The organism is Deltaproteobacteria bacterium, from assembly GCA_035063765.1.
Lineage (GTDB): Bacteria > Myxococcota_A > UBA9160 > UBA9160 > PR03 > CAADGG01.
This window is the reverse complement of the sequence record JAPSFT010000004.1, coordinates 1-57671: the sequence shown is the minus strand read 5'-3', so window position 1 is coordinate 57671 and position 57671 is coordinate 1. Positions and strand designations below refer to the sequence as shown.

Annotated in this window: 44 protein-coding genes, 1 tRNA gene and 3 pseudogenes (1 of these 48 running past the window's edge); 32 read left to right on the top strand and 16 right to left on the bottom strand. The window is 74.6% G+C overall.

The genetic code is table 11. From position 1 onward, the window contains the following. Positions 1-280, top strand: the 3' portion of a protein-coding gene (locus OZ948_02805) for an MBL fold metallo-hydrolase (protein MEB2343649.1). It extends 455 nt beyond the left edge of the window; 280 of the gene's 735 nt are visible here — the last part of the coding sequence; its start codon lies off the left edge, out of view; the stop codon is at positions 278-280. Here OZ948_02805 and OZ948_02800 read toward each other — a convergent pair. Beyond that, a complete protein-coding gene (locus OZ948_02800) occupies positions 264-1433 on the bottom strand; it encodes an anhydro-N-acetylmuramic acid kinase (GenBank protein ID MEB2343648.1) in 1170 nt (389 codons plus the stop codon). The genes OZ948_02805 and OZ948_02800 overlap by 17 nt on opposite strands. A gap of 118 nt (positions 1434-1551) precedes the next feature. Between OZ948_02800 and OZ948_02795 the strand changes: the two genes are divergently transcribed. The 4 genes and pseudogenes from OZ948_02795 (at position 1552) to OZ948_02780 (ending at position 5015) form a co-directional block, all read left to right on the top strand. After that, positions 1552-1815 (top strand): hypothetical protein, encoded by a 264-nt coding sequence (locus OZ948_02795; protein MEB2343647.1) that lies wholly within the window; start codon positions 1552-1554, stop codon positions 1813-1815. An 11-nt stretch (positions 1816-1826) separates the two neighbouring features. Then, positions 1827-3080, top strand: a complete 1254-nt coding sequence (locus OZ948_02790; protein ID MEB2343646.1) for a glycosyltransferase family 4 protein — start codon at positions 1827-1829, stop codon at positions 3078-3080. Beyond that, entirely contained in the window at positions 3055-3780 is a 726-nt protein-coding gene (locus tag OZ948_02785; GenBank protein MEB2343645.1) for a class I SAM-dependent methyltransferase, read from the top strand. Before OZ948_02790 ends, OZ948_02785 begins: the two co-directional genes overlap by 26 nt. A 68-nt stretch (positions 3781-3848) precedes the next feature. Next, positions 3849-5015 (top strand): annotated as a pseudogene (locus OZ948_02780) (glycosyltransferase family 4 protein). Between the two features lie 23 nt (positions 5016-5038). Here the strand turns inward: OZ948_02780 and OZ948_02775 are convergent. Together OZ948_02775 and OZ948_02770 are read right to left on the bottom strand one after the other, a co-directional pair. Next, positions 5039-5836, bottom strand: a complete 798-nt coding sequence (locus OZ948_02775) for a class I SAM-dependent methyltransferase (GenBank protein ID MEB2343644.1) — start codon at positions 5834-5836, stop codon at positions 5039-5041. Positions 5837-5864: 28 nt separating this feature from the next. Continuing rightward, a complete protein-coding gene (locus OZ948_02770) occupies positions 5865-6176 on the bottom strand; it encodes a PilZ domain-containing protein (GenBank protein ID MEB2343643.1) in 312 nt (103 codons plus the stop codon). A gap of 219 nt (positions 6177-6395) precedes the next feature. Between OZ948_02770 and OZ948_02765 the strand changes: the two genes are divergently transcribed. Further along, positions 6396-7652: a hypothetical protein gene (locus OZ948_02765; GenBank protein MEB2343642.1), complete on the top strand. Its 1257-nt coding sequence runs from the start codon at positions 6396-6398 to the stop codon at positions 7650-7652. 105 nt (positions 7653-7757) lie between these two features. On the opposite strand, the gene OZ948_02760 is transcribed toward OZ948_02765, so the two are convergent. The 3 genes from OZ948_02760 to OZ948_02750 form a co-directional block, all read right to left on the bottom strand. Next, complete coding sequence (locus OZ948_02760; GenBank protein MEB2343641.1) at positions 7758-8135, bottom strand: response regulator; 378 nt, start codon at positions 8133-8135, stop codon at positions 7758-7760. Further along, entirely contained in the window at positions 8132-9775 is a 1644-nt protein-coding gene (locus OZ948_02755) for an ATP-binding protein (GenBank protein MEB2343640.1), read from the bottom strand. Before OZ948_02755 ends, OZ948_02760 begins: the two co-directional genes overlap by 4 nt. A gap of 98 nt (positions 9776-9873) precedes the next feature. Next, entirely contained in the window at positions 9874-11328 is a 1455-nt protein-coding gene (locus OZ948_02750; protein MEB2343639.1) for a sigma-54 dependent transcriptional regulator, read from the bottom strand. Positions 11329-11381: 53 nt separating this feature from the next. On the opposite strand from OZ948_02750, the pseudogene OZ948_02745 reads away from it, so the two are divergent. The 4 genes and pseudogenes from OZ948_02745 to OZ948_02730 all read left to right on the top strand — a co-directional run bounded on the left by OZ948_02745 (position 11382) and on the right by OZ948_02730 (position 14004). Then, positions 11382-11765 (top strand): annotated as a pseudogene (locus OZ948_02745) (response regulator). A 108-nt stretch (positions 11766-11873) separates the two neighbouring features. Further along, positions 11874-12611, top strand: a pseudogene (locus OZ948_02740) (sigma 54-interacting transcriptional regulator). A 78-nt stretch (positions 12612-12689) separates the two neighbouring features. Continuing rightward, entirely contained in the window at positions 12690-12848 is a 159-nt protein-coding gene (locus OZ948_02735) for a helix-turn-helix domain-containing protein (protein ID MEB2343638.1), read from the top strand. A 391-nt stretch (positions 12849-13239) separates the two neighbouring features. Beyond that, positions 13240-14004, top strand: a complete 765-nt coding sequence (locus OZ948_02730; protein MEB2343637.1) for a FliA/WhiG family RNA polymerase sigma factor — start codon at positions 13240-13242, stop codon at positions 14002-14004. 10 nt (positions 14005-14014) lie between these two features. On the opposite strand, the gene OZ948_02725 is transcribed toward OZ948_02730, so the two are convergent. Further along, the gene (locus OZ948_02725) at positions 14015-14758 is read right to left on the bottom strand and encodes a Stp1/IreP family PP2C-type Ser/Thr phosphatase (GenBank protein ID MEB2343636.1); all 744 of its coding nucleotides are present in this window, start codon (positions 14756-14758) and stop codon (positions 14015-14017) included. Positions 14759-15002: 244 nt separating this feature from the next. On the opposite strand from OZ948_02725, the gene OZ948_02720 reads away from it, so the two are divergent. Genes OZ948_02720 through OZ948_02680 form a run of 9 tightly spaced genes read left to right on the top strand, consistent with a single transcriptional unit; the run spans position 15003 to position 26792 of the window. Further along, positions 15003-16358: a response regulator gene (locus OZ948_02720; GenBank protein MEB2343635.1), complete on the top strand. Its 1356-nt coding sequence runs from the start codon at positions 15003-15005 to the stop codon at positions 16356-16358. An 18-nt stretch (positions 16359-16376) separates the two neighbouring features. After that, positions 16377-19019: a valine--tRNA ligase gene (locus tag OZ948_02715; GenBank protein MEB2343634.1), complete on the top strand. Its 2643-nt coding sequence runs from the start codon at positions 16377-16379 to the stop codon at positions 19017-19019. Then, a complete protein-coding gene (gene nadC / locus OZ948_02710) occupies positions 19016-19876 on the top strand; it encodes a carboxylating nicotinate-nucleotide diphosphorylase (protein ID MEB2343633.1) in 861 nt (286 codons plus the stop codon). Before OZ948_02715 ends, nadC begins: the two co-directional genes overlap by 4 nt. Beyond that, a complete protein-coding gene (locus OZ948_02705) occupies positions 19873-20874 on the top strand; it encodes a biotin--[acetyl-CoA-carboxylase] ligase (protein MEB2343632.1) in 1002 nt (333 codons plus the stop codon). The genes nadC and OZ948_02705 overlap by 4 nt, the downstream gene beginning before the upstream one ends. 10 nt (positions 20875-20884) lie before the next feature. Further along, complete coding sequence (locus OZ948_02700; protein MEB2343631.1) at positions 20885-21721, top strand: type III pantothenate kinase; 837 nt, start codon at positions 20885-20887, stop codon at positions 21719-21721. Further along, entirely contained in the window at positions 21718-23790 is a 2073-nt protein-coding gene (fusA, locus tag OZ948_02695) for an elongation factor G (protein ID MEB2343630.1), read from the top strand. Before OZ948_02700 ends, fusA begins: the two co-directional genes overlap by 4 nt. A gap of 38 nt (positions 23791-23828) precedes the next feature. Continuing rightward, positions 23829-24908 (top strand): hypothetical protein, encoded by a 1080-nt coding sequence (locus OZ948_02690; protein MEB2343629.1) that lies wholly within the window; start codon positions 23829-23831, stop codon positions 24906-24908. A 3-nt stretch (positions 24909-24911) separates the two neighbouring features. Then, positions 24912-25985 carry an ADP-ribosylation factor-like protein gene (locus OZ948_02685; protein MEB2343628.1) on the top strand — a complete coding sequence of 358 codons (1074 nt, stop codon included), beginning with the start codon at positions 24912-24914 and terminating at the stop codon, positions 25983-25985. 33 nt (positions 25986-26018) lie between these two features. Then, positions 26019-26792 carry a hypothetical protein gene (locus tag OZ948_02680; GenBank protein MEB2343627.1) on the top strand — a complete coding sequence of 258 codons (774 nt, stop codon included), beginning with the start codon at positions 26019-26021 and terminating at the stop codon, positions 26790-26792. A gap of 10 nt (positions 26793-26802) precedes the next feature. Here the strand turns inward: OZ948_02680 and ald are convergent, their stop codons facing one another. Genes ald through OZ948_02655 form a run of 5 tightly spaced genes read right to left on the bottom strand, consistent with a single transcriptional unit; the run spans position 26803 to position 31063 of the window. Further along, positions 26803-27918 (bottom strand): alanine dehydrogenase, encoded by a 1116-nt coding sequence (ald, locus tag OZ948_02675; GenBank protein ID MEB2343626.1) that lies wholly within the window; start codon positions 27916-27918, stop codon positions 26803-26805. A 13-nt stretch (positions 27919-27931) separates the two neighbouring features. After that, on the bottom strand, positions 27932-29188 hold the full coding sequence (locus tag OZ948_02670) for a sulfate adenylyltransferase (GenBank protein MEB2343625.1): 1257 nt from the start codon (positions 29186-29188) through the stop codon (positions 27932-27934). A 35-nt stretch (positions 29189-29223) separates the two neighbouring features. Next, positions 29224-30237, bottom strand: coding sequence for a hypothetical protein (locus OZ948_02665; GenBank protein MEB2343624.1), 1014 nt, complete (start codon positions 30235-30237; stop codon positions 29224-29226). Then, entirely contained in the window at positions 30234-30770 is a 537-nt protein-coding gene (locus OZ948_02660; GenBank protein ID MEB2343623.1) for a Mov34/MPN/PAD-1 family protein, read from the bottom strand. Before OZ948_02660 ends, OZ948_02665 begins: the two co-directional genes overlap by 4 nt. Continuing rightward, on the bottom strand, positions 30767-31063 hold the full coding sequence (locus OZ948_02655) for a MoaD/ThiS family protein (protein MEB2343622.1): 297 nt from the start codon (positions 31061-31063) through the stop codon (positions 30767-30769). The genes OZ948_02660 and OZ948_02655 overlap by 4 nt, the downstream gene beginning before the upstream one ends. Positions 31064-31174: 111 nt before the next feature. Here OZ948_02655 and OZ948_02650 point away from each other — a divergent pair, with 111 nt between their 5' ends. Continuing rightward, a complete protein-coding gene (locus OZ948_02650) occupies positions 31175-31459 on the top strand; it encodes a hypothetical protein (GenBank protein MEB2343621.1) in 285 nt (94 codons plus the stop codon). On the opposite strand, the gene OZ948_02645 is transcribed toward OZ948_02650, so the two are convergent. Then, positions 31447-31893 carry an Rrf2 family transcriptional regulator gene (locus tag OZ948_02645; GenBank protein ID MEB2343620.1) on the bottom strand — a complete coding sequence of 149 codons (447 nt, stop codon included), beginning with the start codon at positions 31891-31893 and terminating at the stop codon, positions 31447-31449. The two genes, OZ948_02650 and OZ948_02645, sit on opposite strands and share 13 nt — an antisense overlap. Before the next feature lie 141 nt (positions 31894-32034). Between OZ948_02645 and OZ948_02640 the strand changes: the two genes are divergently transcribed. The 4 genes from OZ948_02640 (at position 32035) to OZ948_02625 (ending at position 39759) form a co-directional block, all read left to right on the top strand. Next, positions 32035-35166, top strand: coding sequence for a DEAD/DEAH box helicase (locus tag OZ948_02640; protein MEB2343619.1), 3132 nt, complete (start codon positions 32035-32037; stop codon positions 35164-35166). Positions 35167-35303: 137 nt separating this feature from the next. Continuing rightward, positions 35304-37442, top strand: coding sequence for an ABC-F family ATP-binding cassette domain-containing protein (locus OZ948_02635; GenBank protein ID MEB2343618.1), 2139 nt, complete (start codon positions 35304-35306; stop codon positions 37440-37442). Between the two features lie 14 nt (positions 37443-37456). Next, the gene (locus OZ948_02630) at positions 37457-38587 is read left to right on the top strand and encodes a glycosyltransferase (protein ID MEB2343617.1); all 1131 of its coding nucleotides are present in this window, start codon (positions 37457-37459) and stop codon (positions 38585-38587) included. Next, positions 38584-39759: a DegT/DnrJ/EryC1/StrS family aminotransferase gene (locus OZ948_02625; protein ID MEB2343616.1), complete on the top strand. Its 1176-nt coding sequence runs from the start codon at positions 38584-38586 to the stop codon at positions 39757-39759. Before OZ948_02630 ends, OZ948_02625 begins: the two co-directional genes overlap by 4 nt. Before the next feature lie 6 nt (positions 39760-39765). Here OZ948_02625 and OZ948_02620 read toward each other — a convergent pair whose 3' ends face one another. Further along, positions 39766-41934, bottom strand: coding sequence for a VacB/RNase II family 3'-5' exoribonuclease (locus tag OZ948_02620; protein MEB2343615.1), 2169 nt, complete (start codon positions 41932-41934; stop codon positions 39766-39768). A 90-nt stretch (positions 41935-42024) separates the two neighbouring features. On the opposite strand from OZ948_02620, the gene OZ948_02615 reads away from it, so the two are divergent. Next, a tRNA-Leu gene (locus OZ948_02615) sits at positions 42025-42111 on the top strand. 272 nt (positions 42112-42383) lie between these two features. Next, positions 42384-44759, top strand: a complete 2376-nt coding sequence (gene lon / locus OZ948_02610) for an endopeptidase La (GenBank protein MEB2343614.1) — start codon at positions 42384-42386, stop codon at positions 44757-44759. Positions 44760-44849: 90 nt separating this feature from the next. On the opposite strand, the gene OZ948_02605 is transcribed toward lon, so the two are convergent. Further along, a complete protein-coding gene (locus OZ948_02605; protein ID MEB2343613.1) occupies positions 44850-45932 on the bottom strand; it encodes a hypothetical protein in 1083 nt (360 codons plus the stop codon). Between the two features lie 324 nt (positions 45933-46256). Here OZ948_02605 and OZ948_02600 point away from each other — a divergent pair, with 324 nt between their 5' ends. The 6 genes from OZ948_02600 (at position 46257) to OZ948_02575 (ending at position 54768) form a co-directional block, all read left to right on the top strand. Continuing rightward, positions 46257-47048, top strand: a complete 792-nt coding sequence (locus OZ948_02600) for a class I SAM-dependent methyltransferase (GenBank protein MEB2343612.1) — start codon at positions 46257-46259, stop codon at positions 47046-47048. Between the two features lie 14 nt (positions 47049-47062). Continuing rightward, positions 47063-48064, top strand: coding sequence for a class I SAM-dependent methyltransferase (locus tag OZ948_02595; GenBank protein ID MEB2343611.1), 1002 nt, complete (start codon positions 47063-47065; stop codon positions 48062-48064). 7 nt (positions 48065-48071) lie between these two features. Beyond that, entirely contained in the window at positions 48072-49586 is a 1515-nt protein-coding gene (locus OZ948_02590) for a hypothetical protein (protein ID MEB2343610.1), read from the top strand. Continuing rightward, complete coding sequence (locus OZ948_02585) at positions 49586-52483, top strand: glycosyltransferase family 2 protein (GenBank protein ID MEB2343609.1); 2898 nt, start codon at positions 49586-49588, stop codon at positions 52481-52483. The genes OZ948_02590 and OZ948_02585 overlap by 1 nt, the downstream gene beginning before the upstream one ends. Beyond that, the gene (locus tag OZ948_02580) at positions 52480-53295 is read left to right on the top strand and encodes a sulfotransferase (protein ID MEB2343608.1); all 816 of its coding nucleotides are present in this window, start codon (positions 52480-52482) and stop codon (positions 53293-53295) included. Before OZ948_02585 ends, OZ948_02580 begins: the two co-directional genes overlap by 4 nt. A gap of 198 nt (positions 53296-53493) precedes the next feature. Further along, on the top strand, positions 53494-54768 hold the full coding sequence (locus OZ948_02575) for a radical SAM protein (protein MEB2343607.1): 1275 nt from the start codon (positions 53494-53496) through the stop codon (positions 54766-54768). Between the two features lie 15 nt (positions 54769-54783). On the opposite strand, the gene OZ948_02570 is transcribed toward OZ948_02575, so the two are convergent. Next, positions 54784-57671: glycosyltransferase (locus OZ948_02570; GenBank protein ID MEB2343606.1), on the bottom strand; the 2888-nt coding region annotated here is incomplete at its 5' end.

Here is a 57671-nt window from a genome sequence, read left to right as displayed (position 1 = left end):
GCGCCTCGAGGCCGCCGGCCGCACGATCGCCTACAGCGGCGACACGGGCTGGTTCGAGGCGCTCCCGGCGCGCCTGCGCGGCGCCGATCTCGCGATCTGCGAGTGCACCTTCCTGCGGCCGGTCTTTCCCTACCACCTCGACTACCCGACGCTCGCCGAGCACGCACCCGGCTTCGGGTGCGGCCGGCTCGTGCTCACCCATCTCGGCCCCGCCATGGCCGAGCGTCGCGGCCAGCTCGCCCTCGAGACCGCCGACGACGGCCTCACCCTGCGCGTGTGAGCGCCGTTCGCCGGACGGGTGCCGGAGCGAGCTCGCCGAGCACGGCGGCCCGCCGCGCGCCCGTGCAGCGGGGGAGGTGGTTCGGGAGGCCGAGGCACGCGTTGCGGCCGAGCAGCGCGAAGGCCATCGCCTCGGCGGCGTCGGCCGGGACGCCGGCCGCGTCGAAGGGCTCGACCGCGGCGCGCGGGAGCGCTTCGCGCAGCGCGTCCATCACGGCCGGGTTGCGCGCGCCGCCGCCGCCGACGAGCACGCGCGCGACGGCCTCCGTGCCGCCGCAGAAGTCGCGCAGCGCGTGCGCCACGCTGGTCGCGGTGAAGGCCACCAGGGTCGCGAGCAGGTCGTCGCCGGAGCGGCCCGCGCCCGCCCAGCGATCGGCCAGCTCCTCCGCCTCCGCCAGCCCGTAGCGCTCGCGGCCGGTCGACTTCGGCGGCGGGCGGCGCAGGTAGTCGTCGTCGAGGAGCTCCGCCAGCAGAGCGGCGTCTACCCGGCCGCGCCGGGCGCCGGCCCCGTCGCGGTCGCAGCGCTCGCCGGTGAGCCGGCGCACGACACCGTCGAGCAGCGCGTTGGCCGGGCCGACGTCGAAGGCGACGACCTGCTCGGGATCGCCGCCGGGCGGCAGCCAGGTGACGTTGGCGATCCCGCCCAGGTTGAGCGCGAGGCGGCCCTCGTCGGGGCTCGCGAACACCGCGTGGTGGAAGAAGGGCGCGAGCGGCGCGCCCTCGCCGCCGGCGGCCAGGTCGCGGGCGCGGAAGTCGGCGATCGTGAGCACGCCGGTGCGCTCGGCGATGCGCGAGGGGTCGCCGATCTGGAGCGAGGCCCCGAGCTCGGGGTGGTGCGCCACGGTCTGCCCGTGGCTCGCGATCACGTCGACCGTGGCGAGCGGGACGCCCGCCGCGCGCGCGGCGGCGGCGGCGGCGGCGGCGAAGCGGTCGGCGAGCTCGACGTCGAGCGCAGCCAGCGCGCGCAGCACCTCGGGACCGGGCAGCCGGCCCGCGGCCAGGGCGTGGATGCGGTCCTGGAGCGCCCGCTCGAGCGGCTCCTCGCAGGCCGCGAGCAGCCGGAACGGGCGCACCGCGGGCCCGTCGGGCCACTCGACCAGCGCCGCGTCGATGGCGTCGGCGGAGGTGCCTGACATGAGGCCGATCACGCGCATGGGGCGGGATCATACCGGGGCGCCTCGATTGACACGCCAGTCGGCGGGTTCCATCATGCGGCTCCCGATCCACGCCACGCCCACCCCCGGGATGCGTCCTCCGGGCCGGAGCCCCCCGATGACCGACACCTCGCGCCAACAGGGCGCCCTGATCTGCATCGGCGCCGCCGCGGCCGCCCTGCTCTTCGTGCTGGGCGTCCTCGGCGGCAGCTACCTGGCGCTCGCGATCCCCGTCGCGATCCTGACCCTGTTCGCGCTCGGGCTGGTGTTCTGGGTGGGCTGGACGATCTACACGGTGCGGATCGAGCCGGAGCGCGACGAGCCGCCGGCGGCGCCCACCGTTCCGCCGAGCCCGCCCTCCACGCCGAGCGCCTCGCGCTAGCGGGCCCGTCGATGCGGATCGCCCTGCTCACCTATCGCGGCAACATGTACTGCGGCGGGCAGGGCATCTACGCCGCCTACCTGGCCCGCGAGTGGCAGCGCGCCGGCCACGACGTGCACGTGTTCGCGGGCCCGCCGCTGCCGCGCCTCGACCCGGGGATCCCGCTCCACGTGATCCCGAACCAGAACGTCTTCGGCGTGCCGCTCGCGGACCTGGCCCGGCGGCCCGAGCGGATGCGGCTCTTCGAGCCGCTCACGCTCTGGGAGACGGGGGTCTCGCGCTTCGGGGTGTTCCCCGAGATGCAGACCTTCGGGCTGCGCCTCCTCCTGCGCTGGCGCGAGCTCCAGCGCCGCCACCGCTTCGACGTGGTCTTCGACAACCAGTGCCTGTCCTGGGGCCTGCTCGGGATCCAGGCGACCGGCGTGCCGGTGGTGTCGGTGATCCACCATCCGCTCCATCTCGACCGCGAGGCCGACTTCGCAATCGACCCGAGCCTGAAGAAGCGGGTCAAGCGGACGCTCTACTTCCCGCTGTGGATGCAGCAGGTGGTGGCGCCGCGCCTGGCCGGGATCGTGACCGTGAGCGAGGCCTCGCGGAGCGAGATCGAGCGCTGCTTCGGGATCCCCGAGAAGCAGGTGCGGGTGGTCTACAACGGAACCGACACGGAGCTGTTCCGGCCGATCCCGGGCAAGCGCATCGAGACGGACCTGCTCTTCGTGGGCCGGACCGAGGACCGCAAGAAGGGCATCGGGACGCTCCTCCAGGCGCTCGCGCGGCTGTCCGAGCACGTGACGCTCAAGATCGTGGACGGCCGCATCCCGCCGCACGGGCTCGTGCCGACCCTGATCCGCCGCTACGGGCTCGAGCGCCGCGTCGTCCTCCAGCAGCGCTGGCTCGAGCTCGAGGACCTGATCGGTGAGTACTCGACCGCGCGTCTCGCCGTCGTGCCCTCCTTCTTCGAGGGCTTCGGCTTCCCGGCCAGCGAGGCGATGGCCTGTGGCCTGCCGGTCGTGGCGAGCGCCGCGGGCGCGCTGCCCGAGGTGGTCGGCCCCGACGGCCACGCCGGCCGCCTGGTCGCACCGCGCGACCCGCAGGCGATGGCCGACGCGATCGCCGCGCTGCTCGCGGATCCCGCGCGCCTCGCCGGGATGGGCCGCCACGCGCGGGCGCGCGTCGAGCACGCGTTCCGCTGGCGCGATGCGGCGGCCGGGCTCGTCGAGGTCTTCGAGGACGTGCGCCGTGCTGCTCACCGTCGACCTCGATAGGCTGCGCGTCCGGCCCGGGGACCGCCTGCTCGACGTCGGCTGCGGGGAGGGGCGGCACTGCTTCGGCGCGCTCGAGCGCGGGGCGCAGGTCTTCGGCCTCGACCTCGATCGCGACGCGCTGCGCAAGGGTCACGGGCCGCTGCGCGCGCGCGCCCGCGAGCGCGGCGGGGTCGGCGCGATGCTGCGCGGCGACGCCTTCCGCCTGCCCTTCCGCGACGCGACCTTCGATCGCGCGATCTGCTCGGAGGTGATGGAGCACGTCCACGACTTCCCGGGCGCCGCGCGCGAGCTGGCGCGCGTCGTGCGCCCGGGCGGCTCGGTGGCGGTGACCGTGCCGACCGCCACCAGCGAGGCGCTCTACCTCCGGCTCGGCGACGACTACTTCGAGTCGCCCGGGGGCCACATCCGGATCTTCCGGCCGCGCGACCTGGCCGAGGCCCTGCGCGGCGCCGGGCTGGCGCCGAGCGGGATCGGCTTCGCGCACGGCTTCCACACCCCCTACTGGGCGCTGCGCTCGATCGTGCGCCTGCCCAGCTCGGACGCGAATCCGCTGGTCCAGGCCTACCGGCTGTTCCTGATCGAGGCCACGACCTCGCGCCTGCTCGACCGCTTCGAGAAGCGCGTCCTCGACCGGATCTGCCCGAAGAGCCTCGTGCTCTACACCCGGCGCACGGCGGCGCCCGCCGCCCGGGCCGCGTGAGCGCGATGCCGTACGGCTCGGGATCGTCGAGCCGCCTGCGGCTCCTCTTCACCGCCTATCGCGGCAACATGAACTGCGGCGGCCAGGGTGTCTATCTCTGGTTCCTGGCGCGCGAGCTGGCGCGCCTCGGCCACGAGGTCACGGTCCTGGTCGGCCCGCCGCTGCCCGACCCGATGCCCTTCGCGCGCGGGGTCGCCGAGATCCCCGACGACCGCTTCTGGGGCAAGTGGTTCGTACGCGACTGGGCCTCGTTCCTGCCCGCCGAGAACCCGCTCGGCGTGCTCGCGCCGCTGCGCTTCTGGGAGCTCGCGGCCAGCCGGCTCGGCTTCTTCCCGGAGCCCTTCGCGTTCAGCGCCCGCGCCTTCCGCGAGACGGCGCGCCGCCTGCGGGCCGGCACGCGCTTCGACCTCGTGCACGACGTGCAGTGCCTGGGCTGGGGCCTGCTCGGGATCCGCGCGCTCGGCCTGCCGGTGGTCGCCACCGTCCACCATCCACTCACCGTCGACCGGCGCGCCTCGTTCCGTCGCGACCGCACCCTCCAGGAGGCGCTCGGCACGGCCGAGTTCCATCCCGTCGGCATGCAGGCCTTCGTGGCCCGCCACCTCGACTGCATCGTGACCTCGAGCGAGGCGGGTGCGTACCTGATCGGGCGCGACTTCGGCGTGCCGCGCGAACGCCTGCGCATCCTGGGCAACGGCCTCGACACCGAGCTCTTCTCTCCCGACCCGGCGGTGCCGCGTGCGCCGGCGACGCTTCTCTGCATCGGCCGCGCCTCGGATCCGAACAAGGGGATCGCGGTGCTGATCGAGGCGCTCGCCAAGCTGCCGCCGCCGGTGCGCCTGGTGCTGGTCGACGAGGATCATCCGCTCCACGAGGGGCGCCGGCTCGCCGCGCGGCTCGGGGTCGGCGACCGGCTCGAGATCGTGGGCCGCGTGCCGGCCGCCGAGCTGGTCCGCCTGTACCGGAGCGCGACGCTGGTCGTCGTGCCCTCGCTCTACGAGGGCTTCGGGCTGCCGGCGGCGGAGGCCATGGCGTGCGGAACACCGGTGGTGGCGGCGGCCGCCGGCGCGCTGCCCGAGGTGCTGCGCACGGGGGGCGGCGGGCCGCTCGTCGCCAAGGGCGACCCCGACGCGCTGGCCCGCACGATCGCCGCCCTGCTCGCCGAGCCCGAGACGCGCCGCCGGCTCGGCGACGAGGCCCGGGCGCGGGTGGTCGACGCCTACTCGTGGCCGCGCATCGCCGCGCGCACCGCCGAGGTCTACCGCGAGCTCCTCGAGACCCGCCGCGGGCGGCCCGCGAGCACGATCACGTCGGCCCACTCGGGCACGCGCCGCGCGAGCCCGTCGAGCGCCTGCAGCGCGCCGCGCGCGAGCGCCTCGGGCAGCTTGCCGACCCCGCGCGACCAGGCCGGAAAGCCCCAGCCGACCGAGACGCCGCGCACCACCTCGAGATCCACGTAGCGCGCCGCCTGCTCGCGCATCAGCCCGAGGTCGTAGCGGGTGAAGTGGTCGGCCGGCACGTCGTAGTGTCGGCGGCCACGGCGCGGCGGCGTGCCGAGCAGGCCCTCGCGCAGCGCGTCCTGCGCTCGCGCGAGCCGGCAGGCGAGCGACTCGAAGTTGGCGATGGCAAGGACCACGCGGCCGTCCCGGCGCGTCACGCGGGCCAGCTCCGCGATCGCGCGCTCCGGACGGTCGAAGTGATCGATCGCGCCCTTGCAGAACGCGGCGTCGAAGCTGTCCGCGGCGAAGGGCAGCGCGTCCGACCAGCCGCGTACCCAGTGCGGGAGCGGCGCGCCCGCACGCTCTGCCGCGACGAGCTTCGCCCAGCCGGTCATGCGCGCAGAGGGCTCGCACGCCACCACCGCCGCACCGGTCCCGGCCAGCGCGACGGCGTCCTGGCCGAAGCCGGCTGCGACGTCGAGCACCCGGCGCCCGGGTCCGCCGCCGGCCAGCGCCAGGGTCTCCGCCGTCATCCGGTCGAAGAGGTGCTGGCTGTCGCGCGTCGTACCCGTCGGGATGACGTCGCTCATGTCGCGGTCGAGATCCACCACCCGCATGGCGGCGGACCATAGGAGACGCGCGGCCCTACAGCCTCCCGCCGACGAAGTTCTCGAGCAGCTCGGCGAGGCCGGGATCGACCCGCTCGAAGCGGATCCCGACCCGCTTGCGGCCCCGGTCCGACCACGCGACACGCCCCTCGAGCGCGAGCGGGATCGTGATCCCGGGCAGGGTGAACTCGCTGGTGACGGCCCCACCGACCGCCGGCAGCTCGCCGCGCAGCTCGAGGCCGATCCCACCCGGCGACAGGTCGTGACCGGATCCGAGACGGCGGTGGCCCTCGGAGGTCAGCTCGACCCAGCCTGCGAACGGGGCCCGCGGCCGCCGCTCCTGCTCCACCCTTCCCGCTCCGACCACGAGAGCCCTCTCCCGCCAGCCTCCGCGCACCCGGCCGGCCGGCCCGGCGCGCCGTCCCACACACGGACCGGCGTCGATCGATGCAAGAAGCGTGCGGGCGGGAGCTCGCCCCACAGCCCTGGGGGAACGGCCACAGCGGGTGTCGCGCAGCGGGCTTGCGGGGATGGGGAAGCCGCAGCCGCCCACTATGATGTCACGGCGATGGGGAAATCTCTTCCGCTCGAGGGAAGCGCACTTCCGCCGCAGGCCGACACGCCCGGAGCGACCCTCGACCGGATCGCCTCGTTCCGGCTCACCTACGTCGCCATCCTCTGCTTCGTCCTCCTGTACGTGTTCAGCGTGAAGGGGCTCGAGCGGTGGCTCGGGTCGGTCTTCGAGGCTCGCGTCGAAGCCGCGATCCGGGTCGACCCGGGTGCCGGCGACGTGGTCGAGCAGATCCAGGAGCGCGTCGACGCGGTCGTCCGCAGCTCGGCCTGGACCCGCTTCGGGGGCGTGAAGGTGAGCCCGATCGTGATGGGCGCCGACGGCTCCACCCCGCTCTACCTGGGGGGCCGCGGGATCCCGCCGCCCGTCGCCAGCGACCCGATCGCCGCGGCGGAGCGGCTGCTCCCCGCATCGGCGGACGTGACCGTCACGGTGCCGCACAACTCGCTGGCCGCCAACGCGGTGCTCGTCCTCTACGCCGCACTGCTGATCCAGACCTTGTTCCTCTACGAGCGCCGCCGCAGCCGCGTCGAGGGCCTGCGCCTCGAGGCCGCGAGCGCAGCGCGCGACGAGTCGGCCGCGCGCGCCGCCCGCATCGAGACCGAGCTCGCCACGCTGGGCCGTGAGCTCGAGGACCGTGTCGAGGCCGAGGTGGCCGAGGAGATCGAAGCGCTGCGCAACGAACGCGGGCGGCTCCAGGAGCAGCTCGCGGCGCTCGCCCGCCGCGAGGACGAGCTGCGGGCGCAGGCGGGCCAGCTCCAGGAGACCCTGCAGAGCGAGCGCCAGAGCCTGGAGGAACTGCTCGACGACGCGCTCGCCGACCTCGCGCGCAAGGACGAGGAGCTGCGCGGGCTCTCGGACCGGCTGCAGCGCGCCTCGCAGGCCAAGGGCGACGTCGCCGCCCCGCGCGCCCGCGACCTCGACCAGCTCGCCAGCCGGCTGCGCACCCTCTATCGCAACCTCGAGTTCGACGACCACGCGCTGCGCAACGTGGTCGCGCTCGGCGACGAGGCGATGCGCCTGCGCGCCGAGGAGTCGATCAAGCGCCTCGACACCGACGTCGAGACCGCGGCCGTGCGCCGCAAGGTGGGCGGACTGCCCGCCCACCTGACGATCTTCGAGCTGGGCTTCGCCGGCAAGGGCCGCATCTACTACACGCTCGGGCGACAGCGCCGCTTCCGGATCCTCGCCGTAGGCGCCAAGAACAGCCAGAAGACCGACCTCGAGTACCTGAGCCGCCTGCCCCGGGAGTGACGGCGGGCCCTCCGCTCGCGCGCGTCCAGGGGCCTCCGGGCGGCCGGAGCCCGCGCGCAGAACGCAGCGCCGCGGGCGTCCGCGGGGCGTGCGAGCGCGGGCGGCTCAGCGCTCGAGGGCCTCGCGGAGCAGACCCTTCAGGGTGGCGTCCTCCCAGGGCTTCGGGATCAGCGCGCGCAGGCCGAGGGCGGCGAGACGCTCGCCCGGGATCGCGTCCGGCCAGCCCGTGATCAGGAAGCGGGCGGCCGCGGGCCGCAGCCGGGCGGCGGCCTCGAGCAGCTCGAGCCCGCTCATCCCGCGCATCTTGTGGTCGGAGAGCACCGCGCCGACCGGCTCGTTCTCGAGCCAGCGCACGGCCTCGAGCGGGTCGCTGGTCGCGAGGATGCGCCAGCCTTCCCGGCGCAGCGCGCGGCGCAGGGCCGACAGGATCCGCTCCTCGTCGTCGACGACGAGCAGGGTCGGCGCCTCGGGCCCGACGCTCACGAGGCCGCCGGATCGGAGAGCGGCAGCTCGACCTCGAAGACGGTGCCGCCGCCGGGGCGGTCGAGGGAGCGGATCGTGCCCCCGTGACGACGGACGATGTCGAAGGAGGTCGAGAGCCCGAGACCGGTGCCGGCACCCACCTCCTTGGTCGTGAAGAAGGGATCGAAGATGCGGTCCGCATGGGCCGGCGGGATCCCGACGCCGTCGTCGCTCACCGAGACCAGGACCTTGTCGGCGCGGACCTCCGTGCGCAGCACGATCTCGCCCGCCCCGCCGCGCGCGCGCACGCGCTGCTCGATCGCCTGGTAGGCGTTCACCAGCAGGTTCATGAAGACCTGCTCGAGCTGCATCGGCAGGCAGCGCACCGGCGGCAGCGCCGCGTACTCCTTCCGCAGCACGACCGAGTGCTTCATCATCGTCCACACGATGTGAGCCGTGGAGTCGAGGCAGCGGTTGAGATCCGCCCTCACCCACTCGCCGTCGTCGCGGTGCGCGAACGCGCGCAGGTCCTGCACGATGTGGCGGACGCGCTCGGAGCCCTCGATCGACTCCCCGACCGCCTTCGCGAAGTCCTCGAGCAGCAGCTCGCCGTCGAGCTTGGCGTGGAGGCCGCCCCACTCCGCGGCAGCCGCCTGGAGCGCCGGCGAGCCGTCCTGCGCCGCCCGCTCGGCGAGCGCAGCGGCGCCCTCGATCAGCCGCCGCACGTCGGCCAGGTACTCCTGCATCTGGAAGAGGTTCGCGTGTACGAAGCCCATCGGGTTGTTGATCTCGTGCGCGACGCCGGCCGCGAGCTGCCCGATCGAGGCCATCTTCTCCGACTGCAGCACCTGGCGCTGGAGCTTCTTCAGCTCCGAGAGGTCCTGGAAGATCGCCACCGCGCCGTAGCGCCGGCCGCGGGACTCGAGCGGCGCCAGCGAGAGGCCGACCGGCACGTAGCGGCCATCGCGGCGCACCACCACGGCCTCGGCGCCGCGTACGCGCTCGCCCGCCAGCAGCGCGTGGGCCAGCAGCGGCAGCCCCGGCGCGCCAGGCGGCAGCCAGTCGACGATCGAGCGGCCCCGCAGCGCGCCGTCCGGCTCGTCGAGGATGCGTTCGGCCGCCGGATTGGCGTGGGTGACGCGGCCCTCGCCGTCGAGCACGAGCAGGCCACTCTCCATCGCCTCGACCAGGTTCTCGAGCGTCACGCGCAGCGCACGCGCGTCGCGCCGCAGCCGGTCGTGCTCGCGGGTCGAGCGCCAGGCGCGGATCTGCTCGAAGGCGACGGCGGGGAGCACCTCGGCGAAGTCGGGGCCGGCGGTCACGCAGTCGGCGGCGCCGGCGCGGAAGGTCGCGAGCGCCGCGTCGGCCGTGGCCTCGGGGGTCACCACCAGGGCGGGGGGGCCGTGCTCGCGGAGGCCGGCCAGGATGCGCGCGCCCTCGTCGCCGAGCGCGTGGTCCACCACCACGAGGTCCGCGCGCGCCTCGCGCGCGCGAGCGAGACAGGTAGCGGCGTCGTGCGTGAGCTCGATGCGGACGCCAGCGCCGAGCCGCCCCAGCGCCGCCACCGTCCCCGACGCCCCGGATCGTCCCGCTGCGGGCGCCGGCTCGGCGACGACGATGCAGACCGATTCGGCTTCGCGGGCGTCACCGCCTGCGGACATCGAGCGCATTCCCTCCGGCCGGACCACCCGCCCGGCGTCGTGGGCGCCGGGCGCGGGCCGCTCGCGAACGACGGGGCGTCCGGGGGGGCGCGCGGACTCTACCGGATCCCGCCGGGCCCGACCAAGCCTGCCCCCCCCTCGTCCTGGAGCGGCACGCCGTGCTTGCCGAGCTTGCGGTAGAAGGTGCTGCGGCCGATCCCGAGCCGGCGCGCCGCGTCGGTCGCGTTGCCGCCGGCTTCGCGCAGGGCACGCTCGAGCGCGCTGCGCTCGTAGGCGTCGAGCGAGAGCGGAAGCCCGGTCGGAGCCGGCGCGACGGCGGCCGCGGCGGCCGTGCCGCGCGAGCGGCCGATCGGGAGGTCGCTCGCGCGCAGCCGCGGCCCCCGCGCCAGCGCCAGCGCCGACTCGATCACGTTCTCGAGCTCGCGCACGTTGCCGGGCCAGTCGTGGCTCATCAGCCGCTCGAGCGCCGGCTGCTCGATTGCCATCGGCTCGCCGCGGCGCGCGTGCTTGTCGAGGAAGTGCTGGACGAGCAGCGGGACGTCCTCGATCCGCTCGCGCAGCGGTGGGATCTCGAGGCGCACCACGTGGAGGCGGTAGTAGAGGTCCATCCGGAAGCGGCCGGTCTCGACCATCGCGAGCAGGTCGCGGTGGGTCGCCGCGACGACCCGGATGTCGACCGTCACCGGCGCGGCGGCGCCGACCGCGCGAACCTCCTTGTACTGGAGCGCGCGCAGGAGCTTCGCCTGCATGGCGATCGGGATCTCACCGACCTCGTCGAGGAAGAGCGTCCCGCCCCCGGCCATGCGAAACAGGCCGGGCGCCCCGACCGCGCCCGTGAAGGCGCCGCGCTCGTGCCCGAAGAGCTCGCTCTCGATCACCGACTCGGGCAGCGCGCCGCAGTCCACCGGCACGAAGGGCCCGGCGCGCCGGCGGCTGGCTCCGTGCAGGGCCCGGGCCACCAGCTCCTTGCCGGTGCCGCTCTCGCCCTGGATCAGCACGTGGCTCTCGTTGTGGCGCAGGCTCTCGATCGTGCGCGCGAGCCGGCGCATCGCCGGGGCGTGGCCGATCAGCTCGGGGCCCTCGCGCCTTCCCTCGAGCCGGGCCTCGAGCTCCCGGTTGCGGGCGAGCAGCCGGCGCCGCTCGATCGCCTGGTGCACGGTGGTGCGCACCCGGTGCACGTCGTCGAAGGGCTTCGCGAGGTAGTCGAAGGCCCCCTGGCGCATGCAGCCGACCGCGCTCTCGATCGTCGCGTGGCCGGTCATCACGACGACCTCCAGCTCCGGGCGCTCGCGCTTCAGCCGGTCGAGCAGGTCGAGGCCGTCGGCGCCGCGCAGGCGCAGGTCGAGCAGCACCACGTCGAGGGCCGGATCCCCGAGCGCCTCCTGCGCCTCGCCAGGGGTCTCGGCGAGCACGATCCGGTGTCCGTCCGGGCCCAGGATCCGGGCCAGCGCGCGTAGCAGCAGCGGCTCGTCGTCCACCACCAGGACGAAGCCCGGCGGGACTTCGGGGCCGGCGCTGGGCGGGAGGACCGGCCGGCCGGGAGAGGAGCTCATGCGGACCCTATCGGTCCCGCTTCCGGGACGCTTGAGCCGGCCGCCCTCCTTGCTTGCATCCGCGTGACACGTACAATGCATCCGCCCCCCTCCGCCCCCCGAGCGGAGGACGACCCCTGCGCCGCGCCCAGATCCTGATCGTCGACGACGAGGAGCTCTACCGGCGCGCGCTCGAGCGCATCCTCGCGCGCTCGGGTCACGCGGTCGTGAGCGCGCGCGACGCCGGCGAGGCGATGGCGCGCGTCTCCTCGGAGCCGCTCGACCTGGTCCTGTGCGACATCCGGATGCCCGGCATCAGCGGCCTCGAGCTGGTGCGGCAGATCCACGAGGTCGACCCGGACCTGCCCTGCATCGTCGTCACCGGCTACGGCAGCGCCGAGCAGTCGGTCGAGGCGCTCCACGCCGGGGCCTTCTGGTACCTGGAGAAGCCCTTCGAGCAGCGCTCGCTCGACGTCGTGCGGCGGCTCGTCGACCAGGCCATCGAGCACCGGCGGCTGCGCACCGAGAACCGCCTGCTCCAGAGCCAGCTCCGCTCCCGCTATCGCTTCGACAACGTGGTGGGCCAGAGCCAGGCGTTGCGCGACGTCCTCGACCTGGTGGACCGGGTCGCGGACTCCGACAGCACGGTGCTGATCACCGGCGAGAGCGGTACCGGCAAGGAGCTGATCGCCCGCGCGATCCACTACAACAGCAAGCGCGCCGAGCGGGTCATGGTGACCGTCAACTGCGGAGCGATCCCCGAGGAGCTGCTCGAATCCGAGCTCTTCGGGCACGTGAAGGGCGCTTTCACCAACGCCGTGCAGCACCGTGAGGGGCGCTTCGCGGCCGCCGACGGCGGCACGATCTTCCTGGACGAGATCGGGGACATGAGCCCGAACCTGCAGGTGAAGCTCCTGCGCGTGCTCCAGGACCGCACCTTCGAACCGGTGGGCTCGTCCAAGACCGTGCGCGCCGACGTGCGGGTGATCGCGGCCACCCATCGCGACCTCGAGGAGGCGATCCGCCGCGGGACGTTCCGCGAGGATCTCTACTACCGGCTCAACGTGATCCCGATCGAGGTCCCCCCGCTGCGCGCGCGCAAGGAGGACGTGCCGCTGCTCGCCGAGCACTTCCTCGAGCGCCTCAACCAGGAGAAGGCCCGCGCGATCGAAGGGATCTCGCCGGCCGCGATCGAGCGGCTGCTCGAGCACGACTGGCCCGGCAACGTCCGCGAGCTCGAGAACCTGATCGAGCGCCTCGTGGTCCTGCGCGGGCGCGGGACGATCGACGTCGAGGACCTGCCGGGCTCGCTGCGCCCGCGCCCGGCGGCGCCGCCGCTCGAGTTCCCAGGTCTCGGACCCGGCGGGATCCCCTTCAACGAGGTGGTGGACCGGCTCGAGACGCACCTGATCGTGCAGGCCCTCGAGCGGACCGGCTGGAACAAGAACCGCGCCGCCCAGCTCCTCGGCCTGAACCGCACCACGCTGATCGAGAAGATCAAGAAGAAGAAGCTCGAGCCGCCGGACGCCTTCTCCGAGTAGCGCGGCGCCCGCCGCCTCCGGCGCCTCCCGATGCGCTCCGCGCGCGGCGCCTCCCTGCCGGTTTCGTAACTGCCGGTGCCGGGTTCCGTCGATTCTCTGACGCTTCTGCGCAGCGCTCGCAGGTGCCGCCATCGCGGGTGGCATCCCGAGGCGACGCTTCGCGGCCCGCAGCGGCCCGCGCCCCGGGCCCGAAAACGGCTTCCCGGTCGCGGGCTTCTCGACCGGCCGCGCGTGCGCGGCGACCGGTCGTGCGCGTGCGGAGCGCGCGCAGGCGGCCTGCTCCCCCGCTTGGCACGGCTCGTGCTCTCCCCCGCAGCCCAGGGGCAGCCGGGCGGCAACCAGCGTCCGGCGCGGGGGCGAGAGCGAACACTTGGAGCGGGGAGAGAGCGCCATGGAGACCGTGCTGCGGGAAGCGAAGGAGCGGAACAGCGAGGTGTCGGCGTCGATCAAGGAGCAGATCGTGCTCGAGCACGCGCCCCTGATCCGTTACATCGTCAACCGGATCGCCGTCCGCCTGCCCTCCCACATCGACCTCGACGACCTGCACAACACCGGCGTCATCGGCCTCATGGACGCGATCGAGAAGTACGACCCCGAGAAGAACTGCAAGTTCAAGACCTACGCCGAGTTCCGGATCAAGGGCGCCATCCTCGACCAGCTTCGCTCGCTCGACTGGGTCCCCCGCAGCGTGCGCCAGAAGGGCCGCCGCCTGGAGCGGGCCTACGGCGAGGTCGAGCAGCGCCTCGGCCGCTCCGCCAGCGAGGAGGAGGTGGCCGACTCGCTCGGCCTCCAGATCGACAAGTTCCACGAGCTCCTCAACCAGGTCCGCGGCGTCTCGCTCGTGAACCTGGAGGAGCTGCGCGGCACCGGTGCCGACGGCGAGCGCACCGGCTCCTACGCCGACGTCGTCGAGGACGTCCACTCCGAGAACCCCTTCTCGGCGCTCAAGCAGCAGGAGACCCGGCGCGTGATCGCCGAGACGATCTCGAGCCTGCCCGAGAAGGAGCGCCTGGTCCTCTCGCTCTACTACTACGAGGACCTGAACATGAAGGAGATCGGCGCGATCCTCGGCATCACCGAGAGCCGCGTCTGCCAGATCCACACCAAGGCCGTGGGGCGCCTGCGCTCGAAGCTCAAGAGCCTGATGGAGCGCTGAGGCGGCCGCCCTAAGGGGTGGAGTGCCCGCTCTTCTCGCAGCGCACCACGGTGACGGTGATGTTGTCCTCGCCGCCGCGCTCGTTGGCGAGGCGGATCAGCGAGTCGACGGCCTCCTGGGGGTCTTCGAGGCGGCCGGCAGCGCCGGCGATCTCGTCGTCCTGGACGTGTCCGGTGAGGCCGTCCGAGCAGAGCACGAAGACGTCGCCCGCCTCGGGGGTGAGCTCGGCCAGATCCGGCTCGACGTTGGGGCGCACGCCGACGGCGCGGGTGAGGACGTGGCGCTGGGGATGCTCGCGCGCGTCGGCGGCGCTGATCTCCTGCCGGCGCACCAGCTCGCCCACGAGCGAGTGGTCGTCGGTGAGCTGGCGGATCCGGCCGCCGCGGACCAGGTAGGCCCGGCTGTCGCCCACGTGGGCGAGCGCGGCGCGGCCCTCCTGGGCGAGCAGCGCCACCAGGGTCGTGCCCATCCCGGCCAGCTCGCGGCGCCGGCGCGCCGTGTCGTGCACCTCGCGGTTGGCGCTGATCACGGCGTAGCGGAGCTTCTCGGCGAGCGTCATGCCGGTGCCCTGCAGGGTCTGCAGCGCGCGCAGCGCGGCCTCGGCCGCGATCTCGCTCGCGATCTGGCCCGCAACGTGCCCGCCGAGCCCGTCGGCGACCAGGTAGAGGCCGATCTCCGGGGCCAGGGCGAAGTGGTCCTCGTTGGCGGCCCGCCGCCGCCCGACGTCGGAGCCCACCGCCGCGCGCAGGATCATGGACGCTCCCCTCTTCCGGGCCCGGCACGGACGCCGCGCCCCCCGGCCCCTATCGGCCGGCCGGCCCCGACCCGGTAGTCTCGCGTCGCGGTCCGGGGCGGGATTCCGGGGCGGCCCGCGCCGGATCCCGCTCGGGAGCCGGAGGCCGGGCCGCGAAAAGCGTTCAATCGCGGGCGCCGCACCGACGATAATGGTCCCCGGACGTGCGGCTCCACGGCCGCGCGCGGAGGCCACGAGGGGAACCATGCCGAAGACGCTCCTGCTCGCCGACGACAGCGTCACGATCCAGAAGGTGGTCGGGATCAGCTTCGCGAACGAGGACGTGGTCCTGCTCACGGTGGACAACGGCGACGACGCGGTCGCGCGCGCCCGTGAAGCCTCCCCGGACCTGGTCCTCGCCGACGTGATGATGCCGGGCAAGGACGGCTACGAGGTCTGCGAGATCCTGAAGGGGGATCCCGAGCTTCGCCACGTCCCGGTGTTGCTGCTCTCGGGCACCTTCGAGCCCTTCGACGAGGAGCGCGCCCGGCGGGCAGGTGCCGACGGGCACATCACGAAGCCCTTCGAGGCGCAGGCCCTGGTCGACCAGGTGAACGCGCTGCTGGCCCGCGCCGAGGCGACGCCCCCCGAGATGCCGGCGGCCGGCGACGTCACCCGCTCGGCAGGCACCGGCTCGCCGGCCGAGGCCTTCGACTTCTTCGACGAGGAGATGGCCCAGACCGCGCCCTCCCCGCTCGGCGCCCCCACGCCCGGCCTGCTCGACGGGGCCAGCGAAGAGCTCGCACCGCTCGAGCTCGAGGCGGCGGTCGAGGACGACGAGCCCGTGAGGCCCGCGCCGAGCGCCTCCACCGGAGGGTTCTCCGGCGACGAGGGCTCCTTCGGCCGCTCCGGGGCCGGCGACACGCAGGCGACCGTGCTCTTCGACGAGCCGCCGCCGGCCCGGACGCGGCGCTCTCCGGCGCCGCCGCCCTTCCTCGGTGACGGCTTCGAGGCCGAGTCGCTCGCGACGCCGGCCGTTCCGGCGCCGTCGCTGCCGGCCCTTCCGGAGGCCGATGCGCCGGCCGGGTACGAGGAGAGCTTCGACTTCGGCTTCGAGGACGGCGGCACCCGCACGGCGACCGTGGCCATCCCGGCCGCACCGCCCGCACCGATGCCGACCGCGCCGCCCGTCCCGGTCGCCGCGACCCGCCTGTTCGAGGAGGACGACCTCGACGAGCCGGTCGAGGCGATCTCCGAGCCGGTGGACGCGCCGCCGCCGCTCCCGCCCGCCTCGTTCCCCCCGCCGCCGCCCGCACCCACCACCCTGGCGCCCCCGCCGGTTCCCACGCCGGCGCCGCCGCCGGTCGCGATCCCGGGCTCCGAGAGCGGGCCCCTCGCGGTGCGGGTGTCCGGCCCGACCGCCCTCTCCGAGCCGATCCAGAAGCAGCTCCAGGAGACGCTCGAGAAGATCGTCTGGGAGGCCTTCGGCGACCTCACCGAGCGCATCGTGCGCGACGTGCTCGAGCGCGTCGAAGCGGTGGCCTGGGAGGTGATCCCGCAGATGGCGGAGACGCTGATCCGCGAGGAGATCCGCCAGCTCAAGGACGGCGAAGAGGCGTAGGGCTAGACTCGCCGGCTCGTGCGAGCCGAGCTGCCGAAGCGCTTCGATCCCCAGCCCGTCGAGTCGCGTCTCTACCAGGCGTGGCTGGCGCGCGGGCTGTTCCGGGCGGCGGCCGACGGGGCGAAGCCCCCGTTCTCGATGGTGATCCCGCCGCCCAACGTGACGGGCTCGCTCCACCTCGGCCACGCCCTCAACAACACGCTCCAGGACCTCCTGGCCCGCCACAAGCGGATCCAGGGCCACGACGTGCTCTGGCTGCCCGGCACCGACCACGCCGGGATCGCGACCCAGGTGGTGGTGGAGCGCGAGCTCGCCCGCCAGGGCCGCACGCGCCACGAGCTCGGCCGCGAGGCCTTCGTCGACCAGGTCTGGGAATGGAAGGCCAAGTACGGCGCGCGCATCGTCGAGCAGCTCCAGGCCCTCGGCTGCTCGTGCGACTGGTCGCGCGAGCGCTTCACGATGGACCCGGGGCTCTCGCGCGCGGTGCGCGAGGTCTTCGTGCGCCTCTACCACGAGGGGCTCGTCTACCGCGCCGAGTACCTCGTGAACTGGTGCCCGCGCTGCACCACGGTGCTCTCGGACCTCGAGAGCCCCTACAAGCCCGTGGCGGGCAAGCTCTACCGGATCGTCTATCCGCTCGTCGGCGGTGGCGGAGCGATCGAGGTCGAGACCACGCGGCCCGAGACCCTGCTCGGCGACACCGCCGTCGCGGTGCACCCCGAGGACGAGCGCTGGCGCGGCTTCGTGGGCCGCACGGTGCGGCTGCCCCTGCTCGGGCGCGAGATCCCGGTCGTGGCCGACGGCTTCGTGGACCGCGCCTTCGGCACCGGAGCCGTGAAGATCACCCCCGCCCACGACCCGAGCGACTTCGAGGCCGGCCGCCGGCTCGGCCTGCCCTCGATCGACATCCTCCACCCGGACGGGCGGCTGAACGAGAACGCCGGGCCCTACGCGGGGCTCGACGTCGCCGAGGCGCGCCGCCGCGTGGTCGCGGACCTCGAGCGCGAGGGCCTGCTCGCGGGCGTACGCGAGCACCCGCACGAGGTCCCCCACTGCGACCGCTGCGACACGCTCGTGCAGCCACTCCTCTCCGAGCAGTGGTTCCTGCGCATGGAGCCCCTCGCGCAGCCCGCGATCGAGGCGGTGCGCTCGGGCCGCGTGCGCTTCCACCCGAAGAGCTGGGAGAACACCTACTTCCACTGGATGGAGAACATCCGCGACTGGGCGATCTCCCGGCAGCTCTGGTGGGGCCACCGGATCCCGGCCTGGAGGTGCAGCGCCTGCGGCGAGTGGACGGTCGTGGCCGAGGACCCGACCCGCTGCGCCCACTGCGGGAGCGGGGAGCTCCGCCAGGAGGAGGACGTCCTCGACACTTGGTTCTCGAGCGCGCTCTGGCCCTTCTCGACGCTCGGCTGGCCCGACGAGACCGACGACCTGCGGCGCTACTACCCGACCTCGGTGCTCTCGACCGGCTTCGACATCATCTTCTTCTGGGTCGCGCGCATGGTCGTGATGGGGCTGCACTTCCGGGGCGACGTGCCCTTCCGCGACGTCTACATCCACCCGCTCGTGCGCAACGAGGAGGGCCAGAAGTTCTCGAAGTCGAAGGGGATCGGCATCGACCCGCTCGACCTGATGGAGGTCTACGGCACCGACGCCGTGCGCTGGACCCTGACCTCGCTGGCCGCCCAGGGGCGCGACATCCGCTTCGGCGTCCAGGCCGTGGAGGGCGGGCGTGCCTTCGTCACCAAGCTGTGGAACGCGGCGCGCTTCGCGCTCCTGAACCTCGCGGACTGGAGCGCCGGCGCCGGCACCGGGGCGCCCGGCCTCTACGACCGCTGGATCCGCGCGCGCATGGGCGCGGCGCTCGCCGAGGCGCACGCGGACCTCGACGGGTTCCGCTTCAACGACGCCGCCCAGGCGCTCTACCGCTTCGTCTGGGGCGAGCTCTGCGACTGGTACATCGAGCTCGCGAAGCTGGCCCTCGCCGGCGGCGACCCGGAGCGGCGGCGCGCCGCCCAGGCGACGCTCGTCGAGGTGCTGCGCGGGGCCCTCACGGCCCTGCACCCCTTCATGCCCTTCGTCACCGAGGAGATCGCCGCGTCGCTCCCGGACGCCGACGGCCGCTTCCTGATGGAGGGGCGCTATCCGGAGCCCGCGCCCCCGCTCACCGCGAGCGAGGCCCGGGAGATGGAGCGCCTGACGCTCCTGATCGGGACGATCCGGCAGGTGCGCGGCGAGCTCGACCTGCCGCCCGCCAGCGTCGTGCGGGTGGTGTTCCCGACCGCCGCCGAGCCGCTCGTGCGCGCGCACGAGGCCGCGCTGCGCGCCCTCACCCGCTGCGCCGAGCCGGCCTTCTCCGACGCGCCGCCCTCCCCGTCGGCCTCGCTGGTCTGGGCCGGCGACTGGCAGCTCGGCGTCGAGCTCGACGACCCGGAGCTCCTGCGCGACGAGCTGCGCCGGCTCGAGAAGACCCTCGCGAAGCTCGACAAGGACCTGGCCTTCGTCGCCGGCCGGCTCGACAACCCGCGCTTCGCCGAGAAGGCGAAGCCCGAGGTGGTGGCCGCAGAGCGCGAGAAGCACGCGCGTCTCGCGCGCGAGCGCGAGGAGCTCGGCGCACGGCTCGCGCGGCTGCGGCGCGCGGCCGGAGCCGGCGGATGAGGCTCCCCGCCCTGCCGCCGCGCGCGAGCTGGCAGGCGCTCCTCGAGCGCGCGCTCGCCGAGGACCTCGGGCCGGGCGACGCGACCTCGACGGCCGTGCTTCCCGCGACGGCGCTCGGCGAGGCGGTCGTCGAGGCGCGCGAGCCGCTGGTGGCCTGCGGCCTGCCGGTGGCGGAGGCGGTCTTCGCCGCCGTCGATCCCGCCCTCGAGACCAAGCGCGAGTGGCAGGAGGGCGAGGCGCGCGAGCGCGACCTGCCGCTCCTGCGCGTGCGCGGCTCGCTGCGCTCGATCCTCGCGGCCGAGCGGACGGCGCTGAACTTCCTCCAGCGCATGTGCGGCGTCGCCACCTGGACCCGGCGCTTCGTCCACGCGGTCGAGGGCACCGGCTGCCGTGTCCTCGACACGCGCAAGACGCTCCCGGGCTGGCGCGTGCTCGACAAGTACGCGGCGGCCGTGGGGGGTGCCGCGAACCATCGCATGGGCCTCTACGACGCCCTCCTGATCAAGGACAACCACGTCGCGGCCGCCGGCGGGGTCGGCGCGGCCGTGCGCGCCGCGCGTGCAGCGGCGCCGCCGGGGCTGCGGCTCCAGGTCGAGGTGGAGACGGCCGAGCAGGCCGAGGAGGCGCTCGCCGCCGGCGCCGAGTGGCTGCTCCTCGACAACCGCTCGCCGGCGGAGCTGCGCGCGCTCGCCGCCCGCTTCCGCGCGCGCGCCGTGCTCGAGGCCTCGGGCGGCATCACGCTCGCGAACGTGCGGAGCTTCGCCGAGACGGGCGTCCACTTCGTCTCGGCCGGCGCCCTCACCCACTCGGCGCCCGCCGCCGACCTGGCCCTCGAGATCCAGCGGGGCGGTGCATGAAGGAGGGGGCGGCGCGCGTGCTCGCGGCGCTGCGCCGCGCCGGCTGCGGGACGGCGTCGGGCGAGGATCTCTCGGCGGCGCTCGGCGTCTCGCGCGCGCAGATCTGGAAGCACGTCGAGGCCCTGCGCGGGCTCGGCTACGGGATCGAGGGCGAGCCGGGGGGCGGCTACCGCCTCGTCGCCACCCCCGACCGGCTCTATCCCGAGGAGATCGCCGCGCGCCTGCACACGCGCTGGCTCGCGCGCTCCTACGAGTGGCTCGAGAGCACCGATTCGACCAACCGCGTCGCGATGGAGCGGGCGCGCGAGGGTGCGCCGCACGGCGCGACCGTCGTCGCCGAAGGGCAGAGCGCGGGGCGCGGGCGCCTCGGGCGCCGCTTCTTCTCGCCGCCCGGCCTCAACCTCTACAGCTCGACGGTGTTGCGCCCGGCGCTCGACACCGCCCGCGCGCCCACCACGATCCTGGCCGCGGCGGTCGCGGTGGCGGACGCCGTCGCCGCCGAGCTCGACGACCCCGACGCGGTCGAGATCAAGTGGCCGAACGACGTGCTGCTCGGCGGCCTCAAGACCTCGGGGATCCTGATGGAGATGGGCGCCGAGGCCACCCGCGTGCGCTTCCTGGTGCTCGGGATCGGCGTCAACCTGAACGTGTCGCGCGACGCCTTCCCGGAGGAGTTCCGCGCGCTCGCCACCAGCGTCGCGAGCCACCGCGGGCGGCCCGTGGACCGGATCGGCTTCGCGGCCCGCCTCTACGATACCCTCGAGGCCGTGCTCGACCTCCACGCCGAGGGTGGCTTCGAGGCGGTGCGTCCCCGCTTCGAGGCGCGGTTCCGGATGCGCGGCCGGCGCGTGCGCGTGCTCGACGCAGTCGGCGCGCCCGGCGGCGCAGCCCTCGAGGGCCGTGCCGAGGGCATCGACGCCGACGGGGCGCTCTGGGTCGCGAAGTCCGACGGCTCGCGCGAGCGGGTGGTCGCCGGGGACGTGACGATCGCGAAATGAGGGGATGCCCGTGAGCTCCGCTGCGCCGGTCCTGCTCGCCATCGACATCGGCAACACGAACGTGACGCTCGGCGCCTTCGTGTACGAGGGCGTGGGAGCGGCGCTCGCCGAGCACTGGCGGCTCGCGACCCACCGCGGGCAGACCTCCGACGAGGTGGGCGTCGTGCTGCGGGCGCTCTTCGAGCAGGCCGGCATCCGCGTCGCGCGCGTGGCCGACGTGATCGTCTCGAGCGTGGTGCCGCCGCTCCTGCCGATCTGGGAGCGCGTGTGCACCAAGCTCTTCGACCGCTCGCCGCTCGTGGTCGGTCCCGGCATCCGCACCGGGATGCCGGTCCGCTACGAGAACCCCCACGAGGTGGGAGCGGACCGGATCGTGAACTCGGTCTGCGCCTACGAGTGGATGGGCGGCCCGGTGGTCGCCGTCGACTTCGGCACCGCGACCACCTTCGACTGCGTGTCCGAGAAGGGCGAGTACCTGGGGGGCGCGATCTTCCCCGGCATCCTGGTGGCGATGGAGGCCCTCTTCGAGCGGGCCGCCATGCTGCGGCGCGTCGAGCTGTCGCCGCCGCGCTCGGTGATCGGGAAGACCACCACGCACGCGGTCCAGTCGGGCATGCTCTACGGCTATGCCGGCATGGTGGACGCGATGGTCGAGCGGATCCGGGGCGAGCTCGGGGCCGCTGCGCGCGTCATCGCGACGGGCGGGCTGGCCGGCCGGATCGCCAGCGAGAGCAAGACCATCGAGCGCGTGGAGCCCTTTCTCACCCTCGAAGGCCTGCGCATGATCTTCGAACGCAACCGTACCCTGCGCGGCGACGGCTCGCGCCGGGAGAGGGAGAACGCATGAAGGACGTCCCGGTCGCCGGCACCCGCAACTTCGCCCTGGTCGGGCACTCGGGCGACGGCAAGACGTCGCTCGGCGAGGCCCTGCTCTTCGAGGCGGGCGCGCTCGCGGCGCTCGGGAACGTGACGGCCGGGACCGCGGCGCTCACCACGCTGCCCGAGGAGAAGGAGCGCCAGGGGGCGACGGTCGGCACCTCGGTGTACGCCTTCGACCACGCGGGCCGCCACCTGACGCTCGTCGACACGCCCGGCGACCCGAACTTCCAGAGCGACGGCACGCTCGCGCTCCATGCCCTCGACGGCGCGGTGCTGGTCCTGTCGGCGGTGGACGGCGCGAAGGTGGGGAGCGAGCGCATGCTGCGCACCTCCCAGGAGCTCGGGCTCGCGGTGCTCGCGTTCGTGAACGGCATGGACCGCGAGCGCGCCGACTTCGACGCCGCCGTGGCCTCGCTCGCCGCCCTCGGCGCGAAGCCGGTGCCGGTGGCGATACCGGTCGGCGCCGGGCCGGCCTTCTCGGGCGTGATCGACCTGCTGGCGATGAAGGTCGTCGGCGAGCGGGGCGAGGGCGAGGTCCCCGCGGCGCTCGCCGACCGGGCCGCCGCCGCCCGCGCGCAGCTCGTCGAGGCGGTGGCCGAGTGCGACGACGAGCTGATCGAGCACTACCTCGAGGCGGGCGAGCTGTCCGAGGAGGAGATGCGCCGCGGGCTCGTGGCCGGCGTGCGCGCGGGGCGCATCGTGCCGGTCTTCGCCGGCGTCGCGACGCGCGCGCTCGGGATCGGGCCCCTCCTGCGGGCGCTCGAGGAGCTCCTGCCCTCGCCCGAGGAGGCCCGGCCCTGGCGAGGGCGCGAGCTCGGGGGCGAGGGCGAGCGCGTGCTCGAGCCGAAGCCCGACGCGCCCTTCGCGGCGCTCGTCTTCAAGTCCGTGATCGACCGCTACGCGGGGCTGCTCTCGGTGTTCCGCGTGGTCTCGGGCACGGCCCGGCCCGACCAGGGCGTCCTCGACGCGACGAGCGGCAGCAAGCTGCGGCTCGGAAAGCTCCTGCTGCTGCGGGGCCACGATCACGTCGAGGTGCCGGAGGCGGGGCCGGGCGACGTCGTCGCGGTCGCCAAGCTGAAGGACGTCCACACCGGCCACGCGCTCGCCGCCGAGAAGAACGGCGTGGCGCTCGCGCCGATCCCGATCCCGAAGGGCGTGCTCTCCTATGCGATCGCCGCCAAGCACAAGGGCGACGAGGACAAGCTCTTCACCGCTCTCGCCCGGCTCGTCGAGGAGGACCCGACGCTCCACGTCGAGCGCGATCCCCATACCGGGCAGTTCCTGCTGACCGGCATGGGCGAGCTGCACATCCGGATCGCCGCGGAGCGGCTCAAGCGGATGTTCAACCTCGAGATCGACCTCCAGCGGCCCAAGATCCCCTACCGCGAGACGATCACCCGCAAGGTCGAGAACGTGGAGGGCAAGCTGAAGAAGCAGACCGGAGGCAAGGGCATGTTCGGGGTCTGCTATCTGAGCGTGGAGCCGATGCCCCGGGGGGCCGGCTTCGAGTTCGTGGACGAGATCGTGGGGGGGTCGATTCCCCGCAACCTGATCCCGGCCGTCGAGAAGGGGGTCCACGAGGCGCTCCCGCATGGCCCGCTCGCGGGCTTCCCGGTGGTGGACATCCGGGTGCGCTGCATCGACGGCAAGCACCATCCGGTGGACTCGAACGAGATGGCCTTCAAGCTGGCCGGCTCGTTCGGCTTCAAGGCGGCGGCGGAGCAGGCGCGCCCGACCCTGCTCGAGCCCGTGATGAGCGTCGAGGTGGCCGCCCCGGACGAGCACATGGGCGACGTGATCGGCCACCTGAACAGCCGCCGCGGGCGCGTGCAGTCCACCGACCAACGCGGCAGCACCTCGGTCATCAAGGCCCAGGTGCCCATGGCCGAAATGCTGGAGTACGCCAGCGTCCTCACGAGCCTCACCGGCGGGAAGGGGGCGTTCCACATGGCGTTCTCGCACTACGAGGAGGTCCCGGCCCAGCTCCGGGACAAGATCGTGGACGAGGCCAAGGCAGCGGCAGCAGCCCATTCGTAGGCCCGGGAGGGAGCGGCGGCCGCCAGGGAGGGACGCCGGTGTCGAGCAGGATCCGGCTCACGCTCTCGCCCGAGGCCGAGCGCTACGTCCGCCGCGACGCCCCGGTGGAGGTGCGCGCGCTCGCCGCCGCGGGCGCCCTGCCCCTCCCGCCCGTCGAGCTCCTGACCGTGCTCTTCGTCCTCTGCCACGACCCGGAGGCGCGGGTCAAGGAGCGCGCCCGGGGGAGCCTCGAGCGGCTGCCCGAGACGGTGCTCGCGGCCGCGCTGGCAGGGCCGGCGAATCCGGCGGTGCTCTCGTTCTGCGCCCACGCCTTCCGCGACCACCCGGAGCGCCTCGAGCGGATCGCGCTCAATCCCGCCACCGACGACGCGACGATCGCCTTCCTGGCCTCGCTGCCCCACAAGCGCGTCGTCGAGATCGTGTCGAACAACCAGGAGCGGATGCTGCGCTGCGCCGAGATCGTCGAGGCGCTCGGGCAGAACCCCTTCACGGGCCGCGCGGTGATCGACCGCATCCTGGGCTTCCTCGGCCTCGAGCGGCCCGCCCACGAGCTGCCCGACGAGGAGCTCGAGGAGACCGCCCTCGAGGCGCCCGGGCCGATCGACGACGAGCAGGCGCGTGCCGTGCTGGCGGCCGTCCTCGGCGAGGACGCCTCCGGCTTCGCCCGTGAGCTGATCGAGGACGGCGTGCGCCTCGACGACGAGAAGAGCAAGAGCCTGCACGCCTTGATCCAGAAGATGTCGGTCTTCGACAAGGTGAAGCTGGCCCGGATCGGCAACGGCGAGGCGCGCGCGCTGCTGGTGCGGGACCGCAACAAGCTCGTGGCTGCGGCCGCGGTGCGCAGCCCGAAGGTGCAGCCCCAGGAGGTGGTCGCCTTCGCCAAGGCGCGCAACGTGAGCGACGAGGTCCTGCGCATCATCGCGTGCAGCCGCGAGTGGACCCGCAGCTACGCGGTGCAGCTCGCGCTGGTGACCAACCCGAAGTGCCCCCAGCAGTGGGCGATGCGCTTCATCGGCCACCTGCAGGAACGCGATCTGCGCGCCATCATGAAGAGCAAGGACGTCCCGGCCGCGATCTCGACCCAGGCGCGGCGGATGCTCCAGAGGAAGGGGAAGTAGCCGATGGCCCAGGCGAGCGGAGCCCAGCCGAGCGGAGCCGGCGAGCGCATCGTGGACGCGCGGATCGTCTACTGGGGCATCGAGGGCGCCGGGACCTCGACGAACCTCCAGGGCATCCACGCGAAGCTGCGCCCCGACCACCGGGGCCGCCTCGAGCACGTGCCGACGCGTCTCGACCCGAGCGTCTCCTACGAGCGCCTGCCGATCGAGCTCGGCGAGATCGCGGGCGCGCGCACGCGGATCCAGATCGTCGCCGTGCCGGGCGGCGCCGAGCACGCGCCGACCCGCAAGGCGCTGCTCGACCGCGTCGACGGGCTGGTCTTCGTGGTGGACGCCCGTCGCGAGCGCATCGACGCCAACGTGGCGGCCCTCGAGGAGCTGCGCAGCGCGCTCGGCGCCTACGGCCGCAGCCTCGAGGACGTGCCGCTCGTGGTCCAGTACAACAAGCAGGACCTCTCGGACGCCTTCGTGCTCGAGGAGCTCCACCGCAAGCTCGACGTGCGCGGGGCCGCCGTCTTCGAGGCGGTCGCGGCCGAGGGCTCCGGCGTGCTCCAGACGCTGACCACGATCTCGAAGCGCGTGGTGCGGACGCTGCGCGACGGCCGCGCGGCTGCGGACGCGCCCGCCCCCACTCCGCCTGGCGCGCGCCCGCCCGTCCCGCCGCTGCCCGCGCGGCCTGCACCGCCTCCGGCGCGCCCCATCCCGGCGGCACCCCGTCGGGCCGAGCTCGAGGAGGCGGCCCTCGCCCTCACCGGGGAGCCCGACGAGCACGACGAGGCGGTGAGCCGGGCGGCCGGCCTGCTCGACGCCTCCTGGCCCGAGGTCGCGGCCGCCTACCCGCTCGAGACCGACGACGGCCTCCCGGCCCCTGCACACATGGAGGGTCACGGCCGCTTCGGGCTCGAGGTGACGGCTCCCCACGGCGCGCCTGCGGGGGACTGGCGGATCGTCGCGGCGGGTGCCGCGGAGCCCCAGGGCGCGCGCGGCCTGGTCGTCCCGGTGGTGCTCGCCGACGCCGAGGGCCGCGAGCTACGGTTGCGCCTCTCGCTCACGCTCGAGCTGCTCGCCGAGGACTGAGCCGGCGCCCGCCCGTGACCCCCCGAGGACCGCATGAGCCGCCGCATCGCCGTGTACGGTGCCACCGACGAGGCGCTGGCGCTGCTGCCGGCGCTCGCACGCCGCGACGACCTCGTGCTCGCGTGGGTCTACGACCCGGCCGCCCGCTCGCTGCGCCGGCGGCTCGCGTGGATCGAGCCGGGCGCCGCGCGGCTCCTCCAGCAGGCGCTCACCGACGACCCCCGCGCGCCGGCACGCGGCGAGGCGCCCGCGCTCGTGATCGACGGCGGGGGCCCGAACGGGGCGCCGGCCGGTGCGCTCACGCCCGCGGCCGCCGCCGCACGGCTCGGGCTCCAGCCCGAGGCCTGGCGCGAGCCGCGCGCCCCCGACGCGGCACCCGGCGTGCGCCCGCACCCACCGCTCGCGAGCCCGCTCGAGCGCGCGATCGCCGCGGGCCGCCGCTTCGCGCTCCTGCGCTGCGACGTCGGAGCGCCCCCGGACGCACCGCCCCCGCCGGCTCCCGAACGGCTCGAGCGGATCCGGCGCCGCGCCGCGGAGTCGCTGCGCGCCGCGCTCGCGCCCGGCGAGCGGCTCGTGACCGCGGGCGACGGCTCGCTCCTCGCGCTGCTCCCGCTCGCGCCGGGGGCCGATGCGAGCGCGCGCCTCGTGGAGCTCGCGCGCCGGGCCGCGGAGCAGGTGGCGCAGGAGCTCGGCGACGCCCCGCAGCGTACCCCGCTGGTCTTCGGCTACGCCCTCCACCCCGACGAGGCCCGGCGCGCCGGCGAGCTCCTCGCGCGCGCCGCGCGCGCGCGCATCCGGATGCTCTGACGCCGCTCCGTCAGGCTCCGAGCAGCTCGGCGACCGGCCGCCACGGGAGGCCGTGGGCCCGGGCGACGCCCTCCTCGACCAGCGTGCCGCGCCACACGTTCGCGCCGAGCGCGAGGGCCGGGTCGGCGCGCAGGGCGGCGTCGACCCCCTGCTCCGCCATCCGCTCGAGGTAGGGCAGCGAGGTGTTGGTGAGCGCGAAGGTGGAGGTGCGCGGCACGGCGGCCGGCATGTTGGCGACCCCGTAGTGGATCACGCCGTGCACGGGGTAGGTCGGGTCGGAGTGGGTGGTCGGGTGGATCGTCTCGACGCAGCCGCCCTGGTCCACCGCCACGTCGACGATCGCCGAGCCCGGCCCCATGGAGGCCACCATCTTCTCGCTGACCAGGCGGGGCGCGCGCTGGCCGCGCAGGTACACCGCCCCGACCAGCAGGTCGCTCTCGGCGACCGAGCGCTCGAGGTTCGTGCGGTTCGAGTAGAGCGTCGAGAGCTCGCCGTGGAAGAGGTCGTAGAGGTAGGTGAGGCGCCGCAGGTCGAGGTCGAGGACGGTCACCTCCGCGCCGAGCGCGTGGGCCACCCGCACGGCGTTGATGCCGACGATCCCGGCGCCGACCACCGTGACGTGCCCGCGCGGGACCCCGGGCACGCCGCCCACCAGCAGGCCCTTCCCGCCGCGGTCCTTCTGGAGCAGCGTGACCCCGACCTGGATCGCGAGCCGGCCGGCCACCTCGCTCATCGGCGCCAGCACCGGGAAGGTGCCGTCGGCGTGCTGGATCGTCTCGTAGGCGATCGCGCGCACATCGGCGGCGAGCAGGCCCTCGGTGAGCGCGCGGTTCGGCGCGAGGTGGAGGTAGGCGAAGAGCGTCTGCCCGGGGCGCAGGCGCGCGGTCTCGGCCGGGTTCGGCTCCTTCACCTTGACGACCAGGTCGGGCTCGCCCCACGCCTCCTCGACGCCGACGAGCGTCGCCCCGGCGCGCGCGTAGTCGTCGTCGCCGAAGCCGCTGCCGGCCCCCGCCGTGCGCTCGACGAGCACCCGGTGGCCGCCCGCGACGAGCTGCCGCGCGCCGTCCGGGGTCAGGCCCACGCGGACCTCGTTGTCCTTCGTCTCTTTCGGGACGCCGATCTCCAGGACGACCCCCTCGTCAGCTCCGGTACGACTCGATCAGGATCTCGGCGATCTCCGGGCGCAGGATGCGCGGGTCGGGCTTCTCGCCCTTCTGGAGCTGCTCGCGCACCTTGGTGCCGCTGATCGCGTAGGGCTTCTCGTCCGGGTGGTTGTCGGTCAGGTCCACACGGCCGAGCGACTCGTAGTAGGCCGCGAAGCCGATCTTGCACGGCCGGATGTGGAGCTCGCCGCGCAGCCGCTCGAAGACCTCCTGGGCGTCGAAGTCGCCCCAGATCGGCGAGCCGTCGTCGAAGGGGGCGTCGGCGTGCTTGCGCCCGATCACGAGGTCCGTGAAGCCGTGGTTCTGGCGGTAGACCGAGTGCATGACCGCCTCGTTCGGGCCGCCGTAGAACATCTTCATGTCGAGGGGGATCACCGCGAAGACCTCGCTCAAGTCGTAGCCGACCGAGTGCCACAAGGCCTCGTCCTTGTCGCCCTGGCCGAGGAGGCGGTCGTCGTGGAGCTTGCGGTAGCAGCGCATGCGCGCCGCAGCGGGCACGTCGTCGCCCTTCAACTCGCCGACCAGCGGCATCAGCACCACGCCGGTGAAGGCGCCCGCGCGCGTGAGGCGCTCGACGCCCGCCACGAGCGCGTACTCGTGCGCGCGGTGCAGCGGGTTGCGGGTCTGGAAGGCCAGCGCGCGCTCCCACTTGCGATCGCGGAGGAAGGCGCGCGTGAGGCGCGGCGAGAAGAGCGGGCCGGCCGCCGGATGCGCGTCCTGCGGGAGCGCCCGCAGGCGCCCGCCGGCGAGCCGGGTGCGCTCGTCGCCCGTGGCCATGCGCCCGCCCGGATGGTCCATGCGCTCGGTGCCGTAGACGCGTGCCACGTACTTCGGCTTGTCCCAGGCGAAGCACTCGATCCCGTCGAGGATCGCCACCACCCGGCCCGTCTCGTCGCGCAGCGCGGCCGAGCCGCCCTTCGCGAGCGCGCGCGCCTCGGCGTCGGTGACGGGGAGGGCCAGCGGGATGCCCCAGGCGTAGCGGCCGCCGCGCGAGAGGACGGCGCCCTCGTCGAGCACGCGGTGCCAGTCGGCCTCGCCCTGGAAACCCTCGAGCGGCGAGAGCGTGCCGTCGGCGATCCGGTGCACCGTCGAGACGTCGGCCTTGAGCACGCGGATCGCGGGCAGCCGCTCGGCCTCGGCGAGGAAGCGGCTGCGCTCCTTGAGCGGCACCACGCGATCCACCGGCGCGTCGAGCCCGCCGTGCACCGGCACCAGATCCGATTCGGTCGTCATCCGTCCTCCTTCACGATTCGATTCACCCCAGCGATTCACCACACCGGCAGGGAGCCGTCGCCGCTGCCGAGCAGCGGCCGGTCGCCGCTCCCGTCGAGCCGGCGTACCCAGAGCCGCTCGCGGCCGCTCTCCTCGGTCGACACGTAGGCCACGAAGCGCCCGTCCGGAGACACCGCGGGGAAGGTCTCCTCGGTGATCCCCGCGCCGAGCGGCGTCCGGCCGTTGCCGTCGGGGCGTACGCGGTACAGGCGCTGGCCCTTCGTGGTGCGGCCGACGTAGACGATCCATGCCCCGTCGGGTGTGAAGACGGGGCTCGCGCCGCTTGCCACCTCGACCGGAGCGCCCGGCGGGTCGATCGCCTGCACGAGGATCGTCGTGCGTCCCTGCTCGGGATCGACGCGCACGAGCGCGATCCGGGGCTCGGCCGGCGAGCAGGCGAGGCCGAAGTGGAACGCCTCCTCGCCGAGCACGCGCGGTGCGCCGCCGCCCGGCGGCCAGACCTTGATCCGCGACCTCGCCTGCGCGAGGGTCGGGCTCGCCACCTCGAGCGCCACCATCCGGTCCCCCGCCGCGAAGCAGCCGGTCGTGTGGTGCGCAGGGCCGGCCGTCGCGATCTCGATGCGCCGCGTCTCGCGGTCCCAGACGAAGAGCTGGCGGCGATCGCGCCAGGTTCCCGCCACCAGGAGGCGCTGGCGATCGGGCGACCAGCCCGCCGGCCGCGCCTGGGGCGGGGCGTTCTCGAGCCGCCTGGTCTCCCCGGTGCGGGGGTCGAGCAGGACGAGGTGACCCTTCACGCCGGCGAGGCGCCGCTCGAGGTCGGGCTCGCCGCCGTACATCCCGTCCAGGTTCTCGATCAGCGCCACGCCTTCCTTCCCGGAGCCCGTCTGGCGCTTCTCCCAGTCGTGGAGCGCGTCGAGCCGGCGCAGGGAGTCCTCCTCGGAGCGCTGCAGGAGCGCCACGGGCGAGGCCGGCAGCTCGCTCTTCTCGACGCCGCCGGCGCCGGCGCAGGCGAGCCAGAGCACCGCCGCGAGCCCCGCGATCGCCCTCACCACCGGCCGTGCACCACCAGCCGGCCGCTGAACCCGGCACCGGGGGCCCCGGGCTCCCGGACGAAGAGCGCCTGGTCCACGACCTTCCCGCCGATCACGGACACCACCAGGTGGGACGCCTCGGGGAAGGGGAAGAGCGGCTGATCGGCGAACTCCTGGTCGAGCTCCGAGAACCAGGCGCCGCAGCCGACGTGGGAGTGGTACACGCAGGTGACGCGCTCGCCGCGCGCCTCGGCCTCGTCCTCGGCGCGCAGGTAGTCCTGCTCGTTCATGTAGAAGCCTTCGCGGCCGTCGCGCGGGTAGGCGGCCGGCTCGCGCCGGTGGTGCAGGGTCATGTCGTTGCGGCAGCGCACGACCTGGCGCCACGGCTCGCGCTCGTCGCCGGTGACGAGGCCGCAGCACTCCTCGGGGTCGGCCTCGCGCGCATGGGCGAAGACCTCGTGCAGGACCGCCGCCGGCAGGACGGCGGGCGCACGCTCGGGGTCCACCTCGATGCGCCGCCGGGCGGGCCCGTTGGCGCCGTTCTGCGTCAAGCGCTCCGCCCTCCGGCGATCGCGGGCACGATCGTGACCCGGTCGCCCTCGCGCACCGGCGTGTCGAGCAGCTCCCGGAAGCGCACGTCCTCGTCGTTGACGAAGACGTTGACGTGCCGGCGCAGCGCGCCGCCCTCGTCGAGCAGGCGCTCGCGCAGCCCGGGCGCGTCGCGGCCGAGCGCCTCGAGCACGCTGCGCAGCGAGCCCGCCGCCACCGGCAGCTCGGCGCGGCCGCCGGCCAGGGGCCGCAGCGCGGCGGGGATCCGGACCCGGGCGCTCGTCGTCGCGCTCACGATCGTTCCTCTCGGGCGGGGGAAGCCCGGCATTCTAGGACCCATCGCCCGGAGCCGCCCCCGCCCGGCCTCCGCTGGCGGGGCACCGCGCGGATGCAAGACTCGGGCGCGATGGACGACGGCTGGATCGTGCAGCCCGACGGCCTCGGGATCCGCGGCCGGCGCCACGCGCGCGGCTGGTCGCAACGCGACCTGGTGGAGGCGATCGCAGCCGCCCACGAGCGCGCCACCGGGCTGCGCGAGACGCTGCGGCCGACGCTCCTCGCCGCCGTCGAGGAGCGGGACGCGCGCATCCCCTTCGCGACCCTCTGCCTGATCGCGGGCGGGCTCGACTGCAATCCGGTCGAGCTGCTCGCGGAGCCGGAGCCCGAGCCCGGGGGCAATCAGATCACGTAGCTCAGATCGACGTCGGCGCGCTGCACCGACGCCTGCGGCGCCTCGCGGCACAGGTCGGCGAGGGTGGTGGCCGCCAGCACCTCGGCGAAGCGATCGGCGAGGCGCGGCCACAGGAAGGCGGGCCGGTACGGGACGGGGGCCTGCGCGTCGGGCTCGAGCGCGAGCCAGCGCTCGGCACGGCCCTCGACCGCCTCCACCACGTCGCGAAGGCTGATCTCGGACGCCGGCCGCGCGAGCACGTAGCCGCCGCCCGGGCCTCGCTTGCCGGTCACGAGCTCGGCGCGCCGCAGGCGCTGGAAGATCTGCTCGAGGTAGCGGGCGGGGATCCCCTGCCGCTCGCCGATCGCCTGCACGGGGACCGGCTCGCCCTGCCCGTTGTAGGCGAGGTCGAAGACGCCGCAGATCGCGTACTGCGCCTGGAGGGAGAAGCGCACCGCGCGGAGAGTGCAGGAGCGGGCTCGCGCGCGTCAAGCAAGGAAGGTAGGATCGCGCCCGCCTCCCCTCGTTGCGACCGCCTCACCCCGTCCCGCCAGCACGCCGGCCGCGGACCTCCCCGCGCGGACCGGGAGAGCTCCGTGCGCAGCACCCGACCCGCTCGACCCGGGCGCGGCCCCCGATCCGGGACGGACGGCGCGAGCGCTGGGCTTGTCGAGCAGACCGGGACGGAGGGCGGGAGCGCGGGCCCTCCCGAGCAGGCCGACGGCGATCGCCTCGCGCGCTTCCTGGCCGCTTTCCGCGACGAGGAGGGGCTGCGCGACGGTTTCCGCCACCACGAACGCCAGCCCGCGCAGCCGGCGCGGCCCTGCGAGGCCTGGCCGGCGGGCTACGCCGCCCTCGCCCCCGCCCTCGCCCGGCGCGGCATCGAGGCCCTCTATCGCCACCAGGGGAGCGCACTCGCACGCCTCGACGCGGGCGCCGACGTGGTGCTCGCGACGCCGACCGCGAGCGGCAAGACGCTGGTCTACGAGCTGCCCGTGCTGCGCGCGGCCGCGGCCGGCGAGGATGCGCGCGCCCTCTACCTCTTCCCCCTGAAGGCCCTGGCCCGCGACCAGCGCGACCGCCTCGTGGCGGGCGCCACAGCACTGGGACTCGCCAGCGAGGGCCTCGTCGAGGTCTACGACGGCGACACGCCGGCGGCGCGCCGGCGGCGGATCCGCGAAGCGCCCCCGCGCGTCCTCGTGACGACGCCCGACATGCTGCACGCCGGGATCCTGCCGCGCCATGCGAGCTGGCAGGCCTTCCTCGCCTCCCTGCGCTGGATCGTCGTCGACGAGCTGCACGCCTACCGCGGTGTCTTCGGCGCGCACGTGGCGCAGGTCCTGCGCCGGCTCCTGCGGGTCGCGGCGCACCACGGCGCGCAGCCGCAGATCGTCGCCGCCTCCGCCACGATCGCGAACCCGGGCGAGCTGGCCGCCGCGCTCGCCGGGCGCCGCTTCGACGTGATCGAGGCCGACGGCGCCCCGCGCCCGCCGCGCCACGTCGTGCTCCTGAACCCGGCGGGCTCGCCCTACACCGCCGCGGCGCGGCTCTTCCGCCTCGCCACGAGCCTCGGCCTGCGCACGATCGCCTTCACCAAGGCGCGGCGGGTCACCGAGCTGATCCACCAGTGGGTGGTCGAGGCGGAGCCGGCGCTGCGCGGGCGGATCTCGTCCTACCGCGCCGGCTTCCTGCCCGAGGAGCGGCGCGAGATCGAGCGCGGGCTCTTCACGGGCGAGCTCGTCGGGGTGATCTCGACCTCCGCGCTCGAGCTCGGCATCGACGTGGGTGGCCTCGACGTCTGCCTGCTGGTCGGATACCCGGGCAGCCAGATGGCGACCTGGCAGCGCGCCGGCCGGGTCGGGCGCGCGCAGGCCGGCGCCGTCGTCCTGATCGCCCAGCCCGATGCGCTCGACCAGTACCTGATGGCGCACCCGCACGCGCTCTTCGAGCGCGACGTCGAGCACGCGGTCGTCGATCCGCACAACGCCGACATCGCGGGCGCCCACCTGCCCTGCGCCGCCGACGAGCTGCCGCTGCGCGCCGGCGAGGGCTGGCTCGCCGAGCCGGGCGCCGCCGCGAACCTGCGCGCGCTCGAGGAGGCGGGGCGGCTCCTGCGCAGCGAGGCCGGCGGCGAGTGGTTCGCCGCGCGCCGGCTCCCGCAGCGCGACGTGGACCTGCGCCAGGCCGGCGCCAGCTTCGCGATCGAGCTCGAGGCGGCTGCGGGCGAGCGGCCGCCGGTCATCGGGACCATCGGGGCCGGCCGCGTCTTCGCCGAGTGCCACGAGGGCGCCGTCTACCTGCACCGCGGGCGCCAGTTCCTGGTGCGCGCGCTCGACCTCGAGGCCCAGCGCGTGCGGGTGCGCGCGGTCGACGTGCCCTTCTTCACGCGCGCGCTCGCGGAGAAGGAGACCGAGATCCTCGGGCGCGACGCGGCGCGGCCGGCCGGCTGCTTCCGCCTCGTGCGGGGGCGCGTGCGGGTCACGACCCGCATCACGGGCTTCGAGCGCCGGCGCATCCACGGCCAGGACCTGCTCGGGAGCGAGCCGCTGGCGCTCCCGCCGACCGCGATCGAGACGACCGGGATCTGGCTCGAGATCCCGGACGAGATCCCGGCCGCGCTGCGCGCGCAGGGGCTCCACCCGATGGGCGGGCTCCACGCCGTCGAGCACACCGCGCTCGGTCTCTTCCCGCTCTTCGCGCTCTGCGACCGCCACGACGTCGGCGGCATCACGACGCTCGCCCATCCCCAGGTGGGACGCGCCGCGATCTTCCTCTACGACGGGCACGCGGGCGGCCTCGGTCTCGCGACGAGCCTCTTCGACCGCTTCGAGACCCTGCTCGAGGCCGCCCACGAGCGGATCCGCGACTGCGACTGCGAGACGGGCTGCCCCGCCTGCGTCCATTCGCCGAAGTGCGGGAGCGGCAACCGCCCGATCGACAAGGCGGGGGCCCTGCGTGCCCTGCGCCTGCTGCTCGCGCACGAGCCGCTGCCGAGCCTGCCGCCCGGGCCGGCGCCCGAGCCGCCCGCGCCGGGCGCGGCCGCCCCCGCGCTCGAGGCGCTCCCCGCGCCGGCCCCCCGGCTCCTCTTCTTCGACCTCGAGACCCAGCGCAGCGCGGAGGAGGTGGGCGGCTGGCACAACGCCCACCTCATGCGGGTGGCCCTGGCCGTGACCTGGGACACCGCTGCCGGGCGCTTCGACACCTTCCACGAGCGCGACGTGCCGGCCCTCCTCGCGCGGCTCGCCGAGGCCGAGCTGGTGGTCGGCTTCAACGTGCTCGGCTTCGACTACCGGGTGCTGCGCGGCTACACCGACCGGGAGCTCGAGCGGCATCCCACCTTCGACCTGCTCGACGCGGTGCGCGAGCGGATCGGCTTCCGGCTCCCGCTCGGGCACCTCGCCGAGGTGAACCTCGGGGTCGCGAAGGGCGGCGACGGCCTCCAGTCGCTCCAGTGGTGGCGCGAGGGCCGCGTCGCCGAGATCGAGGCCTACTGCCAGCGTGACGTCGCGCTCCTGCGCGACCTCTTCGAGCGCGCGCTCGCGCAGGGCCACCTGCTCTTCCGCACCCGCACCGGCGAGCGCGTGCGGATCCCGACCCCGTGGCGGCTCCCGGAGCTCCTCGAACGCGCGCGCGTGCGGGCCGCCGGGGCGGAACACGGCCGCAGCGCCGCAACCCGGCGCGATCGCCGGCCCGCGCCGCGAGCACCGCTCGAGGCGGCTCCTCGCTGAAGCGCCGCGGCGGCGGAAGGGCGCGTTGCGGGAACCCGCCTCATGGACCCCGGACCGGGCCAGGTGCGTGCCTTCGCGCCGAAGGCGCATGCCTGGCGGCGGGAGCGGGTTCAGGAGATGGGTCCTAACCTGCCGCCGTGTTGCTGCGCGCCGAATCGCTCGCCCGCACCTTCGGTGACCGGCGTCTGTTCGCGGACGTGACGCTCGAGGTGCACGCGGGCGACCGGCTCGGGATCGTCGGCCCGAACGGTGCCGGCAAGACCACCCTGCTGCGCCTGCTGGCGGGCGAGGAGGAGCCGGACGGGGGCCGCGTCGTGGCGGCGCGCGGCGTCCGGATCGGCCGCCTGCGCCAGGAGGTCGACCCCACGATCGAGCGGCCGGTGCGCGAGGAGGCGGCGCGCGCGCTCGGCCACCTCGACGCGCTCGAGGCCGAGTGGCGCCGGCTCGAGGAGCGGATGGTCGAGCACGGCCGCCGCGGCGAGGACCCGCCTCCCGAGCTCGCCGCCCGCTACGACGCCCTGCGCGCGCGCTTCGCGCTGGCCGAGGGCTTCTCGCGCGAGGCGCGGGTGGCGCGGGTCCTCGCCGGGCTCGGCTTCGACGAGGAGGCCGCCGGGCGGCCGGTGCGCGCCTTCAGCGGCGGCTGGCTCATGCGCGTCGAGCTGGCGAAGCTCCTCCTCTCCGAGCCCGAGGTGCTGCTCCTCGACGAGCCCACCAACCACCTGGACCTCCCCGCCATCGAGTGGCTCGAGGGCTTCCTGGCCGGCTGGCGCGGCGCCGTGGTGTCGGTCTCGCACGACCGCACCTACCTGCGCCGGCACGTGGCGCGGATCGCCGAGCTCGCGGGCGGCACGATGGCCGTCTACGCCGGCAACTGGGACCGCTACCAGGAGGCGAAGGCCGAGCGGCGCGAGCAGGACGAGGCGCGCCGCGAGAACGAGGCGCGCCGGCGCGCCGAGGTGGAGCGCTTCGTCGAGCGCTTCCGCTACAAGGCCAGCAAGGCCCGCCAGGCCCAGAGCCGGATCAAGCTCCTCGAGCGCATGGCGCGCGACGCCACGCCCGAGGCGGCGCGCGAGGGCCCGCGCCTGCGGCTTCGCATCCCGGCCCCGCCGCGCACCGGCGACCCGGTGGTGACGCTGGAAGGCGTCGAGCAGGGCTACGGCGACACGCGGGTCTACCGGGGCCTCGAGTTCCGCGTCCGGCGCGGCGAGCGCGTGGCGCTCGTGGGCCCGAACGGCGCCGGCAAGAGCACGCTCCTGCGGATCGTCGCCGGCGTGGTGCCGATCGACCGCGGGGTGCGCAAGCTCGGCCACGAGGCGCGCGTCGCCTTCTACGCCCAGCACCAGCTCGAGTCGCTCGACCCGGAGCGGAGCGTGCTCGGCGAGCTCGAGCGCGCCGCCCGCCTCCAGGACGCGCCGCGCCTGCGCGGGCACCTCGGCGCCCTGCTCTTCTCGGGCGACGACGTCGAGAAGCCGGTCGCCGTGCTCTCGGGCGGCGAGAAGGCGCGCCTCGCGCTCGCGAAGCTCCTGCTGCGCCCGGCGAGCCTGCTCGTCATGGACGAGCCCACCAACCACCTCGACGTTGCCGCCTGCGAGGTCCTCGAGGAGGCGCTCGCCGGCTCGGAGGGCACCCTCCTCTTCGTCTCCCACGACCGTAGCTTCGTGAACGCCGTCGCCACCCGGGTCGTCGAGGTCCGCCAGGGCCAGCTCCGCGAGTTCTCCGGCAACTACGACGACTACCTCCGCGCCCTCGACCCCACGACCGCCGCGCCCGAGGTGGCGGCCGCTCGAAGCCGCGCGCAGGGTGGGCACCCGGCAAGCGCAGCCGCCGGAGGCGGCGGCGCCGCGCGCAGCGAGCCGAAGGCGAGCGCAGCTCATCAGGAGGCCCCCGAGGCTCGGCACCGCCATCGGAAGGACGCCTTCGAAGGTCGCCCTTCCGATCCCCCCGCGAGCCCCCGGGTAGAGGGCGGCGCCCCCGTATCCCCCCCGCCCTCTCCTGCCGAGGCCCGCCGGCAAGCCAGGGACCGCCGCCGCGCCGAAGAGAAGGCGGCGAGGCACCTGGCCCGCCTCGAGACCCGGATCGGCGCGTGCGAGAAGACCCTCGAGGAGCTGGCCTGGCGCCGCGCCGACCCCGCGGTGCTGCGCGACGGCGAACGCGCGCGCGCCCTCGACGCCGAGCACGGCGCCCTGCGGGCCGAGCTCGACGCCCTCTACGCCGAGTGGGAGACCTGGGCCGCCGCGCTCGAGGACGCCCGGCCCGACGCGGGCGGCCCGCGCTGAGCATGCGCGTCGCCTTGATCCACGACTGGCTGACGGGCCTGCGCGGGGGCGAGCGGGTGCTCGACGAGCTGCTCGCCGTCTGGCCCGAGGCCGACGTCTTCACGCTCGTCCACGTGCCGGGCGCCACCACCGCCCGCATCGACGCGCGCGTGCGCGCGACGAGCCCGCTCCAACACCTCCCCGGCGCCGGCCGCCACTGGCGCAAGCTCCTCCCGCTCCATCCCTGGGCCGCGCGCCGGCTGCGCGCCGAGGGCTACGACCTCGCCGTCTCCGTCCATCACGCGGTCGCGAAGGCCGCGCGCATCGCGCCCGGCACGCCGCACCTCTGCTACTGCCTGACCCCGATGCGCTACGTCTGGGACCAGGCCGACACCTATCTGGGTCGCGGCCCCCGGCGGCTCGTGGCCGCGCCGCTCGTCGCCACGCTGCGCCGCTTCGACCGCGCGAGCGCCGGGCCCGCCCAGGTCGGCCGCTTCGTCGCGATCTCGCGCGCCGTGGCCGGCCGGGTCGAGCGCCGCTACGGGCGACCCGCCGCGGTCGTGCACCCGCCCGTCGACACCGAGCGCTTCCAGCCCGACGGGCGGCCGCCCGAGGACTTCTACCTGCTCGTCTCGGCCTTCGTCCCCTACAAGCGCGACGCCCTGGCCCTCGAGGCCGTGGCGCGCCTCGGCCGCCGCCTCGTCGTGGTCGGCGACGGGCCGGGACGCGCCGCGCTGGCGCGCCGGGCGCCGCGCGGCGTCGAGTTCGCGGGGCGCCTCGGCGACGCCGAGCTCGCGCGGCTCGCGGCGCGCTGCCGCGCGCTCCTCCAGCCCCAGGAGGAGGACTTCGGGATCACGGCGGTCGAGGTGCAGGCGGCCGGGCGCCCGGTCGTCGCCTTCGGGCGCGGCGGCGCCACCGACACCGTGCTGCCCCTGGTCGGCCCGCCCGATGCCGCCGCGCGCGCCACCGGGGTCTGGTTCGAGGAGCCGACCCCCGAGTCGCTGCTGCACGCCTTGCTGCGCTTCGAGGGCGCCGAGGCGTACTTCGACACCAAGGCGATCCGCGCCCACGCCGAGCGCTTCTCCGCCGCGCGCTTCCGCGCCGAGATCGAGCGCGAGGCGGTGGCGCTCGTCGAGGCCGGCGGCGCCGGCGAGGAACGCCGGTGAGCGACCCGCGCGGGCCCGTGCCCTTCCTCGACCTGCGCGCCCAGTACGCGGGGCTGCGCGGCGAGATCCGCGCCGCCCTCGACGACCTCTTCGAGCGCCAGGCCTTCGTGCTCGGCGAGCCGGTCGCGGCGCTCGAGCGCGAGGTGGCGGCCTTCCTCGAGGCGCGCCGCGCGGTCGGCTGCGCCTCGGGCTCGGATGCGCTCCTGCTCGTGCTCCACGCCCTCGGCGTCGGCCCCGGCGACGAGGTGATCTGCCCTTCCTTCACCTTCTTCGCGACCGCCGGCGCGGTGGCGCGGCTCGGCGCGCGCCCCGTCTTCGCCGACATCGACCCGGCCAGCTACTGCCTCGATCCCGCCGCGGCGCGCGCGGCGGCCGCGCGCTGCCGCCGCCTGCGCGCGATCGTGGCCGTCCACCTCTACGGGCGCGCCGCCGACAACGACGCGCTGCTCGCGCTCGCCGCCGAGCACGGCGTCCCGCTCGTCGAGGACGCCGCGCAGGCGATCGGCGCGCGCGACGCGAGCGGCCGGCGGGTCGGTGCGCGCGGCCGGGCCGCCTGCCTGAGCTTCTACCCGACCAAGAACCTGGGCGGTGCCGGCGACGGCGGGATGGTGACGACCGACGACGACGCGCTCGCCGAGCGCCTGGCGCGCCTGCGGGTCCACGGCTCGCCGCGCCGCTACGAGCACGACGAGCTGGGCATGAACTCGCGCCTCGACGCCCTCCAGGCCGCGGTGCTGCGCGTGAAGCTCGGCCGCCTCGAGGCCTGGAACGCGGCGCGCCGCGCGCACGCGCGCGCCTACGACGAAGCCTTCGCGAAGGCCGGCGCCCGGCCCTCGTCGGTGCCGCTGGCGGCCGGCGGGCTGCCGCTGCGCACGCCGGAGCCGCCGGCGCCGCCGGCCGAGAGCGCCTGCCACCTCTACGTGGTGCGCGTCCCGCGCACCCGGCGCGAGGCGCTGCGCGCGCATCTCGGCGCGGCGGGAATCGGCTGCGACGTCTACTACCCGCTCGGGCTGCACCAGCAGCGCTGCTTCGCCGAGGCCGCCCGCGAGGCCCGCCTGCCGCACACGGAGGACGCCGCCGCCGAGGTGCTGGCGCTCCCGCTCTATCCCGAGCTGCGCGACGAGCAGCGCGAGCAGGTCGTCGAGGCGGTGCTCGCGGGCCTCGGCGGCTAGGCGCGCTCAGGCCGGGCGCGCGAGGCGGCGCACCAGCACGAAGTCGATCCAGCCGCGCAGCATCTCGACGCGCGTGAGGGCCACCTCGACGCGGTCGCCGAGCGAGAGGCGCTCGCGCCCGCCGCGCGCCGTCCAGGCGTAGCGCTGCTCGTCGAAGTCCCAGCGCCCGGGCAGGGTCCGGATCGGCACGAGGCCCTCGACGAAGAAGGGGTCGAGCGTCACGTGGAGGCCGTGGCGCGAGGCGCGGGTCACGGTCGCGGCGAAGCGCTCGCCCACGCGCTCGCGCAGGAAGACGCACTTCTTGAGGTCGACGGCGTCGCGCTCGGCCTCCATCGCCGCGCGCTCGCAGAAGGAGAGCGCCGCGCCGGAGCCCGCCAGGCGCTCGCCCCGCGCGGCGATGCGGGCCCGGGCCGCGGGGCCGCCGGCCAGCAGGTCGCGGAGCTGGCGGTGCACGACCAGATCCGCGTAGCGGCGGATCGGCGAGGTGAAGTGGAGGTAGGCCTCGAAGGCCAGCGCGAAGTGGCCGCGGTTCACGTGGTCGTAGCGGGCCTGGCGCAGGGAGCGCAGGGCCACCGAGTTGACGAGGCGCTCCTCGGGCCGGCCGGCCGCGCGCTGCACGGCGCGCTGGATGTCGATCGCCGCGAGCGGGCCTTCGCGGGCGCGCGCGTCGAGCAGGCCGAGCGAGGCGAGCAGCTCGCGCAGCGCTTCGAGCTGCTCGGGGAGCGGCGGCTCGTGGACGCGGAAGAGGGCCGGCACGTCGCGGGCCAGGAGGTGCTCGGCCACCGCGCGGTTCGCGGCCAGCATCGCCTCCTCGATGGCGCGGTTCGCGATCGTGCGCGGCGCCTCGACGATGTCGGTGGGGCGTCCCTCGTCGCCGAGTACGATCTCGGCGGTCGGGAGGTCGAAGTCGATGGCGCCGGCGGCGAAGCGCCGCGCCGTCAGGCGGCGGGCCACCGCGGCCAGCAGGTGGAGCTGCTCCTGCACCTCGCGATCACGGATCGCCGGGGTCTCGCCGCCCTCCATCACGGCCGCGGCGTCGTCGTAGACGAGCCGCGCGCGGCTGCGGATCCGGGCCTCGTGGAAGCGCGCGCGCCGCACCGAGCCGTCGCGGGCCACGTCGAGCGCCACGGCCAGCACCGGCCGGTCGGCGCCCGGCCGCAGCGAGCAGAGCTCCCCCGAGAGCCGTTCGGGCAGCATCGGGATCGCGCGGTCCGGGAAGTAGACGCTGTTGCCGCGCCGGCGCGCCTCCGCGTCGAGCGCCGAGCCCTCGGGTACGAAGCCGGCCACGTCGGCGATCGCCACCCACAGCCGGTCGGCGGCGCCGCCCGGCCCGCGGGCGGGACGCGGCTCGACGAAGACGGCGTCGTCGTGGTCGCGCGCGGAGGCCGGGTCGATCGTGACGAAGGGGTGCTCGCGCAGGTCGAGGCGGCCGGCGCCGCCGGCGGCCTCCGCCGGGTCGAGCGCCTCGGCCTCGGCGAGCGCGGCAGCGGGGAACTCGAGCGGCAGCCGGTGGCGCCAGACGATCGCGCGGAAGTCGGCGTCGGGCGTGCCGAGAGGGCCCAGCACCTCGACGACGCGGCCGTCCGGGGGCGGCGGGGCTTCGCTGCGCCGGCCGCGCCGGAGCCCGGGCCGGCGCGGGCGGCGCTGCCCGCGAGCCGTCTCGACGCGCTCGGCGGCCACCACGTCGCCCGGCCGCGCGCCGCGCCAGGCCGCGCGCGGCAGGTGGAGGGCGGCCCCGCTGCGCGGATCCTCGCGCCAGGGCACGAGCGACCCCTCCCGCAGCAGCACGCCCACGATCTCGCCGCGCGGGCCGCCGATGGCCCGCACGAGCTCCGCGCGGCCCGGCTCGTCGGGGCGCGGCTCGACCAGGACACGGACCCCCGGCGCAAGATCGCCCTCGACGGTCCAGCTCGAGCCGTCGTCGGCCACGACCCGCAGGCGGCCCTCGCGGGCGCGATCGACGACCCCCTCGAGGAGCACGTCGTTGCGAGCGAGCCGGTAGCGCCCTTCGAGCCGCTCGACCTTGCCCTCGCCGACCAGCCGGCGCAGGGTCGAGTGCAGGGCCCGCAGCTCGCCCCGCTCGCCGCCGACGGCACGGAGCAGGGCGCGGGTGGTGAGCAGCGGGCGCTGGCGGCGGTCGAGAGCGCGCAGCACGCGCTCGGGCGGGATGGTCATCGAAGCCGCAGGGTAGCGGCCCCTGCCTGCGGGTTTTCGTTGACGCCCCAGAGCCCCCGCCCTAGCCTCCGCAACCGCTTCCGAACCCATGCCCGGGTGGCGGAATTGGTAGACGCGCCAGCCTCAGGAGCTGGTGGGGGCAACCCCGTGCTGGTTCGAATCCAGTCCCGGGCACCAGCTCGATGAGCTTCGCTCGCCTGCGGCTCGCTGCGCGCTTCGCGGCCCCGGAAGAGGGCCGCTCGCTTGCCAGACGCCGGTAGGAGCCGGATGCCGGACGCGCCGGGCAGCTACTCCAGGCGCCGGCCGCGGGGTCGCGTCGGCGTCCCGAGGAACGACCGCGCCTGCGGCTCGCTGCGCGCTTCGCGGCCCCGGAAGAGGGCCGCCCCCCTGGTTGACCGGCACCCCTGCGGGCTTACCGTTGCGCGGTCCTTTCCGCACAGGGGGGCCGTGTGCCCGAGATCCAGCGTCGGACGGTGGTGGGCGTCGGGGGCGAGCAGCTCGAGATCCCCGAGGTCCTGCCGCTCCTCCCGGTTCGTGACGCCGTCGTCTTCCCCGGGGTGACCCGGCCGCTGGCGATCGGGCGCCAGCGCTCGCTCGCCGCCCTCGGCGAGGCCGGCCAGGGCGGCTTCCTCGTGATCGCGAGCCAGCGCGACCCGGAGGTCGAGGACCCCGGCGTCGCGGACCTCTGGCCCGTGGCCTGCATCGTCCGGGTGGCCCGCATCATCGACGCCCGCGGCGAGGGCAAGCAGGCGATCGTGGTGGGCGTGGCGCGCGTCCGGGTCGGCGAGGCGGAGGCCAGCGAGCCCTGCCTGCGCGTGCGCATCGACCCGGTCGTCGAGGTGGACGCCCCGTCGCCCGAGCGCGACACGGCCTGGAAGGACGTGGTCGCGAAGGCGCAGCGCATCATCGAGCTGCGCGAGGACCTGCCCGACGAGTGGAAGGCCTTCGTGGCGGGGCTCCCGAGCCCCGGGCTGCTCGCGGACCTGATCGCCTCGACGCTCCCGCTCGCGCCCGAGGAGCAGATCTCGCTGCTCGCCGAGGCCGGCGTCGGGGAGCGGCTGCGGCGCGTCCAGGCGCACCTCGAGCGCGAGATCACGATCGCCGAGCACCAGCGCCGGCTCTCGGCGCAGGCCGAGGCCACCGAGCTCGACCCGAAGCGCCGCGAGCGCCTCCTGCGCCGCCGCCTGCGCGACATCCAGGCCGAGATCGGCGAGGGGGACGCGGGCGCGCAGGAGGTGGACGAGCTGCGCGAGCGCATCGAGGCGGCGGGGCTCCCGCCGGAGGCCGCCACCCAGGCCGAGCGCGAGCTGAAGCGGCTCGCCGCGCTCCCCCCGCACGCCCCCGATCGCCACATGGTGCGCACCTATCTCGAGTGGATCGCGGACCTCCCGTGGTCGGCCGAGACCGAGGACAAGCTCGACCTGCACGAGGCGCGCCGCATCCTCGACGACGACCACTACGACCTCGAGAAGGTGAAGGACCGCATCCTCGAGTACCTGGCCGTGCGCAAGCTCGCGCCCGAGGCCAAGGGCCCGATCCTGTGCTTCGTCGGGCCGCCGGGGGTCGGCAAGACCTCGCTCGGGCGATCGATCGCCCGCGCCATGGGCCGCAACTTCGTGCGCGCCTCGCTCGGCGGGGTGCGCGACGAGGCCGAGATCCGCGGCCACCGCCGCACCTACGTCGGCGCCATGCCCGGCCGCATCGTCCAGAGCCTGCGCCGCGCGGGATCGCGCAACCCCGTGTTCCTGCTCGACGAGGTGGACAAGCTCGGCGCCGACTTCCGCGGCGACCCCTCCTCGGCGCTGCTCGAGGTGCTCGACCCCGAGCAGAACCACACCTTCAGCGACCACTACCTCGAGGTCGCCTACGACCTCTCGCGGGTGTTCTTCATCGCCACCGCCAACACGCTGGCGACGATCCCGCCGGCCCTGCTCGACCGCATGGAGGTGATCGAGCTGCCCGGCTACACGGACCGCGAGAAGCTCCAGATCGCCCGCGCCCACCTCGTGCCCAAGCAGCGCGAGGCGCACGGACTCGGCGAGGCGCAGGTCACGCTCCCGGACGAGGCGATCGCCAAGGTCGTGCACGAGTACACCCGCGAGGCCGGCGTCCGCAACCTCGACCGCTTCCTCGCGAGCCTGATGCGCAAGGCCGCGCGCCGGGTCGCCGAGACGAAGCCCGACGGCGCGATCCCGATCGACGCCGCCTTCGTGTCGGAGGCGCTGGGCGCCCCGCCCCACCTGCCCGAGACCGCCGAGCGCACCACCATGCCGGGCGTCGTGGTCGGGCTCGCGCGGACCCAGGCGGGCGGCGACATCCTCTTCATCGAGGCCACCGCGATGCCCGGCGGCAAGGACGTGCGCCTGCGCCTCACCGGCCAGCTCGGCGACGTCATGAAGGAGTCGGCGGAGGCGGCGCTCTCCTGGGTGCGCGCCAACGCCGAGAAGCTCGGCATCACCTCGAAGGCGCTCGAGGCGGGCGAGATCCACCTCCACGTCCCCGCCGGCGCCGTCCCCAAGGACGGCCCTTCGGCGGGCGTCGCGCTCGTGAGTGCGATCGTCTCCGTGCTGACCGGGCGCTGCGCCCGCGGCGACGTCGCGATGACCGGCGAGATCTCGCTCCGTGGCCGCGTGCTCCCGGTCGGCGGCATCAAGGACAAGGTCCTGGCGGCCGCGCGCGCCGGGATCAAGACCGTCGTACTCCCGCGCCGCAACGAGAAGGACCTGGTGGACGTACCCGGCGAGGTCCTCCAGGAGCTGGCGATCCGGCCGGTCGAGACGATCGAGGAGGTGCTGGCGCTCGCGCTCGAGGCGGCGTCCCCCTAACGGAAGGGATTCCCATCGGCGTCCGAAACGGAGAGAGCCCACCCGGCCGGCCGGGTGGGCTCTCGAGTGCAACGACCGAGACTGCGTGGGCTAGGGCAGGCCCGCTCCCGTGCCCCCCGCTCGCGAGAACTCGGTGGACACGGCGTTCGGGAAGCCGGTGTTGCCCACCGCCGAAGCGTCGGCTGTGAGGTTGAAGAGCCGGGTCAGACCCGCATTGGGCGCCCCCTGCTTGCGTGCCGAGAGACCATCGCCGTCCACACCGTCGTAGTTGCCGATAGCCTCGATGTTGTAGTCGGCCGGGGTCGTGAACGGGAACGTCGAGCCCGTGAAGCTCGCGGCACCCGACGCCACCTTGGTCACCCGGACCAGCCCGACGTTCGGCGCCGCGGTCTTCACCATCAGCAAGTCGCCGATGTCGTCCGCGTCGAAGCAGCCGATGCCGATCGCTTCGAAGCCCGCGGCGACGGAGCCGGGAAACTCGTTCGAAGCGATCGAGCCGGCGTCGGCGCCCATCAGGAACACCCGAACCAGACCGACGTTCGGCGCCGCCGTCTTTACGGCGGTGATGTCGGCGGCGCCGTCCCCGTTCTCGTCCGCGAGGCCGAGGATCTCGAAGCCGGCAGGCAGCGTCGTCGGGAACGTCGTGCCTTGAACCGCGAAGGTGTTGGTCATCCGGGTCACGCGCACCAGCCCGACGTTGGGCGCGGTGGTCTTCACGGAGACGATGTCGTCGTCGTCGTCGTTGTCCATGTCGGCCACCCCGACGAAGGTGAATCCTGCGGGAATGGTTCCCGGGAAGTTGGTGCTGGTCAGGGCGGTGCCGTTGAGCACGATGATGCGCAGCAGGCCCTCGTTCGGCGCCGCGTCGTTGATCGCGAGCAGCTGCGCCCTACCCGTGCCGTCGAAACTGCCATAGCCGACCAGGCTCTGGTTGCTGTTGAGCACGAGCGGGAAGCCGTTGCCGAGCTGCGTGATCCCGTCGATCGTGCGCACGTTCACCAAGCCGGGGTTGGCACCCGCGGTCTTCTCGAAGCCGTAGTCGGACTTGGTATCGAGATTGGTGTCGAGCCCCGCCCGGCAGCCGCTGGCGACAGGCCCCGAGAAGGCGGGCATCGACGCCATGAAGATGCCGGCCATCAAGGTGGCAGGCGCGAACAGCTTACGAAACGACATCCGTGTCCTCTCTGAGGCACTGCGGGCGCCTTCTCGTGGCCCACCCGGGCCACCGGGGAAGCGTTCCCGGTTTCCGATACGCGCCGGACATCGTAGCAGAGCCAGGCCTAGAAAAACGAGATGAAACCCACTGCGCATTGCATTTTTGGGACAGAAGATGGCAACCCCCGCGGGGCGTGAGGGATAGAGAAGGCTCGGTCAGGCCTCCCTTCGGATCGGCAGCCTCGGCTTGTCCGATTGGAGCGACTGTCTCAATCTGGCCGCGCGGGGTTCCCTTTCCTGACGAAGGAGCCTGGTTTGGAGGTGGAGACCGAGCTTCCGCGCTTGGAGGAATGGCTCCGCTGGCGCGATCAGAACGCGTGGGCGACGGACCGCGCCTACGTGGCCGACCTCGTGCAGTGGTGCCGGACTCGCGGAGTCGTCAGCTCCTACCTCGGGCCGATCCCTCCCGAGCGCGTCGCAATCGGTGATGCGAACTTCCGGGAATCCTTTCGCGCCGGCGGCTTCAACCCGCGACTGCGCGCCGTGCTCGACGCACTCGCCGACGACCCTCCCGCGGGCGCGGCGCCAGCCGGCCTGCGCATCTACGCGCCCGAAGCGACCACGCCCTTTGCGCTCGCTTTGCGCGGCCGCTACCCGCGCTTCTGGGGCAGCGAGTACCTCCCCGACCCTGAGGACCGGCGGCGACACTTCCCGATCCCGCACGAGGATCTCGCGCGGCTGAGCTTCCCCGACGCCGCCTTCGACGTCGTCGTCTGCAACGAGGTCTTCGAGCACGTCCCGGCGCTCGACGCGGCGCTGGGCGAGATCGCGCGCGTCCTGCGTCCGGGCGGCGTCCTGCTGGCCACCTTCCCGTTCGCCTACAACCAGTACGAGACGATCGTGAAGGCCGTGCTGCGCGGCGGCGAGGTCCACCATCTCACCGATCCCGAGTACCATCCCAATCCGGTGGATCCGCGGGGCTCGCTGGTGTACCAGATCCCGGGTTGGGACGTGCTCGACCTCACGCGCAAGCAGGGCTTCTCGCGCGCCGAGAACCGTTTCGTCTCGTCCCGGGTCCGCGGGATCTGCGCCACCGAGCTGGCGGGCATCTTCCTGATGCGCGCCGTGCGCTGAGCGAGGAGTCGGCCATGTCGCAGCCCGCCGAGCGCAGCTACGAGGACCGAGTCCGCTCGGAGGCCCGCCATTTCCGCGGGCGCTTCGCCTTCGACGCGCTGCCGCCCGCACACGACTACTGGAGCAACAGGTATCTGCGCCCCGAGGTCGAGCGCCTCTATGGGATCAGCGGCCCGATCGAGATCTATGCGCAGGAGTGTACGCGTGCCTTCGCGGCGAGCGGCGTCCGGCGCGTGCTCAGCATCGGCTGCGGCCGCGGCGACCTCGAGGTGGCGATCGCACGGCGCCTGCGCGCCCTTGGCGAGCAGGCGTTCCGCATCGACTGCCTCGAGCTGGTGCCCGAGCTCTGCGAGCGGGGCCGCTGCTTCGCCGCCGAGAACGGCGTGGCCGAGCACGTGTGCTTCGTCCAGGCGGACATGAACGCCTGGACGCCGGCCGAGGCCGGCGCGTACGCCGCCGTGATCGCCAACCAGGTGCTGCACCACGTGGTGGCGCTCGAGCACCTGTTCGACGCGATCCGCGCGTCCCTGGCGCCAGGCGGCCTCTTCGTCACCCGCGACATGATCGGCCGCAACGGCCACCGCTGCTGGCCCGAGGTGAAGGCGGTGGTCGACGACTTGTGGGCCGCGCTGCCTCGCCGGCTCACCTACGACGTCCGCTTCGAGCGCTTCTACGACGCCTATCCCGACCGCGACCTCTCGACCGAGGGTTTCGAGGGCATCCGTTCGCAGGACATCCTCCCGCTGCTCCTCGAACGCTTCCACTTCGCGCGCTTCGTCTGCTTCGGCGCGTTGATCGAACGCTTCGCCGGCCGCGCCTTCGGGCACAACTTCCGCATGGACGACGAAGGCGATCGCACCCTCGTGGACCTGATCTACCTCCTCAACCACCGCCTGGTCGGCGCCGGCGCGATCAAGCCGACCCAGATGGTCGCGAGCCTGGCGCTCGACCCGCGCGAGACGCGCTGCGGTTTCGGCTGGACGCCCTCCTTCTGCCTCCGGTCCCCGGACGTCTGAGCCGAAGGTGGCGACCCCGCGCCTCGCTCTCCTCGTGCTCGGCATGCATCGTAGCGGCACGTCGGCACTCACCCGCGTGCTCTCGCTGGCCGGTATCGCCCTGCCCCGCCACCAGATCCCCGCGAGCGACCGCAACGAGCGCGGCTACTTCGAGTCGCAGACGATCTGGCGCTACCACGAGCAGCTCCTCGAGGAGGCAGGCACGAGCTGGCACGACCCGAGCCCGTTCCCGCGCGACTGGTTTACGACGCCAGCGGCCGACGACTGGGTGCAGCGGATGGCCGAGGCCGTGCGGCACGAATACGGCGACGCGCCCGCGTTCGTGATCAAGGACCCGCGTCTGTGCCGCCTGCTGCCGTTCTGGCTGCGGGTGCTCGAGGCGGTCGGCGCCGAGCCGCGCTGCGTCCTCCCGCTCCGCCACCCGCGCGAGGTGGCGGCCTCGCTCGCGCGCTCGGAGGGCGTCTCGGAGCGCCACGCGCTGCTGCTCTGGCTTGACTATCTGCTCTCCGCGGAGCGCGACTCACGTGGATTGCCACGCAGCTTCGTGCTGTTCGCGAGCCTGCTCGAGGACTGGCGAGCGATCGTGGCGCGCGTCGGCGCCGAGCTCGGGCATCCCTTCCCGCGGCTCTCGCGCCAGGCGGAAGCCGAGGTCGAGGCGTTCCTTGCGCCCGAGCTCCGCCACCAGCGCGAAGGCCGCGGTCCAGAGGGCGCCGCACTCCATCCCTGGCTCGACGACGCCTGGCACTGGTGCGAGGACGCGGGTGCGGGACGCGGCGCGCCGGCGGAGTCGCTCGACCGCCTCGCCGCCGCCTGGCGCGACGCGGAGGCCGCCTTCGGGCCGGCCCTAGCCGCCGTGGAAGTGGCGCGGCGCGCCGCCGTCGCGGCGGACCGCGCGCAGCGCGAGAGCGCCGCCGAGCAGCGCGCAGCGCTCGAGCAGGCGCTCGCCGAGGAGCAGGCCGGGCGGGCGGAGCTGCGAGCGCGCCTCGAGCAGCGTCGAGAGGAGCTGGCGCGCAGCACCGACACCGCGCGCATGCTGCTGCGCTGGGTCGTGGAGCGCGGCCGGGGCGACGGGCCCGCGCCGGCTCCGCTGCGCGTCGCCCTCGACGCCTTCGCCGAGGCCCACCCGCTGGAGGCGCCCGCGCTCGCCGCGGCCGCCATGCAGATCGCCGACCAGCGGCTCGACCTCGACGCCCACCAGCGCGAGCGCGCGGCCCGCGCCGCCGAGCTCGAGCGGCTGGCGACCCGTGCCAGCACGCTCGAGGACCGGCTGCGCGAAGCCGAGCGGCGCGCCGACGACTTGGCTCGCGAGCTCGGCGCAGCGCGCAGCGAGCGCGCCGACGAGCACGCCGAGCTCGCGCGCGCGCGCCAGCATCTGCGCGAGCTGGCGGCAGATGCCCAGGCCGCGAACGCGGAGAACAGGCGGCTGGTGGCGGAGTGCGGGCGCTGGATGGCACGCGCTACCGCGCTCGAGGACGAGCTGCGCGCCGCGGGCCCGGCGAGCGGACGCAGCGGGCGCGCCTGATGACCGGACGCCTCGCTCGCTTCTTCGGCCGCGATCGCGGCCCGACGCCGCCTGCGGACGATCCGCTGCGCGCCCTGGCGGACGAGCTCGAGGCCAGCGGCCTGTTCGATCCGGAGGGCTATCGGCGCCGCCATCCGGAGCTGGAGGCCGCCGGCTGGCCGGCGCTGCGGCACTACCTGCGGGAGGGCGAGGCGCGCGGCGCGCACCCGAATCCGCTCTTCGATCCCGCCTGGTACGCCGAGCGGCATCCCGAGCTGGAGCCCGGCGGCGGGCGGCTGCTCGCCCACTACGCCCGCGAAGGCGCCCGGCGCGGCGAGGCTCCGGGCCCCCTCTTCGACCCCGCGTGGTACGCCGCCGTGGCGCCGGGCGGGCTGCCGCACGACGCGAACCCGCTCGCCCACTGGCTCGCCGTCGGCCGCGCCCACGGGATCGATCCGCACCCGCTCTTCGACGGCGCGTGGCTGCTCGCGCGGCATCCCGACGCGGCCGCTGCAGGCGGTCGCGACCCGGTGTCGTTCTGGGTCGAGGTCGGCGCCGCGGCCGGCCTCGCGCCGCATCCGCTGCTCGACACGAACTGGTACGTCGCGCGGCACCCGGAGGCGGCCCGCGACCCGCTCCGCCACTGGCTCGAGGTGGGCGCCCGCCTCGGCCTGTCGCCGCACCCGCTCTTCGACGCGGTCTGGTACCGGGGCCGCCATCCCCAGGTGGCGCGCCGGGAGCTCGACCCGCTGCGCCACTTCGTCGAGGAGGGCGCGGACCGCGAGCTGCCCACCCACCCGCTGTTCGATCCGGCCTGGTACCGCGCGCGCCATCCCGAGCTCGCGGGCCCGATCGAGGCGCTCCTGCACTGCGCCGCGCGCCGCGGTGCGGCGGGAGCGGAGCCGAGTCCCCTATTCGCCGCGTTCGCCCGCTTCTTCCTGCCCGATCCGGAGCTGCCCTGGCTCGCCGAAGCCGAGAACCCGCTCGGCTGGTTCCTGCAAGGGGCCGCCCGCTTCGGACCACCGCCGCGACTGGCGTTCCCCGTGTGCCCGGCCCCGGCGGCGTCGGTCGTGATCCCGGTCTGGGGGCAACCGGTCCACACCGTTGCGTGTCTGCGGTCGCTGGCGGCCGCGTGGACCGAGATCCCGTTCGAGGTGATCGTCGTGGACGACGCCTCACCCGGCCTCGACTACCGCGAGCGGCTCGGGCAGGTGCCCGGCCTGAAGCTGGTCCGCAACGAGCGGAACCTGGGCTTCGTGGGCAGCTGCAACCGCGGCGCGCGCGAGGCGCGCGGCGCCACGCTGGTGTTCCTGAACAACGACACTGTCGTGACCGACGGCTGGCTCGACGCGCTGCTCGCGACCTTCGACGCCTTCCCCGGCACCGGCGTGGCCGGCTCGAAGCTGCTCTACCCCTCGGGCCGGACCGGGGAGGCGGGCGCGATCGTGTGGCGCGACGGATCGTGCTGGAACTACGGGAGGCGGCACCCTGCGCACTCGCCCGAGGTGGAGTACGCGCGCGAGTCCGACTACGTGTCGGGGGCGGCGCTCGCGGTGGAGCGGGCGCTCTTCGAGTCGCTCGGCGGCTTCGACGAGGCCTTCGCGCCCGGCTACTACGAGGACGTGGATCTCGCCTTCCGCGCGCGCGCGGCGGGCCGGCGCGTGGTCTACCAGCCCACCTCGGAGGTGATCCACTTCGAGGGGGTGTCGTCGGGGCTCGATCCCGGCTCGGGCATGAAGGCCGGCCAGGTCGCGAACCGCCGACGCTTCCTGGAGCGCTGGGGCGATGCGCTGCGCCACCACGGCGAGCCCGGGGGCGAAGCCCTCGACCGCGAGAAGGACCGCTGCTTCACCGGCCAGGCGCTCGTGATCGACAGCGCCACCCCGACGCCCGGACGCGACTCCCGCTCGCTGCGGCTGCTGCACCTGCTGCGGATCCTGCGCGAGCTCGGCCTGCGCCCGTCCTTCCTGCCCGCCAACGGCAATGCGCCGGAGCCGTGGCGCTCGACCCTGCGCCGCCACGGCGTGCGCGTGCTGACGGCGCGCTCCCCCGAAGCGTTCGTCGCCGACACCGAGGAGGCGTTCGACGTCTGCGTGGTGTGCCGGCCGGCGCTCGCGGCGCGCCTGCTGCCGGCGGTGCGCGCGCGCTGGCCGCTCGCGCGCACGCTCTTCGACGCGGCCGACCTGCTCCCCGCGGACGTCCTCGCCGCGCTGCGCGAGGGGGGCGAGCCGGCCGCGCCGGCGGCGCACGCCGCGCTCGCCGCCGCCCGGCACGCCCACGCCACGCTCGTCGCGGCGAGCCCCGAGGACTGGAAGCCCGACGACGGCGCCGGCGGCCCCGTCCTGCTGCCCTGGATCTACGAGACGATCCCGGCCGCGGCGCCGTGGCAGGAGCGAAGCGACCTGCTGTTCGTTCCGGGCCTGCAGCCCGCGCCGGCCGTGGACGCCCTGCTCTGGCTGCGCGACGAGCTGCTCCCGCGCCTCACCGACGCGCTCGGCCCGCTGCGCGTCTTCGTTCCGGCCTGGCCGGCCCTGCGCCCCCTGCTCGAGCACGACCCGCGCCTGCAGCCGCTGCCCGACGCCGCGCTCGAGGCGGCGCGCCCCTTCGATCGCTTCCGCGTCGCGCTCGCCCCGCTGCGCTTCGGCGGCGGTGTCGCCGGGCGGATCCAGCCGGCGCTCGCCGCCGGCCTGCCGTGCGTGGCGAGCCCGGCCGCCGCCCGCCCCCTGCCCGACGCGCTGCGCTCCTCGCTGTCCCTCGCCGGCGACCCGGCCGGCTTCACCCGCGAGGTCGTGCGCCTGTACCGCGACGCCGACGCCTGGAACGGCGCCTCGACGACCGGCCGCTCGGCGGTCGACGCGCTCTTCGGCTTCGCGCGAGCGCGCGAGCGGATGCGCGCCCTGCTCGCGAGCCGGCCGTGAAGAGCCAGGATGTCGAGCGCTTCGTCGCGGTCGTGGGCCTGCCGCGCAGCGGCACGACCGTGCTGACGGCGCTGCTCGACGCGCATCCCCGCGTGTGCCTCTACTACGAGCCGTGGAACGCGTCGCGCAAGAATCCCCCGCCCGTGCCGGAGGACCTCGACGCCCTGCTCGGCTGGCTCGCCGCGCGCTTCCGCTTCGCACCCGACCCGGACACGCGCATCGTCGGCTTCAAGGAGACCACGATCCTCCCGGACTCGACGCGCTGGGCCGTCGAGACCGTCGACCGGATCGCCGCCCGGTGCCCGACGAGCGTCGTCTGGATCTACCGCGATCCGATCCTGTGCCTGCTCTCCAAGATCGAGGGCGCGCGCAAGTGGTGGAGCAACCCGGACGCCCGCTTCTCGGAGGAGGTCCTCGTTGCCTACCTGCGCGAGGCAGGGCCGGCGCTGCGCGCGCTCCAGGCGCTCGCGGAGCGGCATGGCGGCTGGCTCGTGCAGTACGAGGCCCTCGCCAGGGAGCCGGGCCGACTGCTACCCGTGCTGATGACGGGGCTCGGGACCTCGTTCGATCCAGACCAGCTCGAGTACCACCGCGCCGGTCCCCAGCCTCATCGGGTGATGGGCGACGTCGAGGTAGCGCGCGCACCGGCGCCGGTGACGGCGGAACGCGAGGCGGTGCGCAGGCGCGAGGCGGATGCGCTCGCACCGATCGTCGGGCGCGTGCTGGGGCGACCGGAGTTCGGCTGGGTCTGCGAGCTCTCGGCGCGACTTCGCGCGCGCGACCCGATCTCGCGGTTGGGCGGAGCCGCCTGACGTGGGAGCGGGCTATGCTCCTCGGTCCCTCGACGGGCCGGCGGTTGCTACGCTGACCGTTCATCCGGGAGGAACTGCGCGCTGACGACCCCTGCTCCTCTCCCGCCGCGACCGGCCCGCACCGGTCCGCGCTCTGCACTCGGCGCCCTGGCGGGCGCGATCGGCGAGCACTGGCCCCGAGCCGCGTTCCTCTCCTCCGTGGACGCGACCCGTGAGCCGCTCCTCGCGGCCCTGTGCGATCACTATGGCGATCCCTACTTCGCGAAACTGCTCTGGCTCAAGGCCACCAACTACCTGATCTCGAGCTACCACCAGGCGTGCCGCCATCTCCACCTCGTCTCGCGGCCGGCGACGCTGATGCTCGACCCCTCGAACGCGTGCCAGCTCGCCTGCCCGGGTTGTGTGCACTCCACCAACGAGCAGTTCACCGCCCGCATGCTGTGGCCGCCCGGCGTCATGCGGCCGGCGACCTTCGAGACCCTGCTTTCGGAGATCGGGCCGTTCGCACTGCACACGGTGCTCTACAACTACGGCGAGCCACTGCTCAACAAGTGGCTTCCCGAGTTCGTCGCGGCGGCCCACGGCTACGGGATGACCGCGCAGATCTCGACCAATCTCTCGATGCGCTTCGACGTCGAGCGCTTCGTCGAATTCGCTCCGGACTACGTGATTCTCTCGATCGACGGGGCCAGCCAGGAGGCCTATGGCCGGTTCCGCAAGAACGGGAACCTCGAGCTCGTGCTGGACAACGTGCGCCGCGTGGTCGAGGCGAAGCGCCGCCGCGGCAGCTCGCGGCCGACCCTGGCTTGGCGCTTCTTCACCTTCGAGCACAACGTCCACGAGGTCGACGAGGCGTTGCGGCTGGCTCGGGAGATCGGCGTCGACGTATTCCTGGTGGGGACTCCCTTCGACGTGTCGATCGACGACCCGGGCGTGCGGGTCGCGACCAGCGCCAAGCGAGGGCGCCATGAGCTTCGCCCGCTGCCAGAAGCGGCGGAACCTCCGCTGCGCGCGCTGCTGCGGCGGAACGCGATGGTGGAGCAGCGCTTCGCGGAGGGCTGGCAGACCCTTGCGGCCGGCCACCCGGAGGAGCCGGCGCGGCCCGCAAGCGGCACCTGTGCGTGGCTCTACTTCAACCAGAGCGTCGACGCTCTCGGTCGCGTGATGCCGTGCTGCATCTCGCCCACGACCCGCAAGCGGCTGGTCTTCGGCCAGCTGGGCGACGGCACGACGGAGCCGTGGAACAGCGCGGATTTCCTGCTCTCGCGGCTGGCCTTCGCCGATCGTGAGGAGTTCCGCTCGGTGACCCGCGGGAACCCGGAGCCACCCTGGTGCTCCGTGTGCCCGCGCCAGCCAGGGCTCACCTACGACCCGCAGAACGGAGCGCGGGATCTGGCTCTCCTCGACCCCGAGAATGTGCTTGCGGGCGGCGCCCCCCATCTCTGGTGGGAGCTCGCCCGCACCTGGGGCTGAGCACCCGGGACGCCCTCAGCCGAGGCCGAGCTCGCCGAGGATCGCTCCCAGCTTGCGCTCGGCAACCTGCACCGAGAAGACGCGCTCGACGTTGCGCAGGGAGTTCGCCGAGAGCCGCCGCCACAGTGCTTCGTCGGTGTAGAGACGAACGACGGCCGCGGCGAACGGCTCCGGCCGATCGGCGACCAGCACGTCCTCTTCGGGTACGAGCTCCATCCCCTCGACCGCCACCGTCGTGCCGACGCACGGGACCCCGTGGCTCATGCTCTGGTTGATCTTGCCCTTGACGCCCGCGCCGTAGCGGAGCGGCGCCACCGAGAGCCGGCAGCGCTCGAAGAAGGGCCGCACGTCGGCCACGTAGCCCTCGACCGCCACGCGGCTGTCCGCCAGCGCGCGGACCTCGTCGGGGACGGCGCTGCCGACCACGTGCAGGCGCAGCCCCGGAAGCTCGCGATGGACAAGCGGGAGCACCTCGCGGACGAACCAGCACACCGCGTCCACGTTCGGCGCGTGCCGGAACCCGCCGATGAACAGGATCCCCTCGCGCTCGCGGAACGGCGTGGCCGTCGGGTGGAGCTCGTGGATGTTGGAGAGCACGTGGACCCGGAGCGCCGGGTCCTCGGCGAGCAGGAGCTCGCGGTCGACCTCGCTGACCACCAGCGCGGCGTCCGCGCGACGCGCGGCGCGCAGCTCGGCGTCGCGCTGCGAGTCGGGCATGGCGGTGCTGCCGCGCACCGCCATCTCGCGGGCGCGGCGCAGGAAGTGGAGGTCTACGGTGTCGTAGAGCACGACCGCCCGCGGGCACAGCAGGCGCACCGGGTCGAGCCAGCGCTCGGCCACGTCCGGTCGGCTCAGCACGGCGAGGTCGATCCGCCAGCCGATCGCCTCGAGCAGGTCCTCGATCGAGCGCAGGTGCGGAGGGCTCCAGGCCTCGATGCCGCGATCGCGCAGCATCCGCACGTAGCGCTCGGGCCGGCTCATATCGGCGGGTACGAAGGTCACGTGGTAGCCAGCACGGCGCAGCAGCCCGAGCAGATGGAACATGCGCAGCGAGCCGGAGTCCTGATCGGGCGTGATCATCGTCGCGTCGAGCACCAGCGCGTGGCGGCGGAAGCGGCCGAGCGCCGCGTCGTCGTCCTCCACGTCCGGGCCGGGCTGGTCCGCCAGCGCTGCGGTCCAGCGCGCGCGGAAGGTCTCGCGGTGCTCCACCTGGTGGCGCTTGAGGCCGGCCACCGGATCGTGGCCGTAGCTGGCGCCCCCGAAGTGCACGACCGCCGCTCCCGGCTGGTAGATCGTCGCGAGGCCCCGGGCGCGCACCCGGAACGACAGGTCCGTGTCCTCGTAGAAGGCCGGCCGGTACGCCTCGTCGAAGCCGCCCAGCTCCTCGAAGAGGGGGCGCCCGATCAGCAGCGCGGCCCCCGAGACGTAGTCGACGGGCCGGGCGGTGTCGCAGGCCGGCGCCGTGGGGTCTCCGGCGAGCCCGTAGTTGGCGGCGCTGCCGTCGCTGCGCACGATGCCGCCCGCCTCTTGGAGCCGGCCGTTCGGGAACACGAGCTTGGCACCGACCAGCCCCGCCTCCGGAAACGCCTCGCGGGTTGCGAGCAGCTGGTCGAGCCATCCGTCCGTGACGAGCGCATCGTTGTTCAGGAACACGAGCTCCTCGCCCCGCGCCTCGCGCGCGCCCCGGTTGCAGGAGGCGACGAAGCCCTCGTTGCGCTCGTTGCGCACGACGCGGACGTTGGCGACGCCCGCCAGCGCCTCCGCCAGGCCCCGGCCGGGCTCGTCGTCGACCACCACCACCTCGTAGCGGGCACGGGTCTCCGCGTGCCCGATCGCTCGCAGGCAGGCGAACGTCCACGCGATCGGTCCGAAGGCCGGGATCACGATCGACACCCGAGGCGACGCGGCGGCCGGCAACGCGATCGGCAGCGCCGCCCCGGGCACCGACAGGCGCCGGTACTCGGGCTGGAACCAGCCGGCGAAGGGCCCCTCCGCTTCGCGCGCCGGATCGGCGTCGCGGAAGAAGCGCACGCAGAAGTCGAAGAGCGCACTCGGGCGGCGGCCACGCGGAGCGCCCTCGTGCGCGAGATGAGCCAACGGCGTCTCGCGCGGCTTGAGCCGGATCCCGTAGCGGGCCAGGTACCAGGCGGGATCCAGGAACGGGTTCGGCAGCCAGCCGTGGACCGAGCCCTCCTCGCAGTAGTGGCGGAGCGGATCGGCGCTGGGATCGAACGCGCTGGCATGGTGGGCGCGGTACCAGGCGGAGTCGAAGAGTGGGTGCGGATCGAAGCCGGCCCGTGCACCCGCGTCCTCCCAGTGCGCCAGCGGATCGAGGCCCGCGGCTGCGACCTCGGGGTGCTGCTCCTGGTACCAGCTCGAGTCGAACAGCGGGTGGGGGTCCAGACCGGCAGCACGGCCCTCGTGCAGCCAGTGCGCGAGCGGCTCGACCCGACGTCCGGCGAGCGACGGCTGGGAGGCATACCAGCCGGGGTCGAAGAGCGGATGCGGGCGCCGCGACTCCTTCCAGCCGGTACTCGCGTAGTGGGCGAGCAATGGCAGGGGATGCTGACGCAGATCGGGGTTCTGCTCGCGATAGAAGACGGGGTCGAAGAGGGGATTGGGGCGCCGCCCGCGCGCCTCTCCCTCCTCTACGTAGTGCTCGAGGGGAGTCCGTCCCGTTGCCGCCGCCCCGGGGTTCTCCCGCAGGTACCACGTCGCGTCGAACAAGGGATGCGGCGACAGCCCCGCCGCAGCGCCGGCCTCCACATAGTGTGTCAGCGGATCGAGCCCCGACGCCTCCACCTCCGGGTGCTGCTCCCGGTACCAGCCCGCCGCGAAGAGCGGGTGTGGATCGAAGCCCGCCGCCGCCCCTTCGCGCAGCCAGTGCAGCAGCGGCCCGAGCC

Excerpts from the sequence above, each read along its gene's own strand:
- OZ948_02775 (MEB2343644.1), bottom strand. The coding sequence starts at position 5,836 with ATGCGGGTGGTGGATCTCGACCGCGACATGAGCGACGTCATCCCGACG.
- OZ948_02725 (MEB2343636.1), bottom strand. The coding sequence starts at position 14,758 with ATGATCCTGCGCGCGGCGGTGGGCTCCGACGTCGGGCGGCGGCGGGCC.
- OZ948_02605 (MEB2343613.1), bottom strand. The coding sequence starts at position 45,932 with ATGTCGTTTCGTAAGCTGTTCGCGCCTGCCACCTTGATGGCCGGCATC.
- nadC (MEB2343633.1), top strand. The coding sequence starts at position 19,016 with ATGAGGCTCCCCGCCCTGCCGCCGCGCGCGAGCTGGCAGGCGCTCCTC.
- OZ948_02685 (MEB2343628.1), top strand. The coding sequence starts at position 24,912 with ATGGCCCAGGCGAGCGGAGCCCAGCCGAGCGGAGCCGGCGAGCGCATC.
- OZ948_02790 (MEB2343646.1), top strand. The coding sequence starts at position 1,827 with ATGCGGATCGCCCTGCTCACCTATCGCGGCAACATGTACTGCGGCGGG.
- OZ948_02680 (MEB2343627.1), top strand. The coding sequence starts at position 26,019 with ATGAGCCGCCGCATCGCCGTGTACGGTGCCACCGACGAGGCGCTGGCG.
- OZ948_02620 (MEB2343615.1), bottom strand. The coding sequence starts at position 41,934 with ATGACCATCCCGCCCGAGCGCGTGCTGCGCGCTCTCGACCGCCGCCAG.
- OZ948_02765 (MEB2343642.1), top strand. The coding sequence starts at position 6,396 with ATGGGGAAATCTCTTCCGCTCGAGGGAAGCGCACTTCCGCCGCAGGCC.
- OZ948_02670 (MEB2343625.1), bottom strand. The coding sequence starts at position 29,188 with ATGACGACCGAATCGGATCTGGTGCCGGTGCACGGCGGGCTCGACGCG.
- OZ948_02720 (MEB2343635.1), top strand. The coding sequence starts at position 15,003 with ATGCCGAAGACGCTCCTGCTCGCCGACGACAGCGTCACGATCCAGAAG.
- OZ948_02595 (MEB2343611.1), top strand. The coding sequence starts at position 47,063 with ATGTCGCAGCCCGCCGAGCGCAGCTACGAGGACCGAGTCCGCTCGGAG.
- OZ948_02705 (MEB2343632.1), top strand. The coding sequence starts at position 19,873 with ATGAAGGAGGGGGCGGCGCGCGTGCTCGCGGCGCTGCGCCGCGCCGGC.
- OZ948_02730 (MEB2343637.1), top strand. The coding sequence starts at position 13,240 with ATGGAGACCGTGCTGCGGGAAGCGAAGGAGCGGAACAGCGAGGTGTCG.
- OZ948_02795 (MEB2343647.1), top strand. The coding sequence starts at position 1,552 with ATGACCGACACCTCGCGCCAACAGGGCGCCCTGATCTGCATCGGCGCC.
- OZ948_02585 (MEB2343609.1), top strand. The coding sequence starts at position 49,586 with ATGACCGGACGCCTCGCTCGCTTCTTCGGCCGCGATCGCGGCCCGACG.
- OZ948_02755 (MEB2343640.1), bottom strand. The coding sequence starts at position 9,775 with ATGTCCGCAGGCGGTGACGCCCGCGAAGCCGAATCGGTCTGCATCGTC.
- OZ948_02650 (MEB2343621.1), top strand. The coding sequence starts at position 31,175 with ATGGACGACGGCTGGATCGTGCAGCCCGACGGCCTCGGGATCCGCGGC.
- OZ948_02800 (MEB2343648.1), bottom strand. The coding sequence starts at position 1,433 with ATGCGCGTGATCGGCCTCATGTCAGGCACCTCCGCCGACGCCATCGAC.
- OZ948_02750 (MEB2343639.1), bottom strand. The coding sequence starts at position 11,328 with ATGAGCTCCTCTCCCGGCCGGCCGGTCCTCCCGCCCAGCGCCGGCCCC.
- fusA (MEB2343630.1), top strand. The coding sequence starts at position 21,718 with ATGAAGGACGTCCCGGTCGCCGGCACCCGCAACTTCGCCCTGGTCGGG.